Origin of the sequence: Streptomyces sp. NBC_01381 (assembly GCF_026340305.1) — a bacterium.
GTDB lineage: Bacteria > Actinomycetota > Actinomycetes > Streptomycetales > Streptomycetaceae > Streptomyces.
In genome coordinates this window covers 2912121-2968029 of the sequence record NZ_JAPEPI010000002.1, presented here as the reverse complement: position 1 = coordinate 2968029, position 55909 = coordinate 2912121, and the positions used below count along the sequence as shown (strand labels likewise).

Annotated in this window: 56 protein-coding genes and 1 pseudogene (2 of these 57 only partly in view); 25 read left to right on the top strand and 32 right to left on the bottom strand. The window is 71.8% G+C overall.

All coding sequences use genetic code 11. From position 1 onward, the window contains the following. From OG453_RS34790 to OG453_RS34720, 15 genes are all read left to right on the top strand, one after another. Positions 1–1129: the 3' portion of an MFS transporter gene (locus tag OG453_RS34790; RefSeq protein ID WP_266872540.1), read on the top strand. The gene continues 269 nt to the left of window position 1, outside the view; only the last 1129 of its 1398 coding nucleotides appear in the window; the start codon falls outside the window, past its left edge; the stop codon is at positions 1127–1129. A 37-nt stretch (positions 1130–1166) separates the two neighbouring features. After that, complete coding sequence (locus OG453_RS34785) at positions 1167–2015, top strand: xanthine dehydrogenase family protein subunit M (protein ID WP_266872539.1); 849 nt, start codon at positions 1167–1169, stop codon at positions 2013–2015. After that, on the top strand, positions 2012–2182 hold the full coding sequence (locus OG453_RS34780; protein WP_266872538.1) for a hypothetical protein: 171 nt from the start codon (positions 2012–2014) through the stop codon (positions 2180–2182). The genes OG453_RS34785 and OG453_RS34780 overlap by 4 nt, the downstream gene beginning before the upstream one ends. Beyond that, positions 2179–4539, top strand: a complete 2361-nt coding sequence (locus tag OG453_RS34775; RefSeq protein ID WP_266872537.1) for a xanthine dehydrogenase family protein molybdopterin-binding subunit — start codon at positions 2179–2181, stop codon at positions 4537–4539. Before OG453_RS34780 ends, OG453_RS34775 begins: the two co-directional genes overlap by 4 nt. After that, entirely contained in the window at positions 4536–5063 is a 528-nt protein-coding gene (locus tag OG453_RS34770) for a (2Fe-2S)-binding protein (RefSeq protein ID WP_266872536.1), read from the top strand. Before OG453_RS34775 ends, OG453_RS34770 begins: the two co-directional genes overlap by 4 nt. Next, a complete protein-coding gene (locus OG453_RS34765; RefSeq protein ID WP_266872535.1) occupies positions 5063–5758 on the top strand; it encodes an SRPBCC family protein in 696 nt (231 codons plus the stop codon). Before OG453_RS34770 ends, OG453_RS34765 begins: the two co-directional genes overlap by 1 nt. Then, a complete protein-coding gene (locus OG453_RS34760) occupies positions 5755–6411 on the top strand; it encodes an isochorismatase family protein (protein WP_266872534.1) in 657 nt (218 codons plus the stop codon). Before OG453_RS34765 ends, OG453_RS34760 begins: the two co-directional genes overlap by 4 nt. Beyond that, on the top strand, positions 6408–7259 hold the full coding sequence (locus OG453_RS34755; protein WP_266872533.1) for an alpha/beta fold hydrolase: 852 nt from the start codon (positions 6408–6410) through the stop codon (positions 7257–7259). Before OG453_RS34760 ends, OG453_RS34755 begins: the two co-directional genes overlap by 4 nt. Positions 7260–7298: 39 nt before the next feature. Further along, positions 7299–7781 (top strand): MarR family winged helix-turn-helix transcriptional regulator, encoded by a 483-nt coding sequence (locus tag OG453_RS34750; protein WP_266872532.1) that lies wholly within the window; start codon positions 7299–7301, stop codon positions 7779–7781. 80 nt (positions 7782–7861) lie between these two features. Continuing rightward, positions 7862–8599 carry an Asp/Glu racemase gene (locus OG453_RS34745; RefSeq protein ID WP_323178721.1) on the top strand — a complete coding sequence of 246 codons (738 nt, stop codon included), beginning with the start codon at positions 7862–7864 and terminating at the stop codon, positions 8597–8599. A gap of 90 nt (positions 8600–8689) precedes the next feature. After that, complete coding sequence (locus OG453_RS34740) at positions 8690–9502, top strand: SAM-dependent methyltransferase (protein ID WP_266872531.1); 813 nt, start codon at positions 8690–8692, stop codon at positions 9500–9502. Positions 9503–9599: 97 nt separating this feature from the next. Next, entirely contained in the window at positions 9600–10610 is a 1011-nt protein-coding gene (locus OG453_RS34735; protein ID WP_266872530.1) for an SPFH domain-containing protein, read from the top strand. Then, a complete protein-coding gene (locus tag OG453_RS34730) occupies positions 10607–11506 on the top strand; it encodes a hypothetical protein (RefSeq protein WP_266872529.1) in 900 nt (299 codons plus the stop codon). The genes OG453_RS34735 and OG453_RS34730 overlap by 4 nt, the downstream gene beginning before the upstream one ends. Before the next feature lie 117 nt (positions 11507–11623). Next, the gene (locus tag OG453_RS34725) at positions 11624–12694 is read left to right on the top strand and encodes a mechanosensitive ion channel family protein (protein ID WP_266873239.1); all 1071 of its coding nucleotides are present in this window, start codon (positions 11624–11626) and stop codon (positions 12692–12694) included. A gap of 495 nt (positions 12695–13189) precedes the next feature. After that, positions 13190–14986 carry an acyl-CoA dehydrogenase gene (locus OG453_RS34720; RefSeq protein ID WP_266872528.1) on the top strand — a complete coding sequence of 599 codons (1797 nt, stop codon included), beginning with the start codon at positions 13190–13192 and terminating at the stop codon, positions 14984–14986. Here the strand turns inward: OG453_RS34720 and OG453_RS34715 are convergent. The 12 genes and pseudogenes from OG453_RS34715 to OG453_RS34660 all read right to left on the bottom strand — a co-directional run bounded on the left by OG453_RS34715 (position 14928) and on the right by OG453_RS34660 (position 30527). Then, complete coding sequence (locus OG453_RS34715) at positions 14928–15581, bottom strand: DUF6629 family protein (RefSeq protein WP_266872527.1); 654 nt, start codon at positions 15579–15581, stop codon at positions 14928–14930. The genes OG453_RS34720 and OG453_RS34715 overlap by 59 nt on opposite strands. Before the next feature lie 91 nt (positions 15582–15672). Beyond that, positions 15673–17061 carry an FAD-binding oxidoreductase gene (locus tag OG453_RS34710; protein WP_266872526.1) on the bottom strand — a complete coding sequence of 463 codons (1389 nt, stop codon included), beginning with the start codon at positions 17059–17061 and terminating at the stop codon, positions 15673–15675. Positions 17062–17163: 102 nt separating this feature from the next. Continuing rightward, positions 17164–19767 carry an AAA family ATPase gene (locus OG453_RS34705; protein ID WP_266872525.1) on the bottom strand — a complete coding sequence of 868 codons (2604 nt, stop codon included), beginning with the start codon at positions 19765–19767 and terminating at the stop codon, positions 17164–17166. Between the two features lie 66 nt (positions 19768–19833). Then, positions 19834–20859 carry a LacI family DNA-binding transcriptional regulator gene (locus OG453_RS34700; protein ID WP_266872524.1) on the bottom strand — a complete coding sequence of 342 codons (1026 nt, stop codon included), beginning with the start codon at positions 20857–20859 and terminating at the stop codon, positions 19834–19836. Between the two features lie 42 nt (positions 20860–20901). After that, positions 20902–21759: an ROK family protein gene (locus OG453_RS34695; RefSeq protein WP_266872523.1), complete on the bottom strand. Its 858-nt coding sequence runs from the start codon at positions 21757–21759 to the stop codon at positions 20902–20904. Further along, positions 21756–23456, bottom strand: coding sequence for a class I mannose-6-phosphate isomerase (locus OG453_RS34690; protein ID WP_266872522.1), 1701 nt, complete (start codon positions 23454–23456; stop codon positions 21756–21758). Before OG453_RS34690 ends, OG453_RS34695 begins: the two co-directional genes overlap by 4 nt. Positions 23457–23470: 14 nt before the next feature. Beyond that, positions 23471–26635, bottom strand: a complete 3165-nt coding sequence (locus OG453_RS34685) for a glycoside hydrolase family 38 C-terminal domain-containing protein (RefSeq protein ID WP_266872521.1) — start codon at positions 26633–26635, stop codon at positions 23471–23473. A gap of 27 nt (positions 26636–26662) precedes the next feature. Next, positions 26663–27475, bottom strand: coding sequence for a carbohydrate ABC transporter permease (locus tag OG453_RS34680; protein WP_266872520.1), 813 nt, complete (start codon positions 27473–27475; stop codon positions 26663–26665). Between the two features lie 24 nt (positions 27476–27499). Then, on the bottom strand, positions 27500–28480 hold the full coding sequence (locus OG453_RS34675) for a carbohydrate ABC transporter permease (RefSeq protein ID WP_266872519.1): 981 nt from the start codon (positions 28478–28480) through the stop codon (positions 27500–27502). Next, positions 28477–29760, bottom strand: coding sequence for an ABC transporter substrate-binding protein (locus OG453_RS34670; RefSeq protein ID WP_266872518.1), 1284 nt, complete (start codon positions 29758–29760; stop codon positions 28477–28479). Before OG453_RS34670 ends, OG453_RS34675 begins: the two co-directional genes overlap by 4 nt. 354 nt (positions 29761–30114) lie before the next feature. Further along, positions 30115–30240, bottom strand: a pseudogene (locus OG453_RS34665) (cellulose-binding protein); the annotation flags it as partial. 2 nt (positions 30241–30242) lie between these two features. After that, complete coding sequence (locus OG453_RS34660) at positions 30243–30527, bottom strand: hypothetical protein (protein ID WP_266872517.1); 285 nt, start codon at positions 30525–30527, stop codon at positions 30243–30245. Between the two features lie 206 nt (positions 30528–30733). Here OG453_RS34660 and OG453_RS34655 point away from each other — a divergent pair, with 206 nt between their 5' ends. Next, entirely contained in the window at positions 30734–31630 is an 897-nt protein-coding gene (locus OG453_RS34655; RefSeq protein WP_266872516.1) for a PPK2 family polyphosphate kinase, read from the top strand. A 61-nt stretch (positions 31631–31691) separates the two neighbouring features. Here OG453_RS34655 and OG453_RS34650 read toward each other — a convergent pair whose 3' ends face one another. Next, positions 31692–32150 (bottom strand): helix-turn-helix domain-containing protein, encoded by a 459-nt coding sequence (locus OG453_RS34650; RefSeq protein ID WP_323178693.1) that lies wholly within the window; start codon positions 32148–32150, stop codon positions 31692–31694. Between OG453_RS34650 and OG453_RS34645 the strand changes: the two genes are divergently transcribed. Beyond that, positions 32149–33033 (top strand): NAD(P)-dependent oxidoreductase, encoded by an 885-nt coding sequence (locus OG453_RS34645; RefSeq protein WP_266872515.1) that lies wholly within the window; start codon positions 32149–32151, stop codon positions 33031–33033. The genes OG453_RS34650 and OG453_RS34645 overlap by 2 nt on opposite strands. Here OG453_RS34645 and OG453_RS34640 read toward each other — a convergent pair. The 6 genes from OG453_RS34640 to OG453_RS34615 form a co-directional block, all read right to left on the bottom strand. Then, positions 33020–33499 (bottom strand): carboxymuconolactone decarboxylase family protein, encoded by a 480-nt coding sequence (locus tag OG453_RS34640; RefSeq protein WP_266872514.1) that lies wholly within the window; start codon positions 33497–33499, stop codon positions 33020–33022. The two genes, OG453_RS34645 and OG453_RS34640, sit on opposite strands and share 14 nt — an antisense overlap. Continuing rightward, entirely contained in the window at positions 33496–34590 is a 1095-nt protein-coding gene (locus tag OG453_RS34635) for a dihydrodipicolinate reductase (RefSeq protein WP_266872513.1), read from the bottom strand. The genes OG453_RS34640 and OG453_RS34635 overlap by 4 nt, the downstream gene beginning before the upstream one ends. Before the next feature lie 108 nt (positions 34591–34698). Further along, positions 34699–35214, bottom strand: a complete 516-nt coding sequence (locus tag OG453_RS34630) for a lytic polysaccharide monooxygenase auxiliary activity family 9 protein (RefSeq protein ID WP_266872512.1) — start codon at positions 35212–35214, stop codon at positions 34699–34701. A 332-nt stretch (positions 35215–35546) separates the two neighbouring features. Continuing rightward, positions 35547–36248, bottom strand: a complete 702-nt coding sequence (locus OG453_RS34625) for an HAD family hydrolase (RefSeq protein WP_266872511.1) — start codon at positions 36246–36248, stop codon at positions 35547–35549. Then, positions 36245–37030, bottom strand: a complete 786-nt coding sequence (locus OG453_RS34620; protein ID WP_266872510.1) for a hypothetical protein — start codon at positions 37028–37030, stop codon at positions 36245–36247. The genes OG453_RS34625 and OG453_RS34620 overlap by 4 nt, the downstream gene beginning before the upstream one ends. A gap of 215 nt (positions 37031–37245) precedes the next feature. Continuing rightward, positions 37246–38541 carry an FAD-binding oxidoreductase gene (locus OG453_RS34615; protein WP_266872509.1) on the bottom strand — a complete coding sequence of 432 codons (1296 nt, stop codon included), beginning with the start codon at positions 38539–38541 and terminating at the stop codon, positions 37246–37248. A 225-nt stretch (positions 38542–38766) separates the two neighbouring features. On the opposite strand from OG453_RS34615, the gene OG453_RS34610 reads away from it, so the two are divergent. After that, on the top strand, positions 38767–39183 hold the full coding sequence (locus OG453_RS34610; RefSeq protein ID WP_266872508.1) for a hypothetical protein: 417 nt from the start codon (positions 38767–38769) through the stop codon (positions 39181–39183). On the opposite strand, the gene OG453_RS34605 is transcribed toward OG453_RS34610, so the two are convergent. Genes OG453_RS34605 through OG453_RS34595 form a run of 3 tightly spaced genes read right to left on the bottom strand, consistent with a single transcriptional unit; the run spans position 39098 to position 41014 of the window. Next, a complete protein-coding gene (locus OG453_RS34605; protein ID WP_266873237.1) occupies positions 39098–40231 on the bottom strand; it encodes a DegT/DnrJ/EryC1/StrS family aminotransferase in 1134 nt (377 codons plus the stop codon). The two genes, OG453_RS34610 and OG453_RS34605, sit on opposite strands and share 86 nt — an antisense overlap. Positions 40232–40259: 28 nt before the next feature. Then, the gene (locus OG453_RS34600) at positions 40260–40532 is read right to left on the bottom strand and encodes a hypothetical protein (protein WP_266872507.1); all 273 of its coding nucleotides are present in this window, start codon (positions 40530–40532) and stop codon (positions 40260–40262) included. A gap of 5 nt (positions 40533–40537) precedes the next feature. Next, a complete protein-coding gene (locus OG453_RS34595; protein ID WP_266872506.1) occupies positions 40538–41014 on the bottom strand; it encodes a hypothetical protein in 477 nt (158 codons plus the stop codon). A gap of 82 nt (positions 41015–41096) precedes the next feature. Between OG453_RS34595 and OG453_RS34590 the strand changes: the two genes are divergently transcribed. The 4 genes from OG453_RS34590 to OG453_RS34575 all read left to right on the top strand — a co-directional run bounded on the left by OG453_RS34590 (position 41097) and on the right by OG453_RS34575 (position 43640). Next, positions 41097–41438 carry a PadR family transcriptional regulator gene (locus OG453_RS34590; protein WP_266872505.1) on the top strand — a complete coding sequence of 114 codons (342 nt, stop codon included), beginning with the start codon at positions 41097–41099 and terminating at the stop codon, positions 41436–41438. After that, positions 41435–42130: a permease prefix domain 1-containing protein gene (locus OG453_RS34585; RefSeq protein WP_266872504.1), complete on the top strand. Its 696-nt coding sequence runs from the start codon at positions 41435–41437 to the stop codon at positions 42128–42130. Before OG453_RS34590 ends, OG453_RS34585 begins: the two co-directional genes overlap by 4 nt. Next, a complete protein-coding gene (locus OG453_RS34580; protein WP_266872503.1) occupies positions 42127–42780 on the top strand; it encodes a hypothetical protein in 654 nt (217 codons plus the stop codon). Before OG453_RS34585 ends, OG453_RS34580 begins: the two co-directional genes overlap by 4 nt. A 212-nt stretch (positions 42781–42992) precedes the next feature. Beyond that, entirely contained in the window at positions 42993–43640 is a 648-nt protein-coding gene (locus OG453_RS34575; protein ID WP_266872502.1) for a sigma-70 family RNA polymerase sigma factor, read from the top strand. Positions 43641–43685: 45 nt separating this feature from the next. Here OG453_RS34575 and OG453_RS34570 read toward each other — a convergent pair whose 3' ends face one another. Genes OG453_RS34570 through OG453_RS34560 form a run of 3 tightly spaced genes read right to left on the bottom strand, consistent with a single transcriptional unit; the run spans position 43686 to position 46815 of the window. Beyond that, a complete protein-coding gene (locus tag OG453_RS34570; protein ID WP_266872501.1) occupies positions 43686–44207 on the bottom strand; it encodes a copper chaperone PCu(A)C in 522 nt (173 codons plus the stop codon). Continuing rightward, a complete protein-coding gene (locus tag OG453_RS34565) occupies positions 44204–46531 on the bottom strand; it encodes a cation-translocating P-type ATPase (RefSeq protein ID WP_266872500.1) in 2328 nt (775 codons plus the stop codon). Before OG453_RS34565 ends, OG453_RS34570 begins: the two co-directional genes overlap by 4 nt. Continuing rightward, complete coding sequence (locus OG453_RS34560; protein ID WP_266872499.1) at positions 46531–46815, bottom strand: hypothetical protein; 285 nt, start codon at positions 46813–46815, stop codon at positions 46531–46533. Before OG453_RS34560 ends, OG453_RS34565 begins: the two co-directional genes overlap by 1 nt. 402 nt (positions 46816–47217) lie before the next feature. Here OG453_RS34560 and OG453_RS34555 point away from each other — a divergent pair, with 402 nt between their 5' ends. Next, entirely contained in the window at positions 47218–48648 is a 1431-nt protein-coding gene (locus OG453_RS34555; RefSeq protein WP_266872498.1) for an MFS transporter, read from the top strand. 20 nt (positions 48649–48668) lie between these two features. Here the strand turns inward: OG453_RS34555 and OG453_RS34550 are convergent, their stop codons facing one another. The 7 genes from OG453_RS34550 to OG453_RS34520 all read right to left on the bottom strand — a co-directional run bounded on the left by OG453_RS34550 (position 48669) and on the right by OG453_RS34520 (position 53971). Further along, a complete protein-coding gene (locus OG453_RS34550; protein WP_266872497.1) occupies positions 48669–49499 on the bottom strand; it encodes an ABC transporter ATP-binding protein in 831 nt (276 codons plus the stop codon). After that, complete coding sequence (locus tag OG453_RS34545; RefSeq protein ID WP_266872496.1) at positions 49483–50580, bottom strand: iron ABC transporter permease; 1098 nt, start codon at positions 50578–50580, stop codon at positions 49483–49485. The genes OG453_RS34550 and OG453_RS34545 overlap by 17 nt, the downstream gene beginning before the upstream one ends. Then, the gene (locus tag OG453_RS34540) at positions 50581–51639 is read right to left on the bottom strand and encodes an ABC transporter substrate-binding protein (RefSeq protein ID WP_266872495.1); all 1059 of its coding nucleotides are present in this window, start codon (positions 51637–51639) and stop codon (positions 50581–50583) included. Positions 51640–51743: 104 nt separating this feature from the next. Continuing rightward, positions 51744–52253 (bottom strand): GlxA family transcriptional regulator, encoded by a 510-nt coding sequence (locus tag OG453_RS34535; protein ID WP_266872494.1) that lies wholly within the window; start codon positions 52251–52253, stop codon positions 51744–51746. 118 nt (positions 52254–52371) lie between these two features. Further along, a complete protein-coding gene (locus OG453_RS34530; protein ID WP_266873236.1) occupies positions 52372–52716 on the bottom strand; it encodes a DJ-1/PfpI family protein in 345 nt (114 codons plus the stop codon). 185 nt (positions 52717–52901) lie between these two features. Then, positions 52902–53135, bottom strand: coding sequence for a hypothetical protein (locus OG453_RS34525; RefSeq protein WP_266872493.1), 234 nt, complete (start codon positions 53133–53135; stop codon positions 52902–52904). Between the two features lie 155 nt (positions 53136–53290). Then, positions 53291–53971, bottom strand: coding sequence for a hypothetical protein (locus tag OG453_RS34520; protein WP_266872492.1), 681 nt, complete (start codon positions 53969–53971; stop codon positions 53291–53293). A 125-nt stretch (positions 53972–54096) separates the two neighbouring features. Here OG453_RS34520 and OG453_RS34515 point away from each other — a divergent pair, with 125 nt between their 5' ends. Together OG453_RS34515 and OG453_RS34510 are read left to right on the top strand one after the other, a co-directional pair. Continuing rightward, on the top strand, positions 54097–55791 hold the full coding sequence (locus OG453_RS34515) for an ABC transporter ATP-binding protein (protein ID WP_266872491.1): 1695 nt from the start codon (positions 54097–54099) through the stop codon (positions 55789–55791). After that, positions 55788–55909, top strand: partial view of an ABC transporter ATP-binding protein gene (locus OG453_RS34510; RefSeq protein ID WP_266872490.1) — the 5' end (the start) only. The gene runs 1690 nt beyond the window's last position; only the first 122 of its 1812 coding nucleotides appear in the window; it begins with the start codon at positions 55788–55790; its stop codon lies beyond the right edge, outside the window. Before OG453_RS34515 ends, OG453_RS34510 begins: the two co-directional genes overlap by 4 nt.

Genomic DNA, 55909 nt, shown 5'->3' with positions numbered 1-55909 from the left:
CACGCTGCTGATCTTCGCGCTGTTCTCGGTGCTCGGCGCACTCGCGCCGACGTATCCGGTCTTCCTCGCGCTGCGGTTCCTCGCGGGTGTCGGGCTCGGCGGCTGCATCCCCGTGGACTACGCCCTGGTGGGTGAGTTCTCGCCGCGCAGGTACCGGGGCCGGGTGCTCACCGCGCTCGACGCGTGGTGGCCGGTGGGCGTGACCCTGTGCGGGCTCGTCTCCACGGCGATGCTGACCCTCGACGGCAACTGGCGGTGGATGCTGGCGACGATGGTGCTGCCCGCGCTGCTCCTGTTCTGGGCCCGGCGCGGCATCCCCGAGTCGCCGATCTATCTGACGAAGAAGGGGCGCGAGGCCGAGGCGCGGAAGGTCATCGACGACCTGGTGGCGCGGACGGGCGCTCCCGTGGAGCCCTACGTCATCCCCGAGCCGGTGCCGGACGACGGCCCGCGCGGAGTGGCCGCAGCGGCCGATCAACTGCGCCGCATCTGGAGCTTCAGCCCGCGCATCACCTCCGCCGCCTGGCTGCTCTTCGCCACGATCATGCTCGTCTACTACGCGGCGCTGAGCTGGATGCCCTCGATCCTGAAGGAGGAGGGCCAGGGGGACACCGCGGCGTTCATGAGCACGACCCTGATGAGCGGTGTCGGCATCGTCGGCGTCCTGGTCTCCACCGCTCTGGTCGACATCGTCGGCCGCAAGTGGCTGATCGGTGTTTCGGCGCCGGTCGCCTCGGCCGCCCTGGTGGTGTTCGCGCTGGTGCGGGACATGCCGACCGGCTCGGTGGTGGCGATCGGTGTCTTCGGCTTCCTCGCGCAGCTGGCCATCCCCGCCCTGTACGCGTACGTGTCCGAGCTCTACCCCACTCCGCTGCGGGCCAGCGGCTTCGGCTGGGCGTCCTCGGTCAGCCGGGCGCTCACCGGGTTCGCGCCGCTGCTCTTCGGTTCGGTGATGTGGCCGGTGCTCGGGCTTCCGCTGACGTTCGCCGTGCTCGGCGGGGCCGTCCTGGTGGCCGTCGGATGGATGGCGGTGGCGGCTCCGGAGACGAACGGGCGTGCCCTGGACGGCGAGGAGGAGCCCGCGGCTACCGCACCGCCGCTTCCGGTCACCGAGCAAGCGGCGCTCTGACCGAGGCCGCACGCACCGTACGTACGACAGGAGGACCATGAAGCCCGCCCCCTTCGCCTACCACCGGGCCCGCGACCTGGACGGCGCGACACGGCTGCTCGCCGAGCTGGGTGACGACGCCAAGGTCGTGGCCGGCGGCCAGAGCCTGGTCGCGATGATGAACTTCCGGCTCGCCCGGCCCCGGCACCTGGTCGACATAGGCGGCCTGCGGGAACTCGACCAGCTGGGCACGGATGCCGGGGGCGGGCTGCGCATCGGGGCGCTCACCACCCATCACACGGTGGAGCGCGACCCGGCGGGGCGCCTCGGGGCGGGCTTCGGGGTGCTGCGCGACGCCATGCGGTGGATCGGTCACCTGCCGATCCGCACGCGTGGCACCGTCGGCGGCAGCATCGCGCACGCCGACGCCACCGCGGAGTGGTGCCTGCTCGCGCTGGCGCTCGACGCCGAGTTCGTGGTCCACGGGCCGCGCGGTGAGCGCAGGATCGCGGCCGGGGACTTCTTCCTCGGCTACTACACGACCGCTCTCGACTTCGACGAGATCCTCGTCGAGATCGTCTTCCCGCGCCCGGCGCCGCATGCCGCGCTTACCGAATTCGCCGAGCGGCAGGGGGACTTCGCCCTGGTGTCCGCCGCCGTGGACCTCGACGTCGAGGGCGGCACGGTGCGCGGCGGGCGGGTTGTGCTCGGCGGGGTGGCCGCCGCGGTGACGCGGGTCCCGGAAGCGGAGGCCGTCCTCGCGGGCGGCGGCACGTTCGCCGAGTGCGCCGCCGCGGCGGTCGATGCCGCCGATCCCCCGGCGGACGCGTCCGGCAGCACCCACTACCGCAAGCAACTCGTCCGCACGCTGGTCCAGCGCGCCTGTGAGGAGGCGATGTCCCGGTGAACCAGCCGGCGAAGGCACTCACCCGGCGCGGCCGGTTCACCGAGTACCCGGCCGCCGCAGCCCAAGCCGTCAATCCCCCGGCCGACACGTCCGGCAGCACCCACTACCGCAAACACCCCATCCGCACATTCGTCCCGCACGTCTGCGAGGAGGCGACCAGCCGATGAACCAACCAGTGAACGACCGGCAGTTGATCGGCCGGTCCGTCGCACGACGTGAGGACCCCCGGCTACTCACCGGACGCGGGCGCTTCGTAGACGACATCGCACTCCCCGGCATGCTGCACGCCCAGTTCGTCCGCAGCACCGTCGCGCACGGCGAGATCACGTCGATCGATCTGACCGCCGTACGTGAAGTGCCGGGCGTGGTGGCGGCGTTCGCGGCCGACGACCTGGATCTGACCGACATCACCGCCCAACTGGGCCGCCCGCTCACCGAGTTCGTGCCGACCGCAATGCCGGTCCTGGCCCGCGACCGGGTGCGCTACGTCGGGGAGCCCGTCGCGATCGTGGTGGCGCGTGACGCGTACGCCGCCGAGGACGGCCTGGAAGCGGCCAAGGTCGCCTATGCCGTACTGCCACCGGTCACCTCCGAGGCGCAGGCCCTGGCGGCCGGTGCTCCCCTGGTCCATGACGAGGCGGCGCGCAACACCCTGGTGGACGTCTCGCTCTTCGCCACGGACGGCATCGACGGGATCTTCGACACCGCCGCCCACGTCGTGCACGTCGAGTCGCGGACCGGACGGCAGAACGCACTGCCGCTGGAGACGCGGGGCGCCGTCGCCCACTGGGACGACCGCGAGGAACAGCTCGTCGTGCAGACCTGTACCCAAGTCCCGCACCTGGTGCGGACGGTGGCCGCTGGATGCCTGCGTCTCGACGAGCGCGCGGTCCGGGTCGTCGTGCCCGACATGGGCGGCGGCTTCGGCCAGAAGTGCGTCGTCGGGCGCGAGGAGATCGCCGCCGCGGCGGCGGCGCTGCGGCTGCGCAGGCCGGTGAAGTGGATCGAGGACCGCAAGGACGCCCTGTCCGCGTCGTTCCTCGCCCGCGAGCAGCACTACGACGTGCGCGCGGCCTTCGACGGGGAGGGCAGGATCCTCGGGCTCGACGCCGATGTGGTGTGCGACATGGGCGCGTACTCCTGCTATCCGTTTACGGCGGGCATCGAGCCGCTGATGGCGTCGGCGGAGATGCCCGGCGTCTACAAGGTGCCCGCCTACCGGGTGCGCGGCCGTGCGGTCACCACCAACAAGGCGCCGACCGCGCCCTATCGGGGGGTGAGCCGGCCGCAGTACGTGATGGTGATGGAGCGGCTCTTCGAGCGGGCCGCCCGTGAACTGGGCCTGGACGCGGTCGAGATCCGGCGCCGCAACGTCATCACCGAGTTCCCGTACACGGGCGTCAACAACATCACGTACGACCCGGGCTCCTATCTGGAGTCGCTGAATCTGTGCGAGCGGCTCGTCAAGGACGAGGGCTGGTACGAGAAACGGTCCGCGGCGGCGGCCGAGGGACGCCACATCGGCATCGGCTACTCCTGCTTCAGCGAACGCACCGGCTACGGCTCGGCGGCCTTCGCGCAGCGCAAGATGCGGGTCGTCCCCGGCTTCGACATCTCCGAGGTGCGGATGGACACCACCGGCGCGGTGACCGTCACCACCGGCACCATGAGCCACGGGCAGAGCCACGAGACGACCATGGCCCAGATCGTCGCCGACGAACTCGGCCTGGACATCGGCAAGGTGAGGCTTCATCAGGGCGACACGGACCGGGTCACCTACGGCTTCGGGACCTTCGCGAGCCGCTCCATCACCATCGGCGGCAGCGCGGTACGGGTCGCCGCGGCGAAGCTCGGCGAGAAGCTGCGCCGGATCGCGGCGGCGCGGTGGGAGACCGGCCCGGAGGAGGTGGAGCTCGCGGCCGGGTGTGCTCGGCACCGTGACGGCAGGGTCCTCACGTACGAGGAGATCGCCGATGTCGCCTACCTCCAGGCGCAGTTGCTGCCCAAGGACATCGAGCCGGGGCTCTCGGCGACCGCCACCTTCGACGTCCTGGGCGACGGCACCTTCTCCAACGCCACCCACGGCGTCGTCGTCGAACTCCACGAAGGCACCGGTCAGGTGGAGATCCTGCGTTACGTCTGCGTCGAGGACTGCGGTGTCGCCATCAACCCGCAGGTGGTGGAGGGGCAGTGCCGGGGCGGCATCGCGCAGGGCATCGCGGGCGCGCTCTTCGAGCAGGTGACGTACGACGCGCAGGGCGAGCCGTCGGCGACCAGCTTCATGGACTACAAGGTGCCCACCGCGCACGAGATCCCCGACGTGCTCATCCACCACCTCGAAACACCCTGCGCGTTCACCGAGACCGGCGCGAAGGGCGCGGGCGAAGGCGGCACCATCGGGGCGCCGGCCGCCGTGCTCAACGCCGTCAACGACGCCCTGCGCCCCACGGGCGTGGAGCTCGACCACACCCCCATCACGCCGGAGACGGTGCACCGCGCCCTGAACCTGGAGCTCTCCCGATGACCGACATCACCACCGGCACCGGCAACACCGCCGACGTGCTCCTCCTGACCCTCGACGTCAACGGCGAGCGGCACGAGGTGATCACCGAACCCCGGCGCACCCTCGTCGACGTGCTCCGTCACGACCTGCGGCTCACCGGCACCCATGTCGGCTGCGAGCACGGCATCTGCGGCGCGTGCACGGTCCTGGTGGACGACCGGCCCGCACGGGCGTGCCTGATGTTCGCGGCGCAGGCCGAGGGCGCCCGGATCCGCACCGTCGAGTCGCTCTCCGACGGGGCCGAACTGAACGATCTGCAAAGGGCGTTCAGCGAACACCACGGTCTCCAGTGCGGCTTCTGCACCCCGGGCTTCTTGATGCTCGCCGAGGGGTTCCTCGCCGAGCGCCCCGAGGCGACCAAGGACGAGATACGCGAGGTCGTCGCCGCCAACCTCTGCCGGTGCACCGGCTACCAGACCATCGTCGAGGCGATCGACGGGTGCGCCGTCGCCCGGCGCTGTGCCCGCGGACCCAAGGAGTCCTGATGCAGCTCACCAACTCGGTCCCGGTGAAGGCCTCGCCCGACGAGGTCTTCACCCTGATGAACGACGTCGAGCGGGTCGCCTCGTGCATGCCGGGCGCCGCGCTCGACGGACGCGACGGAGACACCTGGCGAGGCTCCGTCAAGATCAAGGTCGGCCCGATCAGCGCCGCGTACGCGGGCACGGTCCGCTTCCTGGAGGTCGACCCGACGGGACGGCGGCTGCGGGTCCAGGCGCGCGGGGCCGACACCCACGGGAGCGGTGACGCGGAGGCCGAGGTCGCCCTTGAGGTGCTCGCGGCCGCCGAGGGCGCGCTGCTCCAGCTCTCCACGGATCTGGTGATCCGGGGCAAGATCGCCCAGTTCGGGAAGGGCGCGATCGCCACGGTGTCCGACCGGATCCTGCAGCAGTTCGCCCAGAACCTGGGCAGTCTGCTCGACCAGGACCGTTCACCGGCCGCCGCGTCCCTGCCCTCCGCCGCGCCCCTGCCCTCCGTCGCTCCCGGCGCCAGCCGCCCCGCGGTGCCGGCGGAATCCGAACTCGACGGCCTGTCCATGCTCATCGGCCCCGCCGCCGCCAAGTACGGCCTCGTCGCCGGAGCCTTCGTCTTCGGCGTCTTCGAGGGCTGGCTCCTGGGCCGACTCGGCGCGCAGGCGCGGGAGCTGCGGTCCCTGCGCACGCCGAGGAGGACCTCGTGAACTACGGCCAGGAGACGGAACGTACCTACGAACGGGCCGGATTCGGCGCTCCCGTACGCCGCGGCGGCCGCCCCGCGATCCTCGTCGTGGACCTCACGCGCGGCTTCACCGAGGACGCGTTCCCCTCGGGTGCGGATCTGTCCGAAGTGGTGGGTGCGGTCGGGGAGTTGATCGGCAGCGGCCGTCCGGCCGGGGTGCCCGTGATCTTCACCGCGATCTCCTACACGCCCGCCGAGGCCGCGGGCGACGCGGTCACCTGGCTGCACAAGGCGCAGGGCATGCGGTCGCTGGTCGAGGGCAGCGAAGAAGTCGCCCTCGATCCCCGACTGCCCTACGAGGAAGGGGACTTGATGGTGGTGAAGAAGGGCGCTTCGGCGTTCTTCGGCACCTCGCTCGCCGCCCTGCTCACCGGACTCGGCTGCGACACGCTCCTTGTGTGCGGGGCGACGACCAGCGGCTGTGTGCGGGCGTCGGCGGTCGACGCCGTGCAGAGCGGGTTCTCCGTCCTCGTACCGCGTGAGTGCGTGGGCGACCGCGCCGATGGACCGCACGAGGCGAGCCTCTTCGACATCCAGGCCAAGTACGGGGACGTCATCGACCTCAAGGAAGCCACCGACTACCTCGCCGCCCTCACCGGGAGGACCTCCGCATGACCACCCCGCACGACCGCTGTCTGCCGCAGGCGGCGCTCGCCGACCTCGCCGACCTTCCCGCCATCGGACGGTGGGTCCGCTCGGGGACCACCCGGCTGCACGTCCTCGACTACGGCGGCTCCGGCACCCCGCTCCTCATCCTGCCCGGCATCACGAGCCCGGCCGTCACGATGGACTTCGTGGCGCGTGAACTCACCGATCTCGTACGGCCGTTGGTCCTCGACGTGCGCGGTCGAGGGCTCTCCGACGGCGGCGGCTCCTACACCCTGGAGGAGTACGCCGAGGACGCCGAAGCCGTCGTGACCGGACTCGGCCTCGAACGTCCCGTGCTGTTCGGGCACTCCATGGGCGCGCGGATCGCCGCGGTCACCGCGGTCCGCGGCAAGGTGGCGCTGCGCGGCACGGTGCTCGGCGACCCGCCGATGAGCGGGCCGGGACGCGACCCCTATCCGACGCCCCTGCGGGCCTTCCTCGACCAGCTCGCCCAGGCGCGGCGCGGCACGGACGCCGACGAGGTGGCCCTGTCGTGGCCGCGCTGGCCCCGCAGGGAGCAGGAGCTGCGGGCCCGCTGGCTGGCCGGCTGCGACGAGGAGGCGATCGCGGCGACGCACCGCGGCTTCGAGACCGAGGACTTCTTCGACTGGTGGCCCTCCGTGCCCGGTCCGACGGCGCTGCTGTACGGCGCGGACAGCCCCGTCGTCACGGCGGCGGGCGCCGGCGAGGCGGCGCGACTGCTCCCGTCGGCCGTCCTCTCCGAGATCCCCGACGCGGGCCACATGCTGTTCTGGGACAACCCGCCGGCGGCCGTCGCCGCCCTCCGCGAGGACTTGCGCCCGATGCTGACCTGACCGACCGAAGCGATCAACCCCCGTGCTTAAGTGGGCCCCATGGCTGACGAATCCTCCACATCAACGCACGCGCAGCCCGGGCCGCCCGCCGCCCTCACGGCCGCGCCCGGCTACCAGGTCCGGCGCCTGTACCAGGCGTATCTCGCGGTCTGGATCCGTGCGGTCGACCCGACGCTGACCGGCCCGCAGTTCGCGGTGCTCACGGCCGTGGACGCCTCGCCGGGACATGACCAGCGGTCCATGGCGTCGGCGGTGGCCCTGGACACGTCGACGATGGCGGACGTGGCGCGGCGCCTGGAGAACCGGGGGCTGATCCTGCGCAAGACGGCCGCCGACGACGGCCGCCGCAAGCTGCTCTATCTGACCGAGGAGGGCGAACGCACCCTCCGCGAATCCAACCGTCGTGCCCGCGAACTCGACCAGCGGCTCCTGGAGCCGTTCGGCGAGGAGCGGCGCGAAGAGGTCATGCAACTCCTCACGTCCCTCGCCGATCACTGGGAGGGGCTTGCCGAGGACTCATAGCCGTACGCATCGGCGTACGGGAGACACCGGAGGAACCCGTGGCAGTGCAGGCGACGAACGCGACCGACCACCACATCGGCATGATCGTGCCCAGCTCGAACCTGACGATGGAGACGGAGCTGCCGCGCATGCTGCGCGAGCGCGAGTCCGTGGCCCCGCAGGATCGGTTCGTCTTCCACAGCAGCCGGATGCGGATGAAGCATGTGACGCCCGAGCAGCTGAAGGCGATGAACGCGCAGACCGAGCGCGCGGCCCTCGAACTCGCCGACGCCAGGCCCGACGTGGTCGCCACCGCCTGCCTGGTCGCGATCATGGCGCAGGGTCCCGGCCACCACTGCGTGGCGGAGGACGAGATCTCCGCCGCGCTGCGGTCCGAGGGCGCGTCGGCGCCGGTCATCTCCAGCGCCGGCGCACTGCTCGACGGGATCAAGGCGCTCGGCGCGTCCGGGGTCGCGATCGTCACTCCGTACATGAAGCCGCTGACCCGGCTGGTGGTCGACTACATCGAGGACGCGGGCGTGGAGGTGGTGGACGCGCTCAGCCTGGAGGTGCCGGACAACCTGGCTGTCTCCCGTCTGGATCCCGCCGATCTGCGCGAGCACTGGAAGCGCCTCGACCTGAGCCGCGCCGACGCGCTCGTCCTCTCCGCGTGTGTGCAGATGCCGTCGCTGGCCTCGGTCCAGGCGGTGGAGGACGCCGCGGGGCTGCCCGTCCTGACGGCGGCCACCGCGACGGCGTACCGGATCCTCACCGAGCTGAATCTGCCTCCGGTCGTGCCGGGCGCGGGGAGTCTGCTGCGGGATCCGAGTGGCGCTTGAGGGCGGTGCACCGACCGGGCACGATGGCCGGGCGTACCCGACGTACCTGGGGTACGCCCGAACGCCCGCCGCCATCAAGGGAGTTGACGCATGTCCGCGATCCCGCCCGCCTCCGCAGAGACGATCGACACCAGCAAGCCGCACCCCGCCCGGGTCTACGACTGGTTTCTCGGCGGCAAGGACAACTACCCGGTGGACGAGGAGCTCGGGCGGCAGATCGAGTCCCTCGAACCGCAGACCAAGTACTGTGCGCAGCACAACCGTTGGTTCATGCGGCGCGCCATACGGCACCTGGCGGAGACGGCCGGGATACGCCAGTTCCTGGACATCGGCAGCGGCATCCCCACCGAACCCAACCTCCATCGCATCGCCCAGTCGGCGGCGCCCGAAGCGCGCGTCGTGTACGTGGACAACGACCCGATCGTCCTCGCCCACGCGGAGGCACTGCTCACCGGGACCCCCGAGGGCGCGACGGAGTTCCTCAAGGCGGACGCGCGCGACCCGGACGCCATCCTCGAACAGGCCGAGGGCGTACTGGACTTCAGCCTGCCCATCGCACTGTCGCTGGTCGCGCTGATGCATTTCATCAGTGATGACGACGGTGCGTACGACATCGTGGAGCGGCTCATGGCGGCGCTCGCCCCGGGCAGTCATCTGGTCGTGTCCCAGATGGCGGGCGACTTCGATCCGGAGCGGACGCGGCAGGCGGTCGAGATGTACAAGGCGGGCGGCGTCACGCTCGTGCCGCGTTCGCGCGCGGAGGTGGAGCGGTTCTTCGCGGGCTTCGAGCTTGTCGCCCCCGGCATCGCGTGGCTGCCGGACTGGCATCCGGAGCTCGGCGTGGACGAGGTCAGGAACGGGACTCCGGTGCCGCTGTACGCGGGGGTGGGCCGCAAGCGGTAGTCCATCGCCTCCATCACCCTCCCTTTTTTCATCTCCTTGACGATAAGCAGGAGCACCCCATATCGTCGATGCGACGAGAACGGGGAGGGATTCCATCATGGCCGACATCACCAGGCGTCTCTGGCTGCACCATCTGCGCTCCGCGCCCACCGCCCACATCCGCCTCCACAAGCGCGGCAAGCTGGTCCACGACGGGCCCGGACTGAGCTTCTGGTTCCGTGCGCTCAGCGCGGCGATCTCCGAAGTGCCGGTCGACGACCGGGAGTTGGCGGTCACCTTCCATGCGCGTACGGCCGATTTCCAGGACGTCACCGTGCAGGCCACGGTGACGTACCGGATCAGCGATCCGGCGCTCGCGGCGGCCCGTGTCGACTTCGCGGTCGACCCCGGGACCGGAGCCTGGCGCGGGGCGCCCCTTGAGCAACTCGCCGCCCTGCTCACGGAGTCCGCCCAGCAGAACGCCCTCGACGTGCTGGCCCGTACGCCGCTGTCCGATGCGCTCGCCGACGGCGTGACCTCGGTCCGCGAGCGGATCTCCGAAGGCCTCGCCGGGGAGCCCCGGCTGCCCGCCACCGGCATCGAGGTGGTGGCCGTCCGCGTCGTCGCCATCCGCCCCGAGCCCGAGGTGGAGCGGGCGCTGCGCACCCCAGCCCGTGAGCGGATCCAGCAGGACGCGGACCGGGCGACGTACGAACGGCGGGCCGTGGCCGTCCAGCGGGAGAAGGCCATCGCGGAGAACGAGCTGACCAGCCGCATCGAACTGGCCCGCCAGGAAGAGGAGTTGGTGGAGCAGCGCGGCACCAACGCCCGCCGCGAGGCCGAGGAGAACGCGGCGGCGGACGCCGTGCGCGCCAAGGCGGAGGCCGAGCGCACCGAGCGCCTTGCCCGCGCCGAGGCCGAGTCGGCGCGCACCGTCGGCGAGGCGAAGGCCGCGGCCCAGGCCGCCTGGCTCGCGGCGCACTCCGCGGTGGACGCGGCCACCCTGCACGCCCTCGCGGCGACGCGGCTCGCCGAGAACGTCCCCCGCATCGAGAGCCTCACCCTCTCCCCCGACGTCCTGACGGGCCTGCTCGCCAAGCTGGGGCACGGCGCGGGTGAACGCCCATGAGCCTCGCGCCGCGCGCGGTCCTGGTCCATCGCACCACCGAATACGAGGAGTTGCTCGCCCGGCACGGCACCCACGGGCAGGCCGAGTTCTTCCTCGCATCGCGCGGCCGGAGCATCCAGGAGGTGGCCGAGCGGCATCACCGCACGCACCGGACACTCGCCGAAGTGGCCGCCGCCGTGCCCGCGCGGTGGCGGCGGGCGCGGGTGGAGCGCGCCGACCTCGACCGCTTCCTCTTCGGGCCCGAGGACGTCGTGGTGGTCGTCGGGCAGGACGGCCTCGTCGCCAACGCGGCGAAGTATCTCGCCGGGCAGCCGGTCATCGGCATCGACACCGAACCCGGCCGCAATCCCGGGGTTCTCGTACGCCACCGGGGCGCGGACGCGGCCAAGCTCCTCGCGGCGGCGCTCGTACCCGGAGCGGGCGTGGACGAACTCACCATGGTCCAGGCCGTGTCCGACGACACCCAGCGGCTGCTCGCCCTCAACGAGATCTACCTCGGCCCGCCAGGACACCAGACCGCCCGCTACCGCATCGGCCCGGACACCGACACGGCAACCCCCGAGGCGCAGGCCTCGTCCGGTGTCCTGGTCGGTACCGGGACCGGCGCCACCGGCTGGCTGCGCTCGCTGTGGCAGCAGAGCGGGAGCGCACTGCCGCTGCCGGGACCCGCCGAGCAGCGGCTCATCTGGTTCGTACGGGAGGCGTGGCCGTCGCCCGCGACCGGGACCTCGCGCGTGGAGGGGGTCCTCGCGGCGGCCGAGCGGCTGCGCGTCACCGTCGAGTCGGACCGCCTGGTGGCCTTCGGTGACGGGGTGGAGAGCGACGCCCTTGAACTGACCTGGGGTCAGAGCGTCCGCATCGGAATGTCGGACGTCGCCCTGCGTCTGGTGAGTTGACGGCGGGCTGGGTGCGGGCCCCCGGCGGCATCGCTGTGCCGATGGGGCAGGATGACGCTCGCGACGCCGGACACGAACATACGTCCGGCGCGCCCGCACAACCTGGAGAATGAACTGATGGAGCGAGCCCTCACATGGCACGACCTGATCGCCGCCGGCATCGCGGTGGCCGCAGGCATCGCGGCGGGTCTGCTGCTGCGCGTCATCCTGCGCTGGCTGGGCGAACGGGCCAGCAGGACCCGCTGGAGCGGCGATGACATCATCGTCGACGCCGTACGCACCCTGGTCCCCTGCGCGGCGATAACCGCCGGCGCGGCGGTCGCCGCGGCGGCGCTCCCGCTCACCCCGAGGACCGGCCGCAACGTCACGATGACGCTGACCGCGCTGCTCGTCCTCGCGGCGACCCTGACGGCGGCCCGCGTGGTCACCCGCCTCGTGAAGTCCCTCGCCCAGTCCCGCTCCGGAGTGGCGGGCTCGGCAACGATCTTTGTGAACATCACCCGCGTCGTGGTCCTCGCGATCGGGTTCCTCGTCGTCCTGCAGACGCTCGGCGTCTCCATAGCCCCGCTGCTCACCGCGCTCGGCGTGGGCGGTCTCGCGGTCGCCCTGGCCCTCCAGGACACGCTGGCCAACCTCTTCGCGGGCGTACACATCCTCGCGGCGAAGACCGTGCAGCCCGGCGACTACATCCGGCTCAGCAGCGGTGAGGAGGGCTACGTCGTCGACATCAACTGGCGCAACACCGTGGTGCGTCAGCTGTCGAACAACCTCGTCATCATCCCCAACGCCCAGCTCGCGGGCACCAACATGACCAACTTCAGCCGCCCCGAGCAGGACCTGTCCATCATGGTCCAGGTCGGCGTCAGCTACGACAGCGATCTGGAGCACGTCGAACGCGTCACGACGGAGGTCGTGGAGAACGTCATGAAGGACGTCGACGGCGCCCTCCCCGAGCATGAACCGGCCGTCCGCTTCCACACGTTCGGCGACTCCAGGATCAGCTTCACGGTGATCCTGGGCGTCGGCGAGTTCAGCGACCAGTACCGCATCAAGCACGAGTTCATCAAGCAGCTCCACCAGCGCTACCGCGCCGAGGGCATCCGCGTCCCGTCGCCGGTCAGGACGGTGAACGTACAACAGGGCGAGCTGCCGCCGAGCCTGATCCCGCAGCAGCGCGGCACCGCGTGACCGCGTGACCGCTCGGTGGCCTTGCCGCTCGGTTCCGTGGGCTGGGCAGGCGGGGGAAGTGCGGGGCGAGGGGTGTTCCCGAGTTGTCGGCGTCGGCGGATACGACGTCGGTGAAGGCGGCGTTGGCTGGGGACCGACGAACGGGAGGAACGGGAGGACTCGCCTCTCGGTAACTCTGAGGTGTCCCTGATGTCCGTCGGCCGCGTCAGGACACACCAGGCACGGGGCTCGGCGTCACTTCCGGAGAGGGCGGGCAGGTCGGGGCGGGCGTGGGAACGCCCTCGCAGGGAGTCTCGGAGGGCGGATCGGTGAGCTCTGGGGAGGGCTCAGGGGTGCCGCCCGTGTCCGTCGGCGGGGAGCCCACCGGCGGGGGGGCTCGCCTTCGGCGCCCGTGCCGGCGCCCCTCGACAGATTCCGTAAGCAACCGCTTAGTATCGGGGGTGCGGGGCTGCCTGCCCCGGCATCGGTACCGCCGTCACCGCATGGAGAAACCGCATGGCATCCCTGCTCCTGTCCCGTCGCGATCTCGACTTCCTGCTGTACGAGTGGCTTGACGTGCCCGCGCTCACCGGCCGGGAGCGGTACGCGGAGCACTCCCGCGAGACCTTCGACGCCGCCCTGGAGCTGAGCGAGCAGATCGCGACGCGGCACTTCGCCCCGCACAACAAGAAGAACGACGCCGAGGAGCCCACCTTCGACGGGGAGCGGGTGCATGTCATCCCCGAGGTGAAGGAGGCGCTGCGGGTCTTCGGCGATTCGGGGCTCCTCGCCAGTGCCATGGACCACGAGATCGGCGGCGGGCAGCTGCCCGCCGTGGTGGCCCAGGCCTGCTTCGCCTGGTTCCAGGCCGCGAACGTGGGCACTGCGGCGTATCCCTTCCTGACCATGGGCAACGCCAATCTGCTGCTCGCGCACGCATCCAAGGAGCAGATCGACACCTTCGTACGTCCCATGGTCGAGGGACGCTTTCTGGGGACGATGTGTCTGTCGGAGCCGCAGGCCGGTTCGTCGCTCGCCGATGTGCGCACCCGGGCCGAGGCCCAGGACGACGGGACGTACCGCCTCTTCGGGAACAAGATGTGGATCTCCGGCGGCGAGCACGAGCTCTCGGAGAACATCGTGCATCTGGTGCTCGCCCGGATTCCCGGCGGCCCGCCCGGCGTGAAGGGGCTCTCGCTGTTCATCGTGCCCAAGTTCCTTGTCGACGAGGACGGTTCGCTCGGTGAGCGCAATGACGTCGTGCTCGCGGGCCTCAACCACAAGATGGGCTATCGCGGGACCACCAACACGCTGCTCAACTTCGGCGAGGGCGCCCATCGGCCGGGCGGCGAGCCCGGCGCCGTCGGCCACCTCATCGGCGAGGCGAACCACGGCCTCGCCTATATGTTCCACATGATGAACGAGGCCCGGATCGGTGTCGGCCTCGGCGCGACCGCCCTCGGCTACACCGGCTATCTGCACGCGCTCGACTACGCGCGCAGCCGCCCGCAGGGCAGGCCGGTCACCGCCAGGGACCCTGAGTCACCGCAGGTCCCGATCATCGCGCATGCCGACGTACGCAGGATGCTGCTCGCGCAGAAGGCGTACGTGGAGGGTGCGATGGCGCTCAATCTGTACTGCGGGCGGCTCCTGGACGAGCAGCACACGGGCACCTCGCCGCAGGCGCGCTCCGAGGCGAAGCTGCTGCTCGACGTGCTCACCCCGATCGCGAAGAGCTGGCCGTCGCAGTGGTGCCTGGAGGCCAACAGCCTGGCGATCCAGGTGCACGGCGGCTACGGCTACACCCGCGAGTACAACGTCGAGCAGTTCTACCGCGACAACCGCCTCAACCCCATTCACGAGGGCACGCACGGCATCCACGGCCTCGATCTGCTCGGCCGCAAGGTCGTCATGGACGGCGGCGCCGGGCTTCTGCTGCTCGTCGAGCGGATCTCGTCGACGACCGCCCGCGCCGCCGCCGCGGGTGGTTCCGCGGCCGGGTACGGGCGTGCGCTCGACGCGTCCGTGGCGCGTGCGGTGGAGGTGACCCAGCGGCTGTGGTCGACCGGCGATCCCCAGACGGCGCTGGCCAACGCGAGTGTCTACCTGGAAGCCGTCGGGCATGTCGTCGCCGCCTGGATGTGGCTGGAGCAGTTCCTTGCGGCCGTGCCCGGAACGGAGGCCTTCCACGACGGCAAGCGCGGCGCGTGCCGCTACTTCTTCCGCCATGAACTGCCCAGGACAGAGGCCCAGTTCACGCTTCTTGAAGGCCTTGACCGGACGGCCGTCGAGCTGGCGGACGACGCGTTCTGACCCAGCGCAGCAGGACCACCGATGACAGCGCGGCGAGCGCGCACCACGTCGAGAGGTACTCCTGCCGCCCCAGCGCCACGGACACCGCCGCTCCGACGGCGGCCAGGATCCCGTACAGGATCAGGCCCCGGTCGCCGGACAGGAGCAGGGAGCCGATGGTGGCGATGAGGTAGCCGACGACGACCGGTGCCGGATGCGGCAGGCCCAAGCCGTACCCGACCGTGTGGCCGCGGATGTCGGCCGTCACGGTGTGGGTCGCCAGGTAGTACGCGAGCACCGCCGACGTCGCGATGCCCGCCGCGAGCGGGAAGAGAAGCCGGCGGCGGGCGGTCTGCGGCGCCGCGCACAGCACCGCCACGGGCAGCCACAGAGGCAGCAGCGGGAGCGCGATCACCGCCCAGGCGGTGGTGGCGGCTCCCGTGCCGCCGTCGCCGCGCCAGACCACGGACTCGATGATCTGGTGGATGCCGAGGAGCAGCACAAGCGCGGCCATGGGCAGGTCACGGGGGCGCCGCGCCGCCTGGGCGACACAGACGACACCCACGGCGGAGACGGCCGTGCCCACCACGAGATCGGCCGTCGCGCTCCAGCACATGGCTGTCACGCTAAGGCCGCCCCGGCACCGGGGCGCGTCGGGACGGCCTTTCGGGGTTACGGCTACGCCGCGCCTCCCTGCGCTCTGCTCCCTACGACGGCTCGATGTTCTGGTTGAGGCGGAAGACGTTCTCCGGGTCGTACGCGGCCTTGACCCGGGCCAGACGTGCGTAGTTGTCGCGGTAGCTCGCCCGTACGCGGTCCTGCCCCTCGTCCATCATCATGTTCACGTAGGCGCCGCCCGCCGTGTACGGGTGCAGGGCGTCGAAGTAGTCGACGGTCCAGCGCTTGATGAGCTCCGCGTTGGCCGGGTCCGGGTCGACGCCCGCGTAGACGCACGCCCAGCGGGCGCCTCGGTAGCTCCAGGCCGTGTCCGTCGAGGCGTGGTCGTGGGCCGCGCCGTCGATGGGGTAGAGGTGCATCGTCGACTGCATGGTCGGTACCTCGGCGCCGAATTTGGCGTGCAGGGCGACGGCCTCGTCCGGGATCTCGTCGACGAAGTCAGCCCGCCAGTACCACTGGTCGCCGGGCGGGTAGAGCCCGTCGAACATGGACTGCAGCGCGGGGTGCGGCATCGGGGCGACGGCGTGCAGGGCCGGTTCGGGCAGCGCGTCGAGCAGCGGCGCCATGGCGCGGGCCGCCGCGTCGGGGTCGTCGGTGGTGTGGCACCACACGACGCCGGCGACCTTGCGCAGATGCAGCTCCTCGGGGAAGGGCGGGGCCGGGGGAACGGTGCCGTACATGAAGAAGCCGTTCACCTCGCGCGGCGCGCGCGGCAGGAACTCCCGGTAGGCGGCGAGGACTTCGGCGCCCTGCTCGGCGGGCCAGAAGGTGGGCCCGGCGACGACCGTGCTCAGCTCGTGCAGGCGGAAGAGGAAGGAGGTGACGACGCCGAAGTTGCCGCCGCCCCCGCGGATCGCCCAGTGCAGGTCGGCGTTCTCGTCGGCGCTCGCCCGCACCCGGCTGCCGTCGGCCAGCACGACATCGGCCGCGATGAGGTTGTCGATGCTCAGTCCGAACCGCCGGGTGAGATGGCCGAGGCCGCCGCCGAGGGTGAGACCGCCGACGCCGGTCGTGGAGATGATGCCGCTCGGCGTGGCCAGGCCGTGCTCGTGCGTGGCGCGGTCCACCTCGCCCCAGACGCAGCCGCCGCCGACCCGGACCGTGCGGGCCACCGGGTCGACCTCGACGGACTTCAGCGGTGACAGGTCGGCGACCACGCCGCCCTCGCAGGTGCCCAGGCCCGCTCCGTGGTGGCCGCCGCCGCGCACCGCGAGCGGCAGGCGGTGTTCGCGGGCGAAGCGGATCACCCTGGCCACGTCGTCGCCGTCGGTGCAGCGGGCGATGAGAGCGGGCCGCTTGTCGACCATCGCGTTGTAGACGGTACGGGCCTGCTCGTACGCGGAGTCGTCCGGGCCGATCAACTCCCCTTTGAATTCCATCAGTTCATGCCGTGCGGCTTGTGCGGGCGTCTTGGACATGTGCTCCCCCGTGCTGGATACGTGAGTCCCGTCCGCCTCTTTCTACGCGCGGTGCCGGGCCCCGGCATCCGTGCCCGTCACCCAGCTCACGCCTGCGGGTACCTACTTTTCGCCGCCGGGCGGCAGGCCGAGGTCCGCGATGCGGGCGGCGACCTCGCGTCTGCTGCGGGCGCCGAGTTTCTCCAGGGCCGCGCGGACGTGGTTGTCGACGGTGCGGACGGACAGGACGAGCCGCCCGGCGATCTCCATGTTCGTCAGGCCCTCCATCAGCAGCCGGACGACCTGGAGTTGGCGTCCGGTGAGGCCCGCGGGATTGCCGCGGGTCGCCGCGTGCGGGCCGCGGGGGATCCGGGCCACGCCGAGCGACCGAAGCTCGGCGCGGACGATCCTGGCCAGCGGCACGGCGCCCAGGGCGTCGAGTGCGGCGAGCGCACCGAGCTTGTCGGCCGGGTCCGGGCTCTGCGCCAGGGCCGCCGCGTGCTCGTAGGGGCAGCCCGCCGCCTGCCAGGCCGCGGCCGCCTGCTGCCAGTGGCCCGCCGCCTGCAACGCGTACGGATGCCCGGAACCGTCATCGGGCACGAGCCGCCCGGCCTTGGCGAGCCAGTGGCCGAGCTCCGAGCGGTACGGCGCGGCGCCAAGCCGGCGGGCCTGTGCGTAGAGCGGTTCGACCGCGGCGATCACTGCGGCGTGGTCACCGCGCAGCCAGGCGGCCTCCGCGCGGGCCGCGGCGACCGGCGCCGTGCGCTGCAGCTCCCGGGTGCGGGCGGCGATCCGCCCGGCCTGTGCGAGGAGTTCATCGCCGCCGGGTGCGCCGCGCCGGATCCGGACCCGGGCGAGGACGGTCAGGGCGGGGCAGCGGGCGGGCGGGAACGCGCCGACGTCGCCGAACCCCGCGTACCGCTCCGCGTCGTCCCATGCCCCGGCGGCGAACTTCCGCAGTGCGAGCTCGACTTGGAGGTAGCAGAGGAACCCCAGCTGCTCCGTCCGGTCGGCGAAATCCAGGGCGGGTGCGAGGAACCGGTCGGCCTCCCTGAACTGGAGGTTCTCCAGGAGCGTCCAGATGACGTTGGCGTAGGCGCGGCAGGCGTGCTCGGCCTCGCCGGCCTTCAGCGCGACCGCGAGGCTCTCCTCCAACTGCGGGCGCCCCAGCGGGTCCCCGCCGCGCCAGCGGGCGGTGCCGACGTTGTTCAGGGCGTGCGCGAGGATCGCCGCGTCGTCCGTCCGCCGGGCCAGGGTGATGGCGCGTTCGCCGTAGCCGATCGCATCGGCGTACCGGTCGGAGAGCATGCGCAGCTGAGCGGTGTTGCTGAGCGCAAGCGCCAACAGCCGCTCGTCCCCGGCCTGTTCGAGTACGTCGATGGCCTCGCGGGCGGCCTCCTGTGCCGCGTCGGCGTCGCCCGCCCACCAGTGGATGCGGGAGAGCCAGCGCAGATCGGCGCCCAGGGCGCGGCGGTCGCCCAGGGCCCTGCGCAGCTCGACGGCCTCCCGCTCGGCGCGCACGGCGGCCTGCGAGTCGGCGATGGTGTAGCTCTCCACCGCGAACCGCTCCAGGAGGCCGGCGAGTTCGGCCGGGCCGAAGCGCTGCCGCTGCCGCAGGACGAGGCGCAGCTGGGCGGCGGCCTCGCGGTGCGCGCCGGTGTGCGCGGCGTCCCTGGCCGCGTCGGGGCCGTACCGCGCGATGGCGTCCAGGTCCCCCGCCTGTGCCGCGTGGTGGACGATGCGGGACGCGTCGGCGCCGGGCAGGCCGACCAGGGCGGCGAGGACGATCCGGTCGAGCTGGATGCGGCGCGCGGCGGGCAGCGAGTCGGCGATGGCACGGCGGATGATCTCGTGCCGGAACGCGACGCGCTCGGGGGAGACAAGGAGCAGCCCGTGCCGCTCCGCAGCCGCCAACTGGTCCACGCCCGACGGCAGTAGAGCATCGACGAGGGCGCGCTCGACCGCGGACGGCACCACGGCGAGCTGCTCCAGGGTGTCCCTGGTGGCGGCGGAGAGGCCGCGCAGCCGGGCGAGGACCGCGTCGACCACGGTCGGCGGCACCTCCCCGGTGCCGCCCGCCGCGACGACCTCGGCGACGTAGAAGGGGTTGCCCGATGTCACGGCGTACACCTGCGCGGGGTCGAGGCCGCTCGGGGCGCTCAGCTCACGGACCGCCGCACGGGACAGCCTCGGCAGGGGGACGCGGTGCACACGGGCCGCCCGCGACACCTGCCCCAGGAGGTCCCGCAGCGGGTGCTCGCGGTCCAACTCGTCGTCACGGTAGGTCAGTACAAGGACGGCGGGCAGCCGGTCCACGCGGCGTACCAGGAACCGCAGGGCGTCGAGCGAGGCCTCGTCCGCCCAGTGCACGTCCTCTACGACGAGCACCGCCGTGCGGGGCCCGTCGGTCAGCTCGGCCCACAGCGCCTCGTACACCCGATGCCGGTCGCCGCCCTCGGCCACCGCCCGCGCGAGGTCAGGACCGACGCTCCCTGCCAGGTCCCTGAAGGGGCCGAGGGGGCGCCGCGTCGCGAGGTCGTCGCACTGCCCGACAAGGACCCGGGCCTGCGGGGACAGGGCCCCTCGCAGCGCGTTCACCAGACTCGACTTGCCGATCCCCGCCTCGCCGAAGACGAGCGCCACCGAGCCCGCGCCGTCGACCGCTTCCCCCGCGGCGGCGGCCAGTCGCGCCAGCTGCAGATCCCGCTCGAGGATCCCCGCGTCCACGCCCCGGATTCTCCCACGCGACGGGCCGCCGGGCCCTGATCCCGCAGGGCCCCCACCGGTCAGGCCTCAAGTCCCGTACTCCACCAGGCTGGTGGGCATCACGATGCGCCGCGCCGGGCCGGGGGGCGCGGCGTCCGGCTTCTTCTCCCGCATGCGGTCGGCGAGGAGGCGGCCCGCCGCGCGGCCGAGTTCGTCGCTGTCGTACGCGACGAGGGTGAGGGGAAGGCCCAGCGCGTCGGCCAGTTCGAAGTCGTCGAAGCCGGCGAGGGCGGTGTCGGTGCCGCTCGCGCGGATGGCGCGGAACGCCCCTATCGTGTTGCGGTTGTTGGAGCAGAACAGCGCGGTGGGCGGCTCGGGCAGCGCGAGCAGCTCGGCCGCGGCGCGCTCGGCCTCGCGCGGTTCGGTCTGGCCCGCTCGTACGCGGCTCTCGTCGAGCGGGATTCCCGCGTCCGCGAGGGCGTCGGCGTAGCCGCGCAGGCGCTCGGTGCCGGTGTAGACGGCGGGCGGGGAGCCGAGGAACCCGATCCTGCGGTGGCCCCTGGCGATCAGCCGGGCGGTGGCGTCGCGGGCGCCGCCGAAGTCGTCGACCAGGACGCAGTCGGCGGCGAACCCCTCGGGCGGGCGGCTCGCGAGCACCACCGGTACGCCATCGGCCGCCGCCGCGGCGAGATGCCGCTGGTCGGCGGCCGCGGGCACGGCGATGATGCCGTCGACGCGGCGGGCGACGAGGTCGGCGACGAGTTCGCGCTCGCTGTCCAGGTTCTGTCCGGTGTTGCCGATGACGGTCTTCAGGCCGTCTCCTGCCACCACGGAGTCGACGCCGAGGGCGAGGCGTGAGTAGAAGGGGTTGGCGAGGTTCGTGACGACGAGACCGACCAGGCCGGTGCCTCGGCCGAGGCGGAGGCTGCGGGCCACTTCGTTGGGGCGGTAGCCGAGTTCCGCGGCGGCGGCGCGGACCCTTGCGCGGGTGGCGGGCAGGACGCGGGGGTCGTCCCGCAGGACACGGGACGCGGTCATCGTGCTGACTTCCGCGCGTTCCGCGACGTCCCGCAGGGTGGTCTTGCCCCCTCTTGGCGCCTGCGGCTCGGGCATCGGCCGTGGTTCCTCTCTCCGTTTGGTCCGCTACGGGGGGCGTCAGCGGCTCGACGCGCTGACATACCCCGCGGCCCCCACCAGCGCCGCGTCCCCGCCCAGCAGACCCCTGCGTACGCTCACCGGAGTATCCCCCAGTCCGGACCGGAGTGACGGGCGTACCAGGTCCCAGGACTGCGCCATGGAGCCGCCGACGACGAGCGCCGAGGCGCGGAAGTCGCGCAGGCACGGCGCCAGGACCGCGCCCAGGGCGGTGAACGCCTCGTCGAGGACTCGCCGGGCCCGCCGATCGCCGTCCCGGGCCCGTGCGGCGACATCGCGCACGTCCGCGTCCGGGTCGCCGTACCGGGCGAGGACGGCCCGCCGCGACACCGTGTCCTCCAGCGGTACGCCCGCCCACTTCAGCAGGTCGACGCGCCCCTGGGGCGGCACACCCGGGCCGTCGCGGCGGATTTCCCCGTCGACGATGAAGGCCGACCCCACGCCCGTCCCCAGCGTGATCCCGGCACAGCGCCGCTCACCGCGCGCGGCGCCCGCGCGCCACTCGCCGAGGAGGAACGCGTGCGCGTCGTTCAGGAAGACCACGTCGGCCGGCCGCGGCCACACCCCGGCGAGCAGCACCGAACGCACGTCGATGCCGTACAGGTCGTCGAACTTCCCGACGCCCCGGAAGCGTGCGATCCCCTTCTCGTGGTCGAAGGGGCCGGGGACAGCGACGCCCCACACCAGGCCCGCGGGCGCCCGGAGTTCCCCGGCGCACCGGACGACCGCGCCGAGTATCTCCTCGGCGGAACCCCGCGGGTCCAGCGGCCGGTCGGCGCGGCGGTTCACCCGCGCGCCGTCCGGTTCCACGACCGCGGCGGTGACATGGGTGCCGCCGATCTCCAGAACAGCCGTCATGAACCGTTGGGCTCCCGCACCAGCGCCTTCACCACCTTCGCCGGGCCGCGCGGCGCCACGAGCCGGTAGGCACCGACCGCCGCGGGAACCGTCAGCGTCTCGGCGTACGCGAGGGCGTGCCGGTCCCCCGCCGCCGTCTCGACGACGATCCCCTCCCCCGCCACCACGTTCAGCACATGGAAGCGGCCCCGGGTGTCGTCGGCCACGGCGGCACCCGCGGCGAGGGTGTGGCGGCGTACCTCGTAGAACATCTCGTCCAGCGCGCCGAGCAACTCCTCGTGCCAGCCGTCGCCGCGCCGCAGGACGCGCGGCTCCTGCACCAGATCGCGGGCGACGGCATCACCGCGCCGTTCGGTCTCCAGGTTGGCGAGGCCGTGTTCGTAAGGGAGTTGGCGCGGGTTGCCGTCCGCGTCCGGGCGGAGCCAGTCGTAGAAGCGCAGGCTGTAGAGGTAGGGGGTGGCACTGATCTCCAGTACGAGATTGCCCGCGCCGCCGGCGTGCGGGGTGCCCGCGGGGATCATGAAGAGGCGGCCCTGCTCGGCGGGGAACGTCAGGACGTGGTCCTCGGGGTCCATCGGCACCCCGTCGTTGGCCGCCTCCTCGATCTCCTTGCGGAAGAGGTCGAGGTCGACGTCCTCGCGCAGGCCGAGGAAGACGCGGGTGTCCGGGCTGCCGAGCGTCATGTAGTACGTCTCGTGCTGTGTGTACGCCCAGCCGAACCGCTCCCGCATGTACGGCTCCTTGGGGTGGCAGTGCACCGAGAGGTTGCCGCCGCCCACCGTGTCCAGGTAGTCGAAGCGGATCGGGAAGGAGGTGCCGAAGCGGGCGTGCACCGCCGGGCCGAGGACCTGCTCGGGGTGGAGCACGCACAGCAGCTGGAAGGGCACTTCCGCCTGGATGCCGGGGCCGTGCCCGATGAGGATGCCCGCTTCGGGGGCGATGAGTTCGTAGCCGAGGGCCGTGTTGCGCCCGCCAGGGTTGAAGCCGAGTTCGCGTTGGCCCCAATGGCCGCCCCAGGGCGTCGAGTTGAAGAAGGGCCGGGTGCGCACGGGGCGGCGTGCGAGGTCGGCGCAGCAGGTCCGCAGACCGTCGCCGTCGAGGAACACGGGGCGCCCGGGGTCCTGCACGTCGAGCCAGCCGTCCAGGCGGTCCGCGATGGCGTCACGGTGGCGGTCGAGCATCGGCCAGTCCACGTAGAAGAGCCGCTTCAACTCGGCGCGCTCACCCGGCAGTCCGAGATTGCCGCCCGTCCCGGCGATCACGGCCGACTCGGCGTACCGCTTGGGCAGATCGGCGTACCAGAGCACGTCGTGTGCGACGAGCGAGGCGCCAGGACCATAGACGATCAGAAGAAGTTCATCCCCCAAGAGCCTTGATGTCTGCGGCAGTTGGTCGAAGAGATCGTCCAGGGGGTTCTCGGCCAGGCGGCAGTAGTACGGGTCCGCGGTGTCGGCCGGGCTCATGGTGCGGCGCCGCACCTCCGCGGGCGGCGCGTAGTGCGTACGGATGTCGAGAGTGTGGACGGGGGCCGGGCATTCGGCGGTCAGCCGTGCCGCGATGGTCGCCCAGTCGGCGGTCGACGGACCCTCGACGGCGACGATCGTGGGCCCTGGCGGCAGTTGGGCCGCCACGGCATGCCAGCCGGAGGTCAGCACGGTCCCCGGTGCCGGGGCGTAACGCGGGTCGAGCCGGTACACGCATGCTCCTTCGTTCACGGACGTACAAACAGCACGGCGGTGGTGCCGAGCGCGGGAAGGGTGATGGTCAACTCGCCGTCCGTCTGGGGCAGTTCGTCGCCCGCCGCACCCAAGTAGTCCGCCCGATGCGCCGCAGCCACCGGGAAGTGGACGCAGACGGGGCAGTCCACCGGCTCCTCGGCGAAGGACTGCAGCCGCAGCAGGACTTCGCCGGGGCCCGGTGCGGTGGCGCCGACCAGGCGGACCCGGGGGTCACCGAGGTCGGCGAAGGCGAGGGACGCCTGCCCGCCGCCCTCCGGCCCCCTGGCCCGCACGGCGCGCAGCGGGCGGCTCCAGGCCGCCGCCGTGGCGGGGCCGAGCCCGTCGGCGGAGGCGGCGCAGGCCAGGCTGTAGCGGTAGGTGAACTCGAAGCCCTGCTCGCTGGGGAAGTTGGTGTCCCAGAGGTTGTTGTGGATCCAGGAGAAGACGGTGGCGGGTTCGTCGTGGCCCATCGTCTTGGGGAAGGGCGCGTACGGCAGGGCGATGTTGCCGAACTGCACCAGCGGCGCGTCCTGCGTGGACCAGGCCACCGCGAGCCCGTCGTCCGCGAGGGTCACCCAGCGGCGCACGGCCCGCATGTGCAGCGCCGAACCCGGCACCACAGGCAGGGTGTTGCCGGTCAGGCCGCCGGATGCCTCCATGCGTACGGCCGGGTCGTCGAAGGAGAAGGGGAACGCGAAGTAGGCGCTCTCCTTGCCCAGGGTCGCGTCCTTGTCCAGGCGGTTCTCGATGTCGAGGCGGGGCACGCCGACGGGCAGGGTGAGGGTGGTGCGCAGCCGGTTGGCCCCGGCCGGGCGGGTCTCGTACGTGATCGATTCGGCGGTGGCCGTTGAGCGGCGGGCGATGAGGGCGGCGGGCGGGGCGACGGCTCGGCTTCCGAGGTGTTCGAGGCGGTCGGATGCCGTCGTGCGGCTGGAGTTGTGGTTGAAGGCGCCCGCGGTGGTGTAGCTGTCGTGGATGTAGCCGTTGAAGCCGACCACGGCGTCTTGGCGGACGAGTTCACGGCCGGTCGACTTGTCGATGACGGAGGCGAGGCACGCGTGCGCCAAGTCGACCCGGACGGCGAGGTGTTCGTTCTCCAGGAGTGTCGGTTCGGGCAGGGAGAGCGCCGCGGCGGCGGTCTCGGCCGGGTCCTCCCGCTCGGTGCCGCCGGTGGGGTTCCAGCCGGTGGCGGCCTTCACCACGGTGGTCCCCACGTGCCCCTCGGCCCGCGCTGCCTCGGCAGTGATGTCGAGGCGCACCGACCCGGCGGGCGGCACCTCGTCCACCCGCACCACCAGGAAGCGTCCGGCGTCGCGGTGGTCGTCGTTGGTCTGCGGCCGTTCCTCGTGGGCGAGCAGGACGCCGCTGCGGGCGTCGTGCACGGCCACGGGCAGGCCGAGGGGGACGCTGCTCTCGGGCAGGAACACAGTGACGACATCGGTGCGCGGCCACGAGCAGGTGTTGATCACGTGGTACGTCGCCACGGCACCCGGCGACACCGCGAGCCGCTGCCCGAGCCGTGCGCTCGCACGGGCGAGGAGCGCGTGGCCGTCGTCGTGGGCGCGCATCGCCTGCCCGTACTTCCAGTGCCATTGGTGCTCGCCGGAGTGCCCGCCCTCGTCGCCGTGGGTCCACGGGTCGCCGGCGCCCCAGGTGTGCTCGTCGAAGAGCGACACCGCCTCGTAGACCCCGGCGGCGTCGCGGGTGTCTTCCTCGGCCCCCGTGGCGCCGAGGACTCCCGCGAACGTGCCGATGGTCTGGGCGTCGGCGACCACGGACTGGGCGGTGCGGGCAAGGGAGAGCGGCCGCGCTCCCGAGCCGACGCCGTCGACCCACCAGTCGGTCCAGTCGCCTTCGAAGGTCTGGATGGCGTCGCCGAGCCTGGCCTCGGCGTCGTTGAAGAAGTCTTCGTTGCGGGAGAGCCGCAGCTGGGGGTGGGCCCAGGTCTCGTTCCAGCGGCGGACGGTGTCGGCGATGATGCGGCGGGGCGGCGCGTTGTCGCCGAACTTGCCCTGCACACGCAGATGGAGGACGTCCCAGGGGTAGGGCTCTCGCTTGATCTCGGCGTGGTCCATGGCCCAGCCGAAGATGCCGCCGCGGTAGGGGTACGGGTTGGTGGCCAGGGACGTCAGATAGACCGGCAGCAGGTCGTCGACGTCGGCGTAGTCAGTGTCGAAGCCGAGCAGCGGGCCCTCCATGTAGGCGAGGCCGTGCGGGGTGTCGGTGACCCAGACCAGGACGCTGTTGCCGCTGGGCGCGCGCCACCGGAAGAGCCGGGGCAGCTTCTCTCCGCCGACCAGGTGGGGCACCGAGCGTCCGGCCCAATTGTGCGCCACGGAGAGGTACTTGACCCCGGCGGAGGCGAGGGCGTCGACGAGGCCGACGACCGCTCCGGGCACGTCGGTCTGCATGGCGGAGGTGAAGTCGACGCCGTGCTCGTCGCGTATGTCGTGGGCCAGGCGCAGGAGTTCGTGCAGCTCGTCCGTGGAGCAGGTCTCGGTGTGCAGGTTGAACGGCAGGGCGGTCAGCTCGATGCGTCCCTCGCGCACCCGGCGTACGAATTCCTCGACCTGTTCGGCGGGCCGGGCGTCGGCCCACTGCCGGAAGGACCACAACGACTCGACGCACCAGCGGAACTGGGACTCGGCGGGCCAGTCGTCGGTGGCCCGGGTGAGCTCCAGGCAGGAGTCGAGGAAGGAGAGATGCTCGGCGAGGACGCGGCCCTGCGGGTCGGTGTAGCCGATGTCGAGGTGGGAGTGGTGGACAAGGTGGATGGTCCACTGGCGTTGGGGGGTGATGCGTACGTCGATGCCACCACGCCCCTGCGGGAGGCCGACGGTGACGCGGGTCGCCGTCTCGACGGCGGGGACGAGAAGCCGCACGCAGCGGCCCGGCCCGGCGACGCGCTCCACTCGCAGCGCGGCCCCCGATTCCGTACGCACGCTCAACTCGGCAGGAATCTCAGCACCGTTGACCGGCTCCACACGCAGGGACTGAAGGAGGGAGCCGTCGCCCGCGCACCGCATGAGCGGCTCCTCGGTCAGCCTGAACACACCCCCACCCAGTGGCCCTTCGGCGCTGACCACGTCGGCGCGCAGGCTGTCGCGTATCCGGTCGTTGTCCCAGTCGGTGGTGCGGACGAGGGCCCGTGTCGTCATGCGGATCTCTCCCGGAGGGTGGTCGGGTCAGCGGGCTGATGCGGTGACGCCGCGCAGGAACAGGCCGCGGAACACCAGGAAGACGAGGAGCGTGGGCAGCGACACGATCAGCGCACCGGCCAGGATGACGGGCGGCCCCGCCGAGCTGTAGGCGTTGTAGAGCGCGTTCAGGGACGCCATCACCGGCTGGACCTCGGGGCTGCGGCTGAGGGTGATGCCGAGCAGCAGGTCGTTCCAGACGGCGGTGAACTGGAAGATGAACGCCGCGCCGAGACCTGCCTTCATCAGCGGTACGTGGATGCGCCAGAAGATCCGCCCCATCGAGGCGCCGTCGATCAGCGCCGCCTCGGTGATCTCGGGCGGCATCGTGGTCATCTGATTGCGGATCAGGAAGAACGCGAAGGGGATCGCCCAGGCGACGTACACCATCATCAGGCCGAGCCGGGTGTCGTACAGGTTGGCGTCGGCGTACAGGCCGAAGAGCGGGGCGAGGAACATCTGCAGCGGGAAGAGCGTGCCGGAGTAGATCAGCCAGAACCAGAAGGCGGGCCTGGGGATCGGCAGCACGACCACGGCGAACGCGGCCATGGCCGCAACGAGCACCGCCGCGGCCCCGCACACCACGGCGTACAGGAGCGAGGACTGGAAGCTGTCGCCGATGCCCGCGTCGCTCCAGGCGGTCCTGAAGTTCTCGGCGATGTCGAAGCCCTGCGGGGTCCACGCGGGCTTGCCCGCGTACTCCGCGGCCGGGGTCAGCGCGTTGACGACCAGCAGATAGAGCGGGATCAGCCAGAACACCACACAACCGATGACGAAGAGATTGCGCACCGTGCGTCCCATGAGGGTCTCCTCTTCGGGGGCGGGTCAGGCCCGGGCGGTGGACTCGGGCATCTGGCGGCGCAGATACATCCAGGACGAGGCGACGACGATCACCGAGAGGACGAGCGCGATCGCGGAGCCGTAGCCGACGTGGAAGAGCCGGAACGCCTCGCGGTACATGCTCAGGGCGAGGGTCTCGGAGGAGCGGGACGGGCCGCCCTTGGTGAGCAGCCAGATCATGTCGAAGGCCTTGAGGCTGTTGACGATGGCCATGCCGACGACCACGACCGTGACGGCCCGCAGCTGCGGCAGCGTCACGAACCAGAACATCCGCCAGCCGGTCGCGCCGTCCAACTCGGCTGCTTCCACGGTGTCCTTGGGGATGACGCGCAGACCGATGGCGAAGAGCACGACGTTGAGCCCGGTGGCCTGCCAGGTGCTCGCCACGATCATCGCGAGGGTGTTCTGCGGCCATTCGAGCAGCCAGGCCTGCGCCCACGAGTCGAGGCCCACCGCGCGCAGGATCTGGTTGACCGCGCCCTGGCTGTTCAGCATGAAGTACCAGAGAACGCCGGTGGCGGCGCCCGAGATCGCGTACGGCAGGACGATGACGAGCTGGGCGAGACCGCCGAAGCGCATCCGGTGGGTGGCGACGGCGATGAGGAGGCCGGCAAGGACGGGCAGCAACAGCGTGCCGGCGACCCACAGCAGGGTGTTGAGCAGGGAGCGGCCGAAGATCGGGTCGTCGGCGAGCCGCGCGTAGTTGTCGAAGCCGGTGAAGCTGCTCGTGAAGCCGTTGTCCTCGAAGAAGCTGCCGTAGACGCTGCGGAAGAAGGGGTAGACGAGCAGGACGCCGACGAGCGCGAAGGCGGGCAGCGCCCAGGGCAGCGCGGCGAGCGGCCTGCCGTACCTGCCGCTCTCCGCGACCGCCTGGTGCGGGGTGCGGGTGGGCACGCGGCGACGGGTCCGCGCCGCTTTCCCGGGGCTCTTTCCCGCGGCCTTCGCGGTGGTCACGATCTCGGTCATGTCTCCTCCGCCTCCCGCCACACCTTCCATGCCTCGTCGGCGCGCTCCTGCATGGTCCGAAGCACCTGGCGGTACGAGTGCGGGTTCAACAGGAAGCCGGCCAGATCGTCGACGGTCGCCTCGACCAGTTCGGGAGGCCCTTGTTCCCAGAAGCGGTTGAGCAGCCAGAGCTTGTCGCCGCGTACCTTGCGGGCGAGGCCGTCGATGATCGGGTTGGCGGGCGCGACGCGCGGGTTGGGGCAGCCGTCCTGGAGGGTGTGCGAGAAGGCCTTCATGACGGTGGGGTGCAGCCAGGCACCGGCGGCCTTTCGCGCCTCCTCGTGGTCGGGGCCCTTGACCGTGGAGACGAACGCGCTCGACTCGAAGATCACGCTGGGGCGGGCGCGCGGCGTCGCCATCGGCAGCACGAAGGCGTCGACGTTCTCGCCGGGCTTTCCGCCCGCGCCGACGAGGGTGGAGCCGAGCCAGGTGCCGCAGGGCACCATGCCGATCTTGCCCTGGACGACCTGTGCGGCCGCGTCGTTGTGGTTCAGGTCCATGGGCGTGAACCAGTCCTTGTCGAAGAAGGACGCGATGGTGCGCAGGGCCCGCTCGGCGCGCGGGTCGGTGTAGCGCTCGCGGCCGTTCATCAAGTCCTGGTAGAAGGACGGGTCCTGACGGCTCAACACCTCCTGGAACCAGATGAAGGAGGGCCAGCGTCCGTCGGCCGTGCCGTGCAGGGGCGTGATGCCGTTCTTCTTCAGGCGGGCACAGGCAGCGAGGAAGTCGCCCCAGGTCGCGGGGGCCTTGAGGTCGTGCTTCTCGAACACCTCGGGGTTGTAGAAGAACACCCAGTACGCGAGGTTCATCGGCAGGGCGTAGACCCGGTCGCGGTAGGTGAACGCGGTACGCAGGGACGGCTCGACCCAGCCCTTGCCGACCGCGCGGTCCCACTGCTCGGTCAGGTCGACGACACCGCCGGTGCGCGCGAGGTCCTGAAGCCGGTACCCGGACCAGTACTTGAGCATGTCGGGCGTCTTGCTCGTCCGCAGCGAGGACCGCACGACCTGCTCGAACGACTCCAGGGACGCGATCACCTCGGGCACGAGCTCGATGCCCGCGACCGACTTCATGGCCTTGCCCGCGGCGGCCATCGGCTTGGCCCAGGTGGCGTTGTCCCCGTGCACGGCGACCTTGCCCGGGGGCTTGCCCTCGGCGGTTCCACAGGCCGCGGCGAACGCACCGGCGGCGGCCGCGGCGAGGAGGGTACGCCGGTCGACATCCTGACGACTACCTGACATGGGCAGCTCCCTCAGGCGCGTGTCAGCCCGGTGTTAGCGTTACCACGGGCGTCATGGAGCTTCGAGGCGCAGGGCCGGGGTGTCAATGGGCCTCGCAAGAAACACCGGCGGGACGGGCCCCGCCCCGCAAGGGGCGCGGGGAACTCCGCAACCAGCCGACACCGGCACCCGCCCCGTAAGGGGCGCGGGGAACTGCGCGATCAACCCCCACCGACCCGCAGACACATCACCGCACTACCAGCGGAGCACTCAGCCCCGCTGGAGCGAGCCGTCCTCGCCGAAGAGCGGACGCGGCACCGGCACGGCGAACCAGAACGGCTCGAACCCCGGCTCGGCCGTCGCCGTCACGGCACTGGCCAGGCGCTGCGCGGTCTCCACCGTCTCGCGGGCACGGCGCTCGGCCTCCAGCCTCAACTGCTCGTTCTCCAGGCGAAGTTGTTCCGACCGCTGCTCCATCTGGGCCAGTCGCTTCTCGGCCTCGCTCAGCCCGACAACGGGCGCGGCCGCGAGCCGCGCCAGGCGGCGACCGCGGTGATCAGGCTGGCCAGGGCGATGCTGTTGGCGAGTACGACGTTGACGAGTTCCAGACGGTCGCCCATGTGGCCGCGGGCCTCGCGCACCGCCCTGGTGGAAACCCTTGCGTGGCCGCGGAGTTCGGGCTCCGCCATGAGCCAGCGGGACAGCGACATGGCCGATTCGGCGCCGTCCGCCTCCGCTTCCGCTTCCGCGCCGGCCGTGCCGTCGCCGAACGTGACGTTGACTTCCACGCCTCGGTTCCTCTCCCCCGACAGTGATCGGCGATGAGGCCGGTCCGGCGCGAGCACCGGGTTTTCCGGGGCCCGACCGTGCGGGTACGGAATTTTGCGCGCAGGCCCTCAGGGGGTCCGGGATTGCCCGACAAGGCTCAAGCTGAGTGGCGGGCCCGGGCTCCCGCGTCGCACCATCGGGGAAGACCACCGGAAGGGACCGCTCAGTGGCGAAGACCAAGAAGGGCACGAAGAAGAAGCAGAGTGAGGGAGCGAGGAAGCCCCCCGCCCAGCTGCGCGAGCTATTGCGGATCCCCGAGGGCGAGCGCGTGGACCTCTCCGCGTACGACCCGGCCGCGACCCCGGCGGGACCGGCGGACAAGGCAGCGGGCGTCCTGGCCACCGCCCAGATGGGTGAGCGCCTCGCGGACCTCCAGGAGCGGCTCTACGCGGCGAGCACGGCGGGCGACCGCCGCCGCGTCCTGCTCGTCCTGCAGGGCATGGACACCAGCGGCAAGGGCGGCACGGTCAAGCACGTCATCGGCCTGTTCAACCCCTCCGGCTGCCGCATCAAGGCGTTCAAGACCCCCACGGCCGAGGAGCTGAACCATCCGTTCCTGTGGCGCATCATGCAGGCGCTCCCCCACCCCGGCGAGATCGGCATCTTCGACCGCTCGCACTACGAGGACGTCCTCATCGCCCGGGTGCGCGACCTGGTCCCGCGCAGCCAACTGGGCCGCCGCTACGGCCAGATCAACCGCTTCGAACGCTCCCTGGCCGACGACGGCGTCACGGTCATCAAGTGCTTCCTGCACATCCAGTACGAACAGCAGCGCCGTCGGCTGCTCGAACGCCTCGACAACCCCGAAAAACACTGGAAGTTCAACCCGGGCGACATCGAGGAACGCGCCGTGTGGCCCGCCTACCAGGAGGCGTACGAGATCGCCCTGGAGCGCTGCTCCACGACGCACGCCCCGTGGTTCCTCGTCCCGGCGGACCGCAAGTGGTACCGCAACTGGGCCATCAGCAAGCTGCTCCTGGAACATCTGAACGCGCAGGATCCGCGATACCCGAAGGCCGACTTCGACGTGGACCTGTGCAGGAAGCAGCTCCTGGCCACGTAGCTCACACACGCACACGCACACGCATGCTCACCCGCACACGTACCTCAAAGTGCGTGATTGATCAGCGGGTTGTGGTGGCTGATGCTGGTCGAGGCGCAGCGAGCGCCGCTTCCGATCCCGCCGATGACGAAGGCATCGAGCGTTCCGCCAGGTGGTCCTGGCCCCAGGCGTCAAGCAGTTGAAGGAGTTCGTAGAGCCGGTGGCCCTTCGGGGTCAGTGAGTACTCGACGCGGGGCGGCAGTACGTCGTACACCTCGCGGTGCACGATGCCGTCCGCCTCCAGTTCGCGGAGCTGCTGGGTCAGCACCTTTTCGCTGATCCCGGTGACGAGCCTCCGTGTCTCCCGGAACCGGCGCGGGCGCTCGGCGAGCACCCACATCACGAACGCCTTCCATTTCCCCTCGAAGACGGCGACCGCCGCACTCATCCCGCATTCCCGCGGATCGACCGCGACCACTACGGAGTCACCCATGTCCACGTCCATGCCCACGACCACGTCTGCGTCTACTTCTACTTCCATGCCCACGTCCGTTTCCCCCTCCCACGCCCCCGTCACCGTCCTCGGGCTCGGCCCGATGGGCCGGTCCCTGGCCGGTGCCTTTCTTGCCGCGGGCCATCCCACCACCGTGTGGAACCGTACCCCGGGCCGTGGCTCCGGCCTGGTCGAACGCGGGGCCGTGGAGGCCGGTTCGGCCGCCGAAGCGATCGGGGCGAGCCCGCTCGTGGTGGTGTGCGTGCTCGACTACGACGCGGTGCACGCGGTGCTCGAACCGCACGCCGACGCCCTCAAGGGGCGCACCCTCGTCAACCTCACCGCCGACACTCCCGACCGGGCCCGGGCCACCGCCGCTTGGGCGCGGGCGCACGGGATCACCTACCTCGACGGCGCGATCATGGTTCCCACGCATCTCGTCGGCACACCCTCCTGTCTCGTTCTGCACAGCGGTCCTGCCGAGGCGTACGCGGCGCACCGGGCCACGCTCGCCGCGGTCGGCGGCACGTCCGTGCACCTGGGCGAGGACCCGGGGCGGGCGGCGGCGTTCGACGTGGCGCTGCTCGACGTGTTCTGGACGGCGATGACCGGCATCGTGCACGCCTTCACGCTGGCCGGCGCGGAGGGCGTCGCCGCGCGCGATCTGGCCCCGTACGCCCGTGGGGTAGTGGAGCTCCTGCCGCACTTCGTCGGCACCTTCGCCGAACAGATCGACACCGGCAGCCACCCTCCGGAGGGCTCGAACCTCCGCTCGGCGGCGGCCATCATGGCGCACGTCCGGGAAGCCGCCACGGCCCGTGGGATCGACGCGTCGGTCATCACGGCCGCCCACGAGGTCGCCCTGCGGGGAATGGCCGCCGGGTACGCGGAGGACTCGTACTCGCGGGTGGTGGAGGTCAACCGGGGGTGAGCCGGCACACCGCGTCGAGGCCCAGGACGTGGTTGAGGCGGCCGAACGCCAGCCAGGATCCGATGCTCATGCTCAGTTCGACGATCTCGCGCTGGGTGTAGTGCGCGGTCATACGTGTCCAGAATTCGTCGTCGAGGCCGTGGTGATCCAGGGCGTACCGCTCCGCGTACTCGGCGGCGAGCCGGGTGCGCTCGTCGAAGGCGTCGGTGGTCCGCCAGTGGGTCACCGCGTCGGCGAACTCCGCCTCGACCTTGTGCCCGTCCCTCTCGGTGCGCCAGTCGAGGCAGAAGAGGCAGCCGTTGATCTGCGCGATGCGCAGCCGTGCCGCCTCGAACTCCCGTAGTCCCAGGGTCGTGTGCTCGTACACGGAGAGGGAGAAGTTCGCGGCCGCCGCGCCTATGCCGGGGACCATCTCGCCCCACACGTATCCGATCGGCTCCTGCCCGTCGGGGATGTCGATCATCATGGCCTGCTCCTCTTGAGGTCGCTGCCGCCGAGCTTGCCCGCCGCGGGGCGCAGCGGTACGTCGAGTGCGTCGTACAGGCCGGGTTCCGCGTCCGCCAGCCAGTCGACGGCGTTCACCAGGCGGCCGACCGCGGTGGCGTTGCCGCCCGCTGACCGGTTCTCGCCCTCGTCGGCGGCCTCGACCGAGACCTCGATGCGCGGGCGGCCCTCGATGATCACCCGGTGGACGCCGGAACCGTCCGGCGGTGCGGGCCAGTCCGGTGCGCAGGAGGGGTGGATGCGGGTGATGTGCTCGATGACGATGCGGGGTACGCCGTCGACGATGCCCTGCACCTCGAAGCGGACCGCGCCCTGGGTGCCCGCCGCGAACTCGCCCATCGTCCGGGTCCGTACCGTGGCGTCGAGCGCGCGGCGCTCCAACGACTCGCGGATCTCGTCGAGTTCGGCGCCGAGCGCCCTGGCCATCAGCCGCAGCTGCCCGCCCCACACCATCGTCGGGACGGTGGGCGCGAGCATCAGCGGTTCGTAGTCCATGGGCTGGCCCATGCCGACCAGGTAGCGGACCGATTCGGGCTGGTCGTAGGTGGAGTAATCGAAGATCTCCTGGCAGCGGATCGCGTCGACGGTGCTGCCGAGCCCGCTGACAAGGAGGGGCAGTACGTCGTTGGCCCAGCCTGGGTCGACGCCGGAGACGAACAGGGAGCCGCCGCCGTCCGCGATGGCGGCGAGCACCGGGTCCCGCAGCTCGGGCGGGGCGCTGCGGTGGTCGTAGAGGGCGTAGAGCGCCGGCGTGACGACCACCGCGCCGGCCCGGATCGCTCTGCAGACGTCGGCGAGCGCTTCGTCGGGGCGGATGTCGCCCGACGCCGCGTAGACGACGGCGCGGGGGCCCGCGGCGAGCACCGCTTCTATGTCGTCGGTCGCGGCGAGGCCCAACTCGATGCCGATGTCGCCCAGTTCGCCCGCGTCGCGGCCGACCTTGCCGGGATCGTGGACAAGGACGGCCGTGAGCTTCAGCGCGGGATGGGCGTCGACGGCACGGATGGCCGCGCGGCCGACGTTGCCGGTACCCCAGACCACCGTGGAAATCATGCGGCGGAGGGTAGCGACAGCGGGTGTCGGTTCATAGGGCCGTGACGGGAAAGGTGCGACGCGGAGGTGCCGGGGGTGGGCGCCGGCCGACCGTCACGGCCCTTGTGTCTAGCGGATGTTGACGTCGATGCAGGCGTAGAAGGCGTTCGACGTGTCGCCGATGTTCCACACGGCGAGCACCTTGTGCCTGCCGGTCGCGCTGCCCAGATTGACCTGGTGGGAGACGGTGGCGGGAGGCTGCTGGTTGCCGCCGTCGATGGTGGCGACCTTCGTGCCGTCGACGAAGTACTCGTAGTTCGCGGTGCGGTGCCGCGCGGTGAACGTCCAGGTGAAGGTCTGCGTCCTGCTGACGTCGCTGACCCGCCAGCCCTTGCTGTCGTCGTCGAGCTCCGCGAACCTGGCGTTGCCGCCGCTGCAGCTGCGCAGCCCCTTGGGCCCCTCGACGCTCTGCGGTTCGTACTTGATCTCGCCGCACGCCACCGTGCCCGCGGCGCACTGCGCCTGACGGCTCGCCGGCGCGTTCACGTACCCGTGCGCGCTGGCCGAACCGGTCGGCAGGGTGAGGGCGAGGACCGGTGCCAGGCCCGCGCCGATCGCGGCGGCGGTCTTCCGCTTTCTGTCCATGCGTACTCCTTCACGGCGGTGCTTCGTGGGGGTGTGCGGCGTGAAGTGCTCTCGTGGGGCGGCCGTGGCCGGATGTGCACGGTGGCCGATTAGTCCAGACCATAGACTTTGGCGAGCTTCGGTCAAGGTTTACTTTCGGACGACCGCCTGTATCAGCCGCAGCCCCGGTCCCGTCATGGCCGTCGTGACGAGAGTGACGAGCACGAGCACGGCGAACAGCTGGTCGTCGATCACTCCCGCCTGGTGCCCGATGCCGCCGCGGACGACCGGTCCGAAATGGCCGCCGCGGACAGCCGTTGCCGGCGGCCGCGAGGCGGGGCGGCTCGGGGGCCTCAGGTGGCCCGGACATGGATGCCGGCCGCTCGCGCGGCCGTCTCCAGGTCGTCGAGGCCGTCGAGTTCCAGGTCCGGCGGTGCGGCACCGTGGTGCGTGCCGTAGCCGAACCGGACCCAGGCGACGGGCATGCCCGCGGCCTGTGCGGCGCGCAGGTCGTAGACGCTGTCGCCGACCATCAGCGTGGACGAGCCGCCGACCAGCCGCAGCGCGCTGAGCAGCGGGTCGGGGGCGGGCTTGCGGCGCTCGGGACCGTCGCCGGTCACCACCGCGTCGAAGCAGGTGTCGAGGCCCACCGCCGCGAGGAGCGGCGCCGTCACGTGGCGGGACTTGTTGGTGCACAGCGCGACCCGGACGCCGGCCGCGCGCAGCCGGCGCAGGAGGTCCTCGGCGCCCGGGTACAGGCGCGCCCTGGCGGCCGGTTGACGCGCGTCCCCGGCGAGGTAGGCCTGGTACACGCGCGCCACCAGCGCGGGGTCGTGGTCGCGCCGGCTCTTGCGCATCGACGCCTCGACGAGCGCGGTCCCGCCCTCACCGACCCGTTCGCTCACCTCGGAGCGGGTCAGGGCGGGGAGCCGGTGTTCGCCCAGTGCGCGATTGACGACCTCCTCGATGTCGCTGAGGGTGTCCACCAACGTGCCGTCGAGGTCGAAGAGGACGGTGTCGATCTGTCGCGGCTCTCGTGCCGTCGCCTGCGTCATGGCGCGGTGACCACGTTGTCGCGGGACCGCATGGTGGTCAGGACGTCGTCGCGGTCGTAGAGAACGCGCCGCCCGTCCTTGCGACGCCGCCACTGATGCGTGTTGGCCAGCCAGTACACGGTGCCGGACGCGATCTGCCAGCCCGCTGAGATGTCCTGTGCGGTGAGCCCCACGCTCTGGGCGGTACGCGGACGGGGCGAGGTCAGGGTGTGCCAGGCGTCCGGCTGCCAGGAGTGTGCGGGGTCCGCGGAGCAGACGATGGCGGCCCGCCCGGTGGGCGTGCGCGGGGAGCGGTGTGCCACCAACTCCCCCTCGCAGCCGGGGCGTACGCAGGTGCCGACGGGCACGCTGCCGTCGCGGCGGTCGGACAGCGCCGACCAGGCGAGCCGCACCAGGTCGTCGGTCTCGGTGGCGATGCCCTGCGCCGCCTCGTGCCCGGTCAGCCAGTCGGCGTGGCCGACGAGGAAGGCGGTGAGTGCCGAGGTGTCGCGGCCCGGGGCCGGGACGCTCCGCTGCTCGCAGACGAGCGCGGCCCAACTCGTCAGGACCGTACGGATGTCGCTCCTGATGTCGAGGACCTGGGTGTTGAGCGGGATGCCGGGTGTGCCCCGCTCCCGCACCTTCCCCGCGGTCCTGCGGGACGGCGCGTGGGTGAGGGTGTTGGCCAGCTCGTCGTAGAGCAGTCCGAGCGCGACCAGGTTCTGGGCGATCCGCTGGGGGGACTGGGACGTGCCGCGTGCGGCGGTGGATGTGCGGGCGGGCGCTAAGGGCGTGGAGAGCATGGGCGAACATCCCCCTGGCAGTGGTTCCGGTGCTGTACGGACACCCTGCCGGGCGCCGCTACCAGGCCGTTCCCCATCCGTTCCCGCCCCGGTACCGCGCGCTCTCCCGCCCCGGTACCGTGCCCGCGCCGCCGTGGACACGACGAAGCTCCGGCCGGAGTGGGTGTCGTTCGGGATCACCCACTCCGACCGGAGCTTCTTCCTGCTTCGCGGTGTCAGTTCTTGCCGCGCGGCCCGACGGTGAAGCCCGGGCTGACGCCGACCTGTGCGGGGACGAACGGTTCAAGTGCCCATGCGGGGCTTGCCTGTTCGTGGGCGGCGGACGGGTCCGACACCGACACCTCCGGGTCCACCGGGGACACGGCGGCGACGAGGTAGCGGGCGTTGCGGCCGCGCACGGTGTCCGGGACCACAGGCGTGCGGGAGAGCGCACCGCCGAGGTGACGGATGTTCATGATCACCATGGTGTGGCCGTTCGGCCGCGCCAGGGTTTCGAGCGCGGTCGGGTCGAGCGTGTCGATCAGGACGTTCTCGCCGATGTACGGGCCAGGGGTGTCCGGTTCGGCGTGCACGCGGGCCGACTCGGTGAACGGCATCGGGGCCAGGGTGTCCTCGATCGTCTGCGCCGCCTTGCGCAGCGGAGCGACCAGACGGTCGGCGTCCTCGGCCGTGCCGCGCATCGCGATCGCGACGCGTGCGATGCGCCGGCCACGCAGCGGCGGGGGCAGGAAGTCGCCGTCGGGGAAGGCCATCACCCGCAGCGTGGAGGTGATTTCGTCGGGCGCGCCGGCCGTCCACTCGCGGAACGCGTGGAGCACCGCGGAGTCGCCCTCGGCGTCCGACGCCCCGATGTCGAAGGTCAATCCACCGCCCTGCAGGGCGCCTTCGGGCAGCAGGCGGATGGTCATCGCGGTGACGACCTCGCCCGGAAGGGGTCCGGTGCCGCGCAGCCGGGCGAAGGTCTCGGTGTCGTTCTCGTCGACCTGGCGCTCCTCGCCGTCCGCGGTCACGACCGTGAACGAACGGACGAAGTCGCTTGCCCAGCCGTCCGACCGGCCGAGCAGGCTGATCCCGCCTCCGAAGGTGTAGCCGACGGCACCGACGCTCGCCATGCTGCCGCTGGGCGGCACCAGGCCGTGCGGCGCGGCGGCCGCCGCGACATCGCCCCAGGTCGTGCCGCCCTCGACGCGGGCGGTGCGGTCGATGGGGTCGACCACGACACCGTTCAGCCGACGCACCGTCAGCACGATCCCGCCGTCGGCGGCCAGGCACATCCCGTGTCCGGTGCTGTGCACGGTGAGCGGAACCCCGTTCTCGCCGGCGAAGCGCACGACGGCCCGGACGTCGTCGGCATCCCGCGCCCCGACCACGAGGTCGGGACGGTGTCGCAGACCGAGCTGGAAACTCGCCAACTCATCGGCGAATCCCGTGTCGTCGGGCTGCAGCACCGGTCCTGCCACGGCGCGGCTCAGCGCTCCGGCCAGGCGGGATGCTTCGTTCGAGATAGTCATGCTTGTCCTTGTCCTCGACTGCGCTCGGTGGGTCGGGGTCTACCGGTTTCCTGTTCACGGCCCCAGCGTTGGCTGGCAATATGTTGGCTGCCAACCTATTGGTAGCACATCCGGCACGACCCGGGCAGACCGCCTGCCCTTTCCGGCCAGTTGGGCCCGCGGGCACCCACTGAACGAACGGTCCTGAGCGATCGCCCGCTGGGTTGACGTTCCGGTGGAAACGAAGTGACCTGGTACACAGGCAAGGCATTCGAGGCACGCGTCGAAAAGACCGGCGCCCGGTTCTCCCCGATCGTCTCCGGATTCGACTACGGCGGAATGACGCACGACGAGGCATTCCCCCACCACGAAGGTCTCACCGGAACCAAGGGAATGGTCGCCGTCTTCCGTGACGTGTTTTTCGGCACCGCACCCGATCAACTCCGGGATCTGACGGCGCCGGCCGAGGAATTGCGCCCCGATGTGGTGGTCACCAACGAGACCACGTACGCCGGCGGATTCCTCAGCGAGAAGACGGGAATTCCATTGGTCTGGATGGCCACGTCGATCTACACCCTCAGCAGCCGGGACACCGCGCCGTTCGGCATGGGCCTGCGGCCGAGCGCCACCGCCCTCGGGCGCGCCTGCGCAACCGGATGCTGAAGTGGACCGGGGACCACATCATCATGCGCGAGCTGCGGCGGGAGGCCGACAAGACGCGTGCCCAGGTGGGCCTCGAGCGGATCGACGCCGGCGCCTTCGAGAACATCATCCGCATGCCGTCGCTGCACCTCCTCGGGACGGTGCCTTCCTTCGAGTACCCCCGCAGCGACCTGCTCCCGCAGACCCGCTTCGTCGGCCCCATCACCGGCGAGCCCACCGATGAGTTCCAACCTCCGCACTGGTGGGACGACTTGAAGGCGTACGACACCGTGGTGCACCTGACGCAGGGCACCGTGGCCAAGAACGCGAGGAGTACCGCGCGCAGAACGGGCCCCGCCGCGCCGCCGAGCACATCGAGGGTCTCGCGGCCGACGTCGGCTCCGCCGAGCGGCGGCAGTCGCGGTGACCCGGCGGCCGCGGTCGGCCAGGCGTGGCGGACCGCGGCCGCGATCACGTCGCAGATCAGGTCCACGTCGTCCGGCGCCACCGAGAGCCCGATCGGCAGGGCGAGCACACGCCCCGCGAGCTCCTCGGTCGCCGGCAGGTCGAGCGGTGTGTGCACGGCGTCAGCGCGGTAGGGCGGCATGCGGTGGCAGCCCGGTGCGAAGTACTTCTTGGTGCGGATGTTCTCCGCGCCGAGGATGTCGAAAAGACGGTCGCGGTCAAGGCTTGCCGCGCCCGGGTCCACCCGTACGACGACGTACGGGTGGTTGTGGGTCTGCCGCGCGGGAGCCTCGATCAGGGTGACGCCCGGCACCTCGTCCAAGCCGTCCCGGTAATGCAGATGGAGCGATCTGTAGGTGCTCAGCGTGTCGTCCAGGCGCTCGACGGACGCGATGCCCATCGCCGCCGACGACTCGCTCATCTTCGCGTTCGTCCCCGGTCCCGCGACCTCCATCGCGTCGTCGAAGCCGAAGTTGTGCATCGACCGCACGCGCGCGTGGATCTCGTCGTCGTCGGTGGCGGCGAGCTCGCCCTCGAAGGCGTTCAGGATCTTCTTCGCGTGGAAGCTGAACACCTCCGCCGCTCCCTTGGGGGCCGGCGCCAGGGGCCGGCAGCCGAACGCCTGCGCCGAGTCATAGAGCGCCCGGCGCGTTGCCCGCAGGCTCGGCGCCGAGCCTGCGCAGCGCGAGCATCGCCCCGATGCCGGGGATCAGGGCGAGCCACCGGGCGCTGGTCTCGGCGGCGGCGGGGATCGCCCAGGTCATCGCGATGGCGACGAGATAGGCCGAGCCATGGGTCGGCCCGCCCAGCGAAGTGATCGGCTCGGCATGGATGGTGAAGACATTGATCAGCAGGATGACCAGGGAGGCGGCCTCGACCGCGGCGGCGATTCGCAACGTACGCATCGAGATCAAGCACCCGTCGTGGAGCCGGGGCGGACGATCATGAGGATCACGACAACCGTCCACAGCAAGTTGAAGATGCCCGTGAGCATGGAGAGCCTGCTCGCCGGAACGGCGGGCGCGCCGGGCTCGGCCGTTCCGCCGGCCACCGCGAGCACCCGCTGCTGGTTGGGCAGGATGGCCATCGCGAGGACGGCGGCGGCGACCGCGGTCAGGACGATCGAGATGATGAGCCAGACATCGGTGAGCGCGTCGAGCTGGACGGCGGTGGCGAGTCCGAAGACCGGGACGCCGATGCCGAAGAGCGCGTACCCGCGGCAGATCTTGTGCAGGATCCCGGCCACTCCGGCCGCGTTGCCGTCCGGGTCCTCGCCGTCGGTCGTCAACTGCTGTGCGTAGCGCGGGAACATCGAGGCGGCGACGGCGATCGGTCCGACCGCCAGGATCGCCAGGATGACATGCACCGATAACAAGAACTTGCTCACTGCGGACCCCTCCGCCGGCAATGGATATGTTGGCTGCCAATAGATAGCACGCCAACGCCCCGATTGTGTAGGCTGCCTACTCATGAGACAGGACGCGGTCAGAGGACATCTGGACGGGCTGCTGCTCGCCGTGCTCGAGCCAGGCCCCCTGCACGGGTACGCGATCATCACGGCCGTGCAGGAACGCAGCGGCGGCGCGCTCGAGCTGCGCACCGGCACGATCTACCCCGCCCTCAACCGCCTTGAGCGGGTGGGGCTTTTGCAGAGCAGCTGGCAGTCCGTGGGCGAGCGCCGCAAGCGCTGCTACGAACTGACGGACGCCGGGCAGCGCACCTTGGCCAGCGAGCGGTCGGCGTGGAACGAATTCACGACGGCCATCGGCTCGGTCCTCAATCCCGCGGCCCCGCCGGGGCTCCTCACGTGAGCGCCGTGGAACAGCGCAGCGACCCCGTCGAGGACTACCTCACGGCGCTGGAGGCCGCGCTGCACGGCCCGGTCCGCGCCAAGGCCAGGCTGCTCGATGAGGTGCGCGACGGCCTCACCGACGCCGTCGCGGAGCTCACGGGCCACGGCATGTCCCACGACCGCGCCGCCGAGCGGGCGTTACGCGACTTCGGGACCATGGAGGACCTGGTGGCGAGCTGCCAGCGGGAACTGACCATCGCTCAGGCCCGGCACACGTCCCGCTCCATCGTCATCACCGCGCCCTTCCTGATCGCCTGCTGGTTCCTCGTCCGCAACGCGGGCGACGCGCAGGACTGGGCGCTGCCGTGGACCGCCCAGCTGATGGCCCTGTATCTGGCCGGGACCGCGGTCGTGGCGGCACTGCTCGCCGCGGGGGCCCTCGCCGCGACCGGCACCCTCGCCCGCTGGCTGCCCACCCCTGAGGAGCTGCCGCGGATGGTCGGGTGGACGGGCACCACCGCCAGCGTCTCCATCGCCGTCGCCACGCTCGCCCTGGCCACGGCCTCGGTCCTGGCCACGAACTGGCCGCTGATCGCGCTCGCCTGCTCGCTCGCCGCCACGTCGCACGGCGTGATGGCCAAGTCGGTCCGCGTCTGCCGCCGGGTCGCACGACTGCCGATCATGGAACCCGCCGCGCCCGGACCGCGGTGACCCGGCAGGCCGCGAGGTTACCGGCAGCCGGCACGGAGTTCCGCCGCGGCGGAGCCGGCCGGCTGACCCGCTCAGCGGTCTTCGCCGCCGTGTGCGTATCGGTGACGGCTCCGGGGCACGCCCTGATGTCCGGCCACGCGCTGCCCGCCTGGGCCGTGTGGTCCGCGTTCGCCGCCGTGGCCGCGGCCGCCTGGTGCCTGACCGGCCGGGCCCGCGGCGCCCTCGCGGTGTGCGGCGCGAGCGTGCTGACCCAGCTCGCGCTGCACTTGGCCTTCACGCTCTCCCAGACCTCGACGGGACCCGGCCCGGCCGGCACTCCGCGGCACTCCGGTGCGGGCATGGCGCACATGCGCACCGCCGACACGGAGCCCGCCTTTGGCGCCTTCGCCGGCATGACGTCCGCCCACGCGCTCGCCGGACTGCTGTGCGGACTGTGGCTGTGGCGGGGCGAAGCCGCGGCGCTCCGCCTCGGACGGGCCCTCGCCGCCTTTGTCTTCGCGCCCCTGGACCGCGCCGTCCAGGGGCCTTCCCCGATGCCCGGACGCCGGCCGTCCGTGGCCCTGCCGCTGCCGCCGCGAAGGCCGCAGCTGCCGCTCCTGCGCCACGTCGTCTCACGCCGCGGCCCGCCGCACCGCCCGAGCACCGTCTGACACCACCGGCCAAGGCCCGCCCGGGGCACGGCCGGTGACGCAGTGCGCCATGCGCCGGTGCGCACCCGCACGGCCGCCGCGCGCGCTGACCCCACCGCCCATGCCCCCGCGCCCGTATTCGTATCCGTATCCGTATCCGGGACGCGCAGGGTGTCCGCCGACGGAGCCATGCCCCACGGCAGGTTCCGTCCGCACGCGAAGGACAGTCCGCGATGCCCCCTGCCCTGAAACAGCTGCCGCCTGCCCTCAAACAGCCGCATCCCACCCTGAAACAGCGGCCGAGCGGCGGCACCGCCGCCGCGAGCGACGCAAAGATCACGGAGTGGGCGCTGGCCGCCCGCGACGGCGACACCGAGGCCCTCGAACGTTTCGTGCGCGCCACGCGCGCCGATGTCTGCCGCTTCGTCGCCTATCTCGGCGCCGATGTGCAGGGAGCCGAAGACCTCACGCAGGAGACGTACTTACGCACCTTGACGGCCCTGCCCCGGTTCGCAGGACGTTCCTGCGCCCGTACGTGGCTGCTGTCGATCGCCCGCAGGGTGGTGGCCGACCGCTACCGCGCGGCCGCCGCCCGCCCCCGATTCGCCGACGGCCCCAACTGGCGTACGGAGGCGGAGCGATCGCAGCCCGGCGGCCTTCCCGGCTTCGACGAGGGCGTGGCGCTGCTCGATCTGCTGAGCTCGCTGGACGCGCCCCGAAGGCAGGCGTTCGTGCTCACGCAGGTCCTCGGGATGCCCTACGCGGACGCCGCCGACGCGGCCGGCTGCCCGATCGGCACCGTCCGCTCCCGCGTGGCACGGGCCAGGGCGGTCATGACGTCACTCCTGAACGCGGCCGAAAGCCCCGTATGCCCGGGGTGAGTTCACCCCGGGCATAGGTGTGCGTCGACGGAGGCGCTGTCCGTGTCAGGGCGCGTTCCAGTCGGTGGGGCGCACGACGAGCGCCTCCGTCTTCAGCGTCCCGCCGTCCTCGAAGCGCAGGCTGAACTCGACGCGCTGCCCCAGGCGCAGCGGCTCGCGGATGTCGACCATCACGTCGAGTCCGTACGGCGTCATGGTCAGCGTACCGTCGGCGGGCACCGTGGCCGACTCGACCATGGACATGCGGGCCGCCCGTTCACCGACGGGCGCGTCGCGCGACAGCATGGCCTCGCCCATCGTCGGCGAGCTGACGGAGACCAGACGGTCCGCGGCGCCGCCGGTGTTGCGGATGCGGAACACGGCGGCCGTGCTCTCGTTGCCCTCGGACGGCAGCAGCAACCGGGCCGCGGTGATCCGGAGTTCGGGTGCAGAGCCGGCGGCTCCTGCGGCGGTCCAGACGGAGAGTCCGCCCAGGGCCAGCGCGCTGGCCGCCGCCGCTGCGAGCGCCGGGAGGGCGGCCGAGGCCCGGAGCCGCAGTCGCTGCGCGGTCGTTCCTGTGGCGCTCACGCGGCTGCCTCCAGTCGACGCGCGGGCCCGCGGCCTCCTCGTACGACATGTGGGGCGGTGGGCTGCCAGGCGCGCAGGCGCAGGCTGTTGGTGACCACGAGCAGCGAGCTGACCGACATCGCGGCGGCCGCCACCATCGGGTTGAGCCACCCTGTCATCGCCAGGGGCACCGTCACAAGGTTGTATCCGAACGCCCACAGCAGGTTCGCGCGGATCGTGCCCATCGTTCTGCGGGCGAGCTTGACGGCGTCCGCGACGACCAGGACGTCCTCGCGGACCAGCGTCACGTCGGCCGCTCCGATCGCGGCGTCCGTGCCGCCGCCCATCGCGATGCCCAGGTCCGCGCCGGCCAGCGCCACCGTGTCGTTGACGCCGTCCCCGACGACGGCGACCCGCAGCCCTTCGGCCTTCAGCTCCTTGACCAGCAGGGCCTTGTCCTCCGGGGTGCAGCGCGCGTGCACATCGGTCTCGGGGATGCCGAGTTCGGCGGCGACGGCCCGTGCGGTCGCGTCCCGGTCACCGGTCGCGATGACGGTCCGCAGCCCCAGGCGGCGCAGCCGGTCCACGGCCCGGAAGGCCTCGGGCCGCAGGGTGTCGCCGACGGCGATCACCGCCTCGGGCCTGCCGTCCACCCGGACGAGGACCGGGGTGTGCGCGGCGTCCTCGGCCGCGGCGAGCGCGGCGGCCAGTGGTTCGGAGAGCGGGGTGTCGCCCGGTGCGCACACCTCGACGTGCCGCTCATCGACCCGTCCGGCCACGCCCGCGCCGACACTGGCGGTGAAGTCCGTCATCCGGGGCAGCGGCTCACCGGGCTCCGCCTGCTCCGCGTGCCCGGCGATCGCCTTGCCCAGCGGATGCTCGGAGCCCTGCTCCACGGCGCCCGCGAGACGCAGCACCGCCCGGTCCCCGATGCCGCCGGGTTCCGCCGTCACCCGGGCCACGCGCATGCGTCCCGTGGTGAGGGTGCCGGTCTTGTCCAGTACGACGGTGTCGATGCCCCGCAGCGTCTCCAGGGCCCGGGGTCCCTTGACCAGGATGCCGAGTTGGGCGCCGCGGCCGGTCGCGGCGAGCAGGGCGGTGGGCGTGGCGAGCCCCAGCGCACAGGGGCAGGCGACGACGAGCACCGCCACGGCCACGGTCACCGCGGCCTGCGGGTCGGCGCCCGCGCCGAGCCAGAAGCCGAGCACGGTGACGGCGAGGGCGAGCACGACCGGCACGAACACCCCGGCCACCTGGTCCGCGACCCGCTGCGCCTTGGCCTTGCCCGCCTGCGCCTCGGTGACCAGGCGGGTGATGCGGGCGAGGCGGGTGTCATCGCCCACCGCGGTGGCCCGTACGACCAGGAGGCCTCCGGCGTTGACCGCGGCGCCGACCACCGTCGAGCCGGGTGCCGTCTCGACGGGTTCGCTCTCGCCGGTGACGAGCGACACGTCGAGGGCCGAACTGCCCTCGACCACGGTCCCGTCGGTGGCGACCTTCTCGCCCGGCCGCACGACGAAGAGCTGGCCGACCTTCAACTGTCCGATGGGGATGCGCCGTTCGCGCCCGCCGTCCTCGTCGCGCACCGAGACGTCCTTGGCGGCGAGCTCGGCAAGGGACCGCAGCGCCGCCCCGGTGTTGTGCTTGGCGCGGGCCTCCAGGAAGCGTCCGGTCAGGACGAACAGCGGTACGGCGACGGCCGCTTCGAGGTAGACGTGCGCCACGTCGCCGGACGCCGAAGGAAGCAGGCTGAACGGCATGCTCATGTCGGGCTCGCCCGCGCCGCCGAGGAAGAGCGCGTACGTCGACCAGGCGAAGGACGCGATCACGCCCAGGGAGACGAGGGTGTCCATGGTCGCGGCGGAGTGCCGAAGGCCGCGCAGGGCCTTCTGGTGGCACGGCGCCGCGCTCCACACGGCCACGGGTGCGGCCAGCGCGAAGCACAGCCACTGCCAGTTGCTGAACTGCAGGGCAGGGACCATGGAAAGGACCAGCACCGGTACGGCGAGTACGGCCGTGACCACGAGGCGATCGCGCTGCCGGGTCGCCTCATCGGCGGCCTCGTCACGCGGCGCCGCCCCCGCTCCTTCGGCGGTTTCCGCGGCGGGCGGCTCCGGGAGCGACGCGGTGAACCCCGCCTGCTCCACGGCCACGACGAGGTCCTCGGGCGCGTACGAGTCGGGGTGGGTGACGCGGGCCCGGCCGGTGGCCAGGTTGACCGTCGCGACGACGCCTTCCAGTTTGCCGAGCTTCTTCTCGACGCGGTTCACACAGGCCGCGCACGTCATGCCGCCGACGACCAGATCGGTGGTGATCTCGGTCGGCTGCGCAAGTCCCGCCGCCATCAGTGCCCCTCCCCCATGTTCATGTCGCCTTCCATGTCGTCGCCCGAGCCGTCGTCGCCCGAGCCGTCGTCGCCGCCCCCGCCGGAGTCCTCGTCGCCGGTGCCGGCGGACTGTTCCTGGCCGGGGTGGAGTCCGGGCGCGACCGGTCCTGCGGCCGATCCGGTGGCGTACGCGACGGCGAAGATCACCACGAGGAGGGCGGCGAAGCCCGTCATCGCGGCGGCTGGTCGCCATCGCCGCAGGAGCGTCCGTTCAGCGCCCGCGTCCTGCTGGGAATCGTTCATGTTCCGCTCCTGCACGGGGACACCCGTCGGCTCGCGGCGCCCTGCGGGGGATGGTGGGGGCGGCGCGAGCCGACGGGCAGACATCGAAGGGCCGTGCCCGGACGGGCTGATCTCCCGCATGGCCCGGTGAGCACATGCTGGCACGGGAGACGACCGCTGCCGCCAGGCTTCGCCCGCATCCCACACGTGAGCAATCTCCTGCCACGGCGCGGGAACTCCGGCACCCCCCGATCCGACCGTCCGCGATGGAACGGCCGCCGCCGACCAGGGCGTTCAGGGTCAACTCGGCCACGGCCCCGGGAACTTATCCTCTCCAGCAGCCGACCACTGTTACGGAGCCCGCCGATCCGCGCCCTTCCGCCGGAGAAGGGCGGCTTCGGAGGGACTCGGAGGGAATCGTTGATGACGCACGACGCGCGGGACGCCTCGCGGGGGACGACGTTACCGGCCGCGGAGGGACGCAGCCGCCGGCTGCTGGTCGCCGTCGCCGGTTCGCTGTCGTTCGTGGCGATGCTCGACATGAACGTCGTCAATGTCTCCCTCTCCGAGATATCCCGTGACCTGCGTGTCTCGCCCTCGATGGCGCAGTGGGCGGCCCTTGGTTATCAACTCGCGGTCGTCTCCCTGCTGTTGCCGGCGGGCCGCTGGCTGGACGGCAGGGGAACCGGCGCGAAGATCGGGCTGCGGCCCGCCGTCCTTGTCTCCGTCACCGGATTCGCCGTGTGCGGACTGCTCAGCGCGGCCGCGCCATGGATGGCCTGGCTGACCGTGACCCGGATCGCCCAAGGGGCCTTCGGTTCCATGCTGTTCGTCCTCATGCCCGTACTCGCGATGCGCGCGGTGCCGCCGAAGCTGCGCGCCCGGGCGATGAGCGTGCCCGCCACGCTCGGCCCGCTGGGAGCCGTCACAGGACCGCCCGTGGGCGGCATGCTCCTGGACGCGTTCGGCTGGCGCGCGGTGTTCATCGTCAAACTCCCCGTCTGTATCGGGGCGTTGCTGGTGGCCGCACGGCTGCTCCCCCGCGCGGGCAAGCTGCACGCTCCCGGCGGGCGGCTGCTCGCCGACGCCGCTCTCGTCGGCAGCGGCCTGGCCGCGCTTCTGCTCTCCCTGTCCCTTGCATCGGAGTCCCCAGGGTGGCTGCTCCTCGCGGTGGCCGCGCTGCCCCCGCTCGCGTGGTGGCTGCGCGGCACCGGTGGCCGGCAGGTCTGCGACGTGGTGCGCGCCTCCGGGACGCAGCGGATCAACTCGGCGGTGTTCGCCATCGCCGCCGGCTTCGCCTCCATGCACTTCGTCATGGCCCTGCGGCTGCAGCGCGAGGGCGGCCTCTCCGCGACCGCCACCGGGCTGACCATGCTGTCCTTTCCGCTCGCCATGGGGCTCATGGGCCCGCTGGGCGGACGGCTCGCCGACCGGTACGGGCCGCAGGCCACCGCGCTCACCGGCAGCGCGATCACCGCACTGGGCCTCGCACTTCTGCTCCCACTGGGCAACGACAGCCTGACGTGGGGGGACATCGCCTGGCGCCTGGCCATCGCCGGATCGGGCATGGGTCTGTACGGCGGCCCGGTGCAGACCCTGGTGATGAGCTCGGCACCGCCGGGCGCGGTGGGCACGGCCGGTTCCGTCGTGCAGCTGTCGCGCAGTCTCGGCTTCGCCGTGGGGCCCGCCCTGGCCACCGCGGTCTGGGGCATCGCGGGCGCCGCCCGCTCCGCGCTTGCCGTCTCGGCCGCGGCCGCCTGCGTCGCGGTCCTGCTGCTCAGCCTGCGGCGGCCCGTACCGGAGCACGAGCCGCCGGGCACCGACGCCGCGCCCGCGCCATCCGCCTCCCGCTGACCTCTCCCGGCCCGGCTCATTCAGCCGGCGGGCGCGACGGATGCCGCGGCCTTTGTGGCCGCGGCGGCGCCCGTGGCGTCTGCCGGAGCACGGTGGTCGATGGCGATCAACGGGTCGCCGGTCAGGGGGTGTTCAACCACGGCGGCCCGAACGCCGAAGACCTCCGCGAGCAGTTCCGACGTCAGCACCTCACGCGGCGGCCCGGAGGCCACCACCCTTCCCTGGTGCAGGACATGCAGCCGGTCGCAGACCGAGGCCGCGGCGTTCAAGTCGTGCAGGGAGACCAGGGCCGTGCGGCGCTGGGCACGCAGCAGGGCGAGCAGCTCCACCTGGTGCAGCACGTCCAGATGGTTGGTCGGCTCGTCAAGGACGAGCACCTCCGGGTCCTGGGCGAGCGCCCGGGCAAGCAGGACCCGCTGCCGTTCACCACCGGAGAGCGCCGAGAAGGAACGCCCGCCGGCCTGCGCCATGCCGACCTGTTCAAGGACGGCGGCCACCTTCGCACGGTCGTTGTCGTCGTCGCCCGCGAAGAGTCGTTTGTACGGGGTCCGGCCCATTGCCACGACCTCACGCACCGTCAACTCGAAGTCGCCGCCGCGCTCCTGGGGCAGGGCCGCCACTTTGCGCGCGGCCTCCGCGGGCGTCAGCTCCCAGATGTCGCGGCCCGCGACGCGTACCCGTCCCGCGACCGGTCGCAGATGCCGGTACACCGTGCGCAGCACGCTCGACTTCCCGCTGCCGTTCGGCCCGACAAGGCCTGCCACCTCGCCCTCGGCGGCGATGAGGTGGACGCCCGAGACGACAGTGCGCCGAGCGTAGGAGACATTCAACCCCTCAATGTCGATGTTCACCACGGGCCTCCAGGCGCCGGTCGAGCAGATACAGCAGAGCGGGGGCACCGATCAGCGAGGTCACCACACCGACCGGCAGTTCCTGGGTGTCGAGTGCGGTGCGGCACACGATGTCGACGATGACGAGCAGCAGCGCGCCGAACAGCGCCGAGATCGGCAGGAGCCTGCGGTGGTCGCCGCCGACGAGCAGCCGGCAGGCGTGCGGCACCATCAGGCCGACGAAGGCGATGGCGCCCGAGACCGCGACCAGGATTCCGGTCAACACGCTGGTCACGACGAAGAGTTCGCGCCGCAGCCGGGTGACGTCGACGCCGAGCCCGGCCGCCGTCTCGTCCCCCATCATCACGGCGTTGAGACCGCGGGCCCGCGCCTGGAGCAGCAGCAGCGCGACCGGCACGGCGATGGCGGGGACCGCGAGCGTCGACCAGTTCGCCCCGCTCAGGCTGCCCATGAGCCAGAACAGCACGCTCTGCGTCTGCTGTTCGTCTCCGGCCTGGAGTACGAGGTAGCTTGTGAACCCGGCGAGGAACTGGCCGATGCCGACACCGGCGAGCACGAGCCGCAGGGGCGAGAAATTGCCGCCCCGCCGAGCGATCAACCACACAAGGGCGAACGTCGCAAGGGCCCCGCTGAACGCCGCACCGGACAGGCCGAGCCCCAGCGTTCCGCCCGCCCCCGCGCCGAGCACGATGGCGGCGACGGCTCCGAGCGAGGCTCCGTTGGAGATGCCGAGCAGATGCGGGTCGGCCAGCGGGTTGCGCACCAGGGCCTGAACGGCCGTGCCCACCAGGCCGAGTCCCGCGCCCACCGCGGCGGCGAGCAGGGCGCGCGGCAGCCGCAGCTGCCACACGATGAGGTCCGATGTCCCCGGCCGCGCGGGCTGCCCGGTCAGCCTGCGCAGCACCGCCGACCACACCTGGTCCGGGGGGATGTCCGTGGACCCCCAGGACACGGCGCCGGTGAGCGCGAGCAGCAGCGCCGCGCCGAGCAGGGCGGCGAGCACCCCTGGACGCAGGGTGCGCGCGACGGGCTCCGCCGCCGGGGCCCTGGTCGCCTTGCGGTTGAGGGTGAGGAGGGGCATCTACTGCTCCGCCGCCCGCACCTTGCCGGGGTACAGGGCAGTGGCGATCTCCTCGACGGTGTCGGCGTTGCCGACCCCCGCGATGGTGGTCTCCTCGGAGCCGATCCGCAGGAACTTCCCTTCCTTGACGGCCTTGAGTTCCTTCGTCGCCGGGTTGTTCTCCAGCCACTTCCGCGCGTCGTCGAAGGCCTTGCGCGTCTCGGCCTCGCTGCCCCGGTTGCGTACGGCGAGCTGGATCCAGTCGGGGTTCTTCGCGACGACGTCTTCCCAGCCGACAGGCCGGAACGTGCCCGCGCAGTCCGCGAAGATGTTGCGGGCGCCGGCGAGGGTGATCACGGCGTTGCCGATCTGCTTGTTGCAGATCGCCATGGGCTGCTTGGTGCCGGCGTCGTAGTCGAAGAAGAAGTAGCTCGGCCTGTCCTTCGCGGGAACCTTTCCGACGGCCTTCTGCACCGACGTGACCTTGCGTTCCATGGACGCGACCAGCTCGGCGGCCCGGTCGCTCTTGCCGGTGACCGCCCCGAACGTGGTGATGTCGGCCTTGACCGTGTCGAGATCCGTCGCGGGCTTCTTGCGCGTCGACGCACAGGCCGTGGACTTCAGGGAGATGTGCTTGATCCCGGCGGCCTTGAACTCCTCGTCGGTGGGCAGGCCGCCCGCGCCGCCCATGTTCATCGGCCCGAACGCGTCGATGAACACATCGGCGCCGGAGCCGAGCAGCTTCTCCTTGGGAATGACGGCCTTGCTGAGCACGGGTACCTCACGTGCCTGCGCGTCGAGGTCGCCCTTGAACGCGCCCTTGCCGGGCGGGAATCCGGTGCCGATCACCTTGTCGCCCACGCCGAGCCGCAACAGCAGCTCCAGAGCTGCCGCGTTGCTGGTCACGATCTTCGTCGGGGTGGAGTCGAACGTCGTCACCCGGCCCTTGCAGTCGGTCGCCCGCACCGGATCCCCCGCGCTGCCTCCGGCCTTGCCGGGGTCGTCCGAACCACCGCCGCCACAGCCGGTAGCGAGCAGGGCCAGGGCGGCCATCGCTCCACACCACACACGAACACGCATCAAACTCTCCCGAGCCTCTTGCCTCTGGGCTCAAACACGGCCCCGGAGAGGTAGTCGGAAGAGCCGGCCTTCGAGTTCCCGCGAATTGCGCGACTGTCGCGTTGTCACTCGGGTGGAGGAGAGGCGCCGAACCTCTCCTGGTACTCCCCCGGGGCGACTTGGAGCACTCGGCGGAACGAGACGCGCATGGACTCCAGGGTGCTGAACCCCGCTCCCTTCGCTATCTCCTCGAGTCCGCCCGGCTGCTCGGGCCGCTCCAGCATCCGGCGCGCCGCGCCCACCCGCGCCGACTCGACGTAGCGCCGGGGGGACATGCCCGCATGGGACGCGAAGAGACGGTTGATGTGGCGCGGGGAGACACCCGCGCGCTCCGCGAGGCTGCGTCCCGAGAGGTCCGCGCGGAGGTTGTCCGAGATCCACTGCAAGGTGCCGCGCAGGACGGGGTGTTCGACCGTGGGCGGCGCCCAGGGGACGAACTGCAGCTGCCCGCCCGGGCGTCGGGGGTAGGAGACGAGCTCCGTGGACACCCGGACGGCCCGCTCCTGGTCGATGTCCTCGGACATCAGGGACATGGCGAGGTCGATGCCCGATGTGCCGCCGCCCGCGGTGGTCACCCGCCCGTCCCTGACGACCGTCGCCGCCCGGTCGACCTGTACGTCCGGGTGCCGCTCGGACAGCAGGTCGCACCACTTCCAGTGGGTCGTGACCCTGCGGCCGCGCAGGGCGCCCGTCTCAGAGCAGGAACACCCCGGTGGAGATGGCGGCCACCCGTCCGGCCGCGTCGGCCAGCTCCCCGACCACACCGGCCAACTGGCCGCCACGGCCGGGGAATTGACTGTCCCTCGGTATCACAAGGGTATGCGCGGGCAAGGCATCTTCGAGCGAGCCGTCGGGCACCACGGTCAAGCCGCCCGACGTACGCACGGGAGCGCCGCCGACCGAAGCGGTGCGTATCTCGTAGACGGGACCCGGGCCGTGCCCGTCCGCGGCCGACCCGGCGGAGAACGTCTCTATCGGTCCCGAGAAGCTCAGCCCCTGGACCCCGTCGTAGAGCACAACAAGGACGTCCCGCTTCATGTCCGACACGGCATCATCGTGCATCAACTTCACTTGTGGGGACCGTACTTGACATACCGTCAGGCGTCCGCGGGCACCACCTGCAGGAAGCCGCTCACGCACATCCGCTTCAGGAGCCGGGTCTGGGCGGGGGTCAGACGTCCCGCGATCTCGCCGTACTTGAGAGGACCGCCGCCGAGCAGTTCCTACAGCTCGTCCACGCCGTCCCTGCGGACATCCGCGTCGATGGTGACGGTCATACCCGCGAGGACGGCGGGCGGCAGCTGCACGTTGATGGGCAGGTTGGTCGCCTTGAACCCCGGGACGAGCAGGGTGACGCTGTCCCGGATGGCCGTCGCGCCGGCCAGCGAGATGACGGCGTCGTCCGTGAGGTCGGCCGGTTCCGCAAGCGCCGACGCGACCGTATGTCCGACAACCACCGCCGTCTACGTACGTCAGCCAACGCAGCGGTAAAAGGAACCTGAAACGCCCGTATAACCGCTAAACAGTGGGTCGGGAGGAGTTTCAGTGTTCAAGTGAACCAAAACGGCACATGAACGCTTTCGGCGAGCCCTCAGCCGATGTCGGCGAGCCCTCAGCCGGCGTCCGCGAGCATCCAGGCCAGGAGCGTCAGACCGATGGACGCCGGCGCGAGGACGAAGACGGACAGCAGCGGCAGGAATCCGATGAGGCCCCCGCGGAGCTTGCGGCCGGCTCGGAGACGGTCGTTCGGGCGGGTCACTTCCGTGCGCAGGTCGAGGCGTTCCGCGGCGCGGTCCGACACGACCACTCCGGCATCGACCGGCCGCCGGACGAGCGCGCGGCGCACCAGAGTGTCGACCGTGCCGTCGCCGCCCGCGAGCTTGTTCAGGATGAGCCGCCCGCCGTGTGCGTCGGTGAGGATCAGCCGGTCGTCGGTCCTGGCCTGGCCCGGCACTTCGAGGCGGCCGACCTTGGTGAGACGGGCGAGGTCGACGGTCCGCCGCCCGGTCAGCGTGCGGGCGGACAGCAGATCGTCGTCGTACGGACGGGCGTGCCAGCCCATGTGCGCGTAGGCCGCCACCAGGCCGCCGATGACGAGCGAGCCCATGTTGAGGAAGAGGAATCCCTCATTGATCAGGCCGGCCCGGACAAGCACCACCGGCACCAGAAGCGCGAGGAGCGGCGTCAGGAGGGCGACGGCGTCGGCGATCCGCCGGGCGGCGCTTCCCTGACCGGCGTATGCGGCTGTGCCCGCCCTGGTGTCCGGGGTGTTCCCGCGCGCGTTCATCGTCACGGCTGCGACGCTATCGCGCGCCTCACTCGGCCCTGCGGGCGGGCGACGACCACCTGGGCACTTCCAGCCAACTTAGAGTAGCCTCACCTAAGTTTTTGTCGGTCGGCGACCCCGGAGGGGCGTGGGTGAGTCCTTCACACATATCGGGGCGGGACGTCCTGTGGGACACGGTCGTGCGGCAGCGCCGGGACGTCGCACTCGGCGCGATCCTCGGCTCCGGGCACCAGGTCGGAGAGGCACTGGTACCGGTCCTGATCGGCATCGTGATCGACCGGGCCGTGACCGGGTCGGACACCGGCGCCCTGCTCTTGTGGCTCGCCGTCCTCGCCGTGGTCTACGTCGGCCTCGCGCTGAGCTTCCGCTTCGGCGCCTGGTCCGGCGAACGCGCCGCCACGCAGGCCGAACACACCCTGCGCGGCACGCTCGTACGCCGCGTCCTGCACCCCGGCGGCGGAGCCGAGAACGGCCGGCTGCCCGGAGCCCTCGCCAATGTCGCGACGGAGGACGCCAAGCGCGTCGGCGCCGTCAACATGGCCCTGATGGTCGGGACTTCGGCGCTCGTGGGCCTCATCACCTGCGCCGTCGTCCTGCTGCGTACGTCGGTGACGCTGGGTCTTGTGGTGCTGCTCGGCACGCCGGTGCTGCTCTGGCTCGGTCATCTGCTGAGCAAGCCGCTCGAGACCCGCAGCGCGTCCGAGCAGGAGCGCGCGGCACACGCATCGGCCGTCGCCGCCGACCTGGTGTCCGGGCTGCGCGTCCTCAAGGGCATCGGCGGCGAGTCGGCGGCCATCGACCGCTACCGCACCACAAGCCGCGACTCCCTGCGGGCCACGCTGCGGGCGGCGCACGCGCAGGCCTTCCAGAACGGCATGGTGCTCGCGCTCACCGGCTGCCTGATCGCCGCGGTCGCGCTGGTCGGCGGCAGGCTGGCCGCCCAGGAGACCATCAGCCTGGGCGAGTTGGTGTCGGCGGTCGGGCTCTCGCTGTTCCTGATCGGGCCCCTCCAGTCGCTCGCCTGGGCCAACGCCGAGCTCGCCCAGGCCCGGGCGTCGGCGCACCGGATCGCGGAGGTGCTCGCCACCCCGAACACCGTCGCGGCCGGAGCGAAGACGCTGCCGCGTCCGGTGCGCGGCGCGGTGCGGCTGAACGGCGTCAGCCACGGCGGGCTGCGGGAGATCGATCTCGACATAGCGCCCGGCGAGCTGCTCGGCGTGGTCGCGACCGACCCCGCGCACGCCGCCGATCTGCTGCGCTGCCTGGCCCGTGCGGCCGATCCCGACACCGGCACGGTCGATCTCGACGGCGTACCGCTGCGGGACCTGGACCCCGGCGAGCTGCGCGCGGCGATGCTGGTGGCCGCGCACGACGCGGATCTCTTCGAGGGCACCGTCCGCGACAACGTCACGGCCGCGGCCCCCGAGGACGGCGATCCGGAGCCGGCGATGACGGCGGCCGGCGTGGCACAGGTCGTACAGACACTGCCGGACGGCGCGGACACGGCGGTCAGCGAACGCGGCCGCTCGCTGTCGGGCGGGCAGCGCCAACGCGTCGCCCTCGCCCGCGCGTTGGCGGCCGACCGGCCCGTCCTCGTGGTCCACGATCCGACCACCGCGGTCGACACGGTCACCGAGGCCGGGATCGCGGCCGGTATCCGTGAGCTCCGCCAGGGCCGTACGACGGTGCTCGTGACCACCGGCCCCGCGCTGCTCGCCGTCACGGACCGCGTCGTGCTGATCCACGACGGCCGGGTCATGGACACCGCACCGCACACCGAGCTGATACACCGTCACGAGCCCTACTGTCAGGCGGTCCTCGCATGACCGAGCCCACCGAGCCCACCGATCCCATAGAGACCTCCCCGGACACCCGTGAGCTGCTGCCCACCGCGTCCCCGGCCCGCACCCGGGCGGCCATACGCGAACTGGTGCGCCCGCACCG

Bases quoted from the DNA above. Each gene is read 5' to 3' on its own strand.
- OG453_RS34785 (WP_266872539.1), top strand. From the start codon at position 1,167: ATGAAGCCCGCCCCCTTCGCCTACCACCGGGCCCGCGACCTGGACGGC.
- OG453_RS34775 (WP_266872537.1), top strand. From the start codon at position 2,179: ATGAACCAACCAGTGAACGACCGGCAGTTGATCGGCCGGTCCGTCGCA.
- OG453_RS34770 (WP_266872536.1), top strand. From the start codon at position 4,536: ATGACCGACATCACCACCGGCACCGGCAACACCGCCGACGTGCTCCTC.
- OG453_RS34765 (WP_266872535.1), top strand. From the start codon at position 5,063: ATGCAGCTCACCAACTCGGTCCCGGTGAAGGCCTCGCCCGACGAGGTC.
- OG453_RS34755 (WP_266872533.1), top strand. From the start codon at position 6,408: ATGACCACCCCGCACGACCGCTGTCTGCCGCAGGCGGCGCTCGCCGAC.
- OG453_RS34750 (WP_266872532.1), top strand. From the start codon at position 7,299: ATGGCTGACGAATCCTCCACATCAACGCACGCGCAGCCCGGGCCGCCC.
- OG453_RS34745 (WP_323178721.1), top strand. From the start codon at position 7,862: ATGATCGTGCCCAGCTCGAACCTGACGATGGAGACGGAGCTGCCGCGC.
- OG453_RS34740 (WP_266872531.1), top strand. From the start codon at position 8,690: ATGTCCGCGATCCCGCCCGCCTCCGCAGAGACGATCGACACCAGCAAG.
- OG453_RS34735 (WP_266872530.1), top strand. From the start codon at position 9,600: ATGGCCGACATCACCAGGCGTCTCTGGCTGCACCATCTGCGCTCCGCG.
- OG453_RS34730 (WP_266872529.1), top strand. From the start codon at position 10,607: ATGAGCCTCGCGCCGCGCGCGGTCCTGGTCCATCGCACCACCGAATAC.
- OG453_RS34725 (WP_266873239.1), top strand. From the start codon at position 11,624: ATGGAGCGAGCCCTCACATGGCACGACCTGATCGCCGCCGGCATCGCG.
- OG453_RS34720 (WP_266872528.1), top strand. From the start codon at position 13,190: ATGGCATCCCTGCTCCTGTCCCGTCGCGATCTCGACTTCCTGCTGTAC.
- OG453_RS34715 (WP_266872527.1), bottom strand. From the start codon at position 15,581: ATGTGCTGGAGCGCGACGGCCGATCTCGTGGTGGGCACGGCCGTCTCC.
- OG453_RS34710 (WP_266872526.1), bottom strand. From the start codon at position 17,061: ATGTCCAAGACGCCCGCACAAGCCGCACGGCATGAACTGATGGAATTC.
- OG453_RS34700 (WP_266872524.1), bottom strand. From the start codon at position 20,859: ATGCCCGAGCCGCAGGCGCCAAGAGGGGGCAAGACCACCCTGCGGGAC.
- OG453_RS34695 (WP_266872523.1), bottom strand. From the start codon at position 21,759: ATGACGGCTGTTCTGGAGATCGGCGGCACCCATGTCACCGCCGCGGTC.
- OG453_RS34685 (WP_266872521.1), bottom strand. From the start codon at position 26,635: ATGACGACACGGGCCCTCGTCCGCACCACCGACTGGGACAACGACCGG.
- OG453_RS34680 (WP_266872520.1), bottom strand. From the start codon at position 27,475: ATGGGACGCACGGTGCGCAATCTCTTCGTCATCGGTTGTGTGGTGTTC.
- OG453_RS34675 (WP_266872519.1), bottom strand. From the start codon at position 28,480: ATGACCGAGATCGTGACCACCGCGAAGGCCGCGGGAAAGAGCCCCGGG.
- OG453_RS34670 (WP_266872518.1), bottom strand. From the start codon at position 29,760: ATGTCAGGTAGTCGTCAGGATGTCGACCGGCGTACCCTCCTCGCCGCG.
- OG453_RS34645 (WP_266872515.1), top strand. From the start codon at position 32,149: ATGCCCACGTCCGTTTCCCCCTCCCACGCCCCCGTCACCGTCCTCGGG.
- OG453_RS34650 (WP_323178693.1), bottom strand. From the start codon at position 32,150: ATGGAAGTAGAAGTAGACGCAGACGTGGTCGTGGGCATGGACGTGGAC.
- OG453_RS34640 (WP_266872514.1), bottom strand. From the start codon at position 33,499: ATGATGATCGACATCCCCGACGGGCAGGAGCCGATCGGATACGTGTGG.
- OG453_RS34635 (WP_266872513.1), bottom strand. From the start codon at position 34,590: ATGATTTCCACGGTGGTCTGGGGTACCGGCAACGTCGGCCGCGCGGCC.
- OG453_RS34630 (WP_266872512.1), bottom strand. From the start codon at position 35,214: ATGGACAGAAAGCGGAAGACCGCCGCCGCGATCGGCGCGGGCCTGGCA.
- OG453_RS34625 (WP_266872511.1), bottom strand. From the start codon at position 36,248: ATGACGCAGGCGACGGCACGAGAGCCGCGACAGATCGACACCGTCCTC.
- OG453_RS34620 (WP_266872510.1), bottom strand. From the start codon at position 37,030: ATGCTCTCCACGCCCTTAGCGCCCGCCCGCACATCCACCGCCGCACGC.
- OG453_RS34615 (WP_266872509.1), bottom strand. From the start codon at position 38,541: ATGACTATCTCGAACGAAGCATCCCGCCTGGCCGGAGCGCTGAGCCGC.
- OG453_RS34600 (WP_266872507.1), bottom strand. From the start codon at position 40,532: ATGCGTACGTTGCGAATCGCCGCCGCGGTCGAGGCCGCCTCCCTGGTC.
- OG453_RS34590 (WP_266872505.1), top strand. From the start codon at position 41,097: ATGAGACAGGACGCGGTCAGAGGACATCTGGACGGGCTGCTGCTCGCC.
- OG453_RS34575 (WP_266872502.1), top strand. From the start codon at position 42,993: ATGCCCCCTGCCCTGAAACAGCTGCCGCCTGCCCTCAAACAGCCGCAT.
- OG453_RS34565 (WP_266872500.1), bottom strand. From the start codon at position 46,531: ATGGCGGCGGGACTTGCGCAGCCGACCGAGATCACCACCGATCTGGTC.
- OG453_RS34560 (WP_266872499.1), bottom strand. From the start codon at position 46,815: ATGAACGATTCCCAGCAGGACGCGGGCGCTGAACGGACGCTCCTGCGG.
- OG453_RS34555 (WP_266872498.1), top strand. From the start codon at position 47,218: ATGACGCACGACGCGCGGGACGCCTCGCGGGGGACGACGTTACCGGCC.
- OG453_RS34545 (WP_266872496.1), bottom strand. From the start codon at position 50,580: ATGCCCCTCCTCACCCTCAACCGCAAGGCGACCAGGGCCCCGGCGGCG.
- OG453_RS34540 (WP_266872495.1), bottom strand. From the start codon at position 51,639: ATGCGTGTTCGTGTGTGGTGTGGAGCGATGGCCGCCCTGGCCCTGCTC.
- OG453_RS34530 (WP_266873236.1), bottom strand. From the start codon at position 52,716: ATGAAGCGGGACGTCCTTGTTGTGCTCTACGACGGGGTCCAGGGGCTG.